The organism is Bacillus suaedaesalsae (genome assembly GCF_016890225.1).
Classification (GTDB): Bacteria; Bacillota; Bacilli; order Bacillales; family SA4; genus Bacillus_BS; species Bacillus_BS suaedaesalsae.
In genome coordinates, this window is sequence record NZ_JAFELM010000017.1 from 1 (window position 1) to 52,072 (window position 52,072).

49 protein-coding genes and 1 pseudogene are annotated in these 52,072 nt (G+C 35.4%); 33 read left to right on the plus strand and 17 right to left on the minus strand.

Translation table 11 applies throughout. From position 1 onward, the window contains the following. Nucleotides 1-122: 122 nt before the first annotated feature. The 6 genes from JR050_RS04530 to JR050_RS04555 all read left to right on the plus strand — a co-directional run bounded on the left by JR050_RS04530 (nucleotide 123) and on the right by JR050_RS04555 (nucleotide 4,617). Nucleotides 123-1,409, plus strand: coding sequence for an IS110 family RNA-guided transposase (locus tag JR050_RS04530; RefSeq protein ID WP_204201725.1), 1,287 nt, complete (start codon nucleotides 123-125; stop codon nucleotides 1,407-1,409). Between the two features lie 525 nt (nucleotides 1,410-1,934). Further along, complete coding sequence (locus tag JR050_RS04535; RefSeq protein WP_204202336.1) at nucleotides 1,935-2,252, plus strand: hypothetical protein; 318 nt, start codon at nucleotides 1,935-1,937, stop codon at nucleotides 2,250-2,252. 161 nt (nucleotides 2,253-2,413) lie between these two features. Then, on the plus strand, nucleotides 2,414-2,767 hold the full coding sequence (locus JR050_RS04540) for a DUF4181 domain-containing protein (protein WP_204202337.1): 354 nt from the start codon (nucleotides 2,414-2,416) through the stop codon (nucleotides 2,765-2,767). Nucleotides 2,768-2,821: 54 nt separating this feature from the next. Next, nucleotides 2,822-3,037, plus strand: a complete 216-nt coding sequence (locus tag JR050_RS04545; protein ID WP_204202338.1) for a bacteriocin immunity protein — start codon at nucleotides 2,822-2,824, stop codon at nucleotides 3,035-3,037. 105 nt (nucleotides 3,038-3,142) lie between these two features. Then, nucleotides 3,143-3,664, plus strand: a complete 522-nt coding sequence (locus tag JR050_RS04550) for a hypothetical protein (protein WP_204202339.1) — start codon at nucleotides 3,143-3,145, stop codon at nucleotides 3,662-3,664. 353 nt (nucleotides 3,665-4,017) lie between these two features. Next, nucleotides 4,018-4,617 (plus strand): hypothetical protein, encoded by a 600-nt coding sequence (locus JR050_RS04555; protein WP_204202340.1) that lies wholly within the window; start codon nucleotides 4,018-4,020, stop codon nucleotides 4,615-4,617. 600 nt (nucleotides 4,618-5,217) lie between these two features. Here JR050_RS04555 and JR050_RS04560 read toward each other — a convergent pair. Then, nucleotides 5,218-5,589, minus strand: coding sequence for a VOC family protein (locus JR050_RS04560; RefSeq protein ID WP_204202341.1), 372 nt, complete (start codon nucleotides 5,587-5,589; stop codon nucleotides 5,218-5,220). Nucleotides 5,590-5,789: 200 nt separating this feature from the next. On the opposite strand from JR050_RS04560, the gene JR050_RS04565 reads away from it, so the two are divergent. The 4 genes from JR050_RS04565 to JR050_RS04580 all read left to right on the plus strand — a co-directional run bounded on the left by JR050_RS04565 (nucleotide 5,790) and on the right by JR050_RS04580 (nucleotide 7,950). Beyond that, nucleotides 5,790-6,446, plus strand: a complete 657-nt coding sequence (locus JR050_RS04565) for a YdeI/OmpD-associated family protein (RefSeq protein WP_204202342.1) — start codon at nucleotides 5,790-5,792, stop codon at nucleotides 6,444-6,446. A gap of 106 nt (nucleotides 6,447-6,552) precedes the next feature. Beyond that, a complete protein-coding gene (locus JR050_RS04570; RefSeq protein ID WP_204202343.1) occupies nucleotides 6,553-6,948 on the plus strand; it encodes a VOC family protein in 396 nt (131 codons plus the stop codon). 17 nt (nucleotides 6,949-6,965) lie between these two features. Then, nucleotides 6,966-7,343: a VOC family protein gene (locus tag JR050_RS04575; protein ID WP_204202344.1), complete on the plus strand. Its 378-nt coding sequence runs from the start codon at nucleotides 6,966-6,968 to the stop codon at nucleotides 7,341-7,343. Nucleotides 7,344-7,530: 187 nt separating this feature from the next. Continuing rightward, a complete protein-coding gene (locus tag JR050_RS04580) occupies nucleotides 7,531-7,950 on the plus strand; it encodes a coiled-coil domain-containing protein (RefSeq protein ID WP_204202345.1) in 420 nt (139 codons plus the stop codon). 105 nt (nucleotides 7,951-8,055) lie between these two features. Here JR050_RS04580 and JR050_RS04585 read toward each other — a convergent pair whose 3' ends face one another. Next, a complete protein-coding gene (locus JR050_RS04585) occupies nucleotides 8,056-8,769 on the minus strand; it encodes a 5-formyltetrahydrofolate cyclo-ligase (protein WP_204202346.1) in 714 nt (237 codons plus the stop codon). A gap of 728 nt (nucleotides 8,770-9,497) precedes the next feature. Between JR050_RS04585 and JR050_RS04590 the strand changes: the two genes are divergently transcribed. From JR050_RS04590 to JR050_RS04605, 4 genes are all read left to right on the plus strand, one after another. Next, nucleotides 9,498-9,950 (plus strand): GNAT family N-acetyltransferase, encoded by a 453-nt coding sequence (locus JR050_RS04590; RefSeq protein ID WP_204202347.1) that lies wholly within the window; start codon nucleotides 9,498-9,500, stop codon nucleotides 9,948-9,950. A 64-nt stretch (nucleotides 9,951-10,014) separates the two neighbouring features. Beyond that, nucleotides 10,015-10,398 (plus strand): VOC family protein, encoded by a 384-nt coding sequence (locus JR050_RS04595; RefSeq protein WP_204202348.1) that lies wholly within the window; start codon nucleotides 10,015-10,017, stop codon nucleotides 10,396-10,398. A 375-nt stretch (nucleotides 10,399-10,773) separates the two neighbouring features. After that, entirely contained in the window at nucleotides 10,774-10,818 is a 45-nt protein-coding gene (locus JR050_RS20755; protein ID WP_204202380.1) for an erythromycin resistance leader peptide, read from the plus strand. A 279-nt stretch (nucleotides 10,819-11,097) separates the two neighbouring features. Next, entirely contained in the window at nucleotides 11,098-12,336 is a 1,239-nt protein-coding gene (locus tag JR050_RS04605; RefSeq protein ID WP_204202349.1) for an MFS transporter, read from the plus strand. Nucleotides 12,337-12,950: 614 nt separating this feature from the next. On the opposite strand, the gene JR050_RS04610 is transcribed toward JR050_RS04605, so the two are convergent. Beyond that, nucleotides 12,951-13,277, minus strand: coding sequence for a hypothetical protein (locus JR050_RS04610; RefSeq protein ID WP_204202350.1), 327 nt, complete (start codon nucleotides 13,275-13,277; stop codon nucleotides 12,951-12,953). A 261-nt stretch (nucleotides 13,278-13,538) separates the two neighbouring features. Between JR050_RS04610 and JR050_RS04615 the strand changes: the two genes are divergently transcribed. The 4 genes from JR050_RS04615 to JR050_RS04630 all read left to right on the plus strand — a co-directional run bounded on the left by JR050_RS04615 (nucleotide 13,539) and on the right by JR050_RS04630 (nucleotide 19,676). Then, a complete protein-coding gene (locus tag JR050_RS04615; RefSeq protein ID WP_204202351.1) occupies nucleotides 13,539-14,456 on the plus strand; it encodes a GNAT family N-acetyltransferase in 918 nt (305 codons plus the stop codon). A gap of 606 nt (nucleotides 14,457-15,062) precedes the next feature. Then, entirely contained in the window at nucleotides 15,063-15,518 is a 456-nt protein-coding gene (locus JR050_RS20760; RefSeq protein WP_239454101.1) for a methyl-accepting chemotaxis protein, read from the plus strand. A gap of 275 nt (nucleotides 15,519-15,793) precedes the next feature. After that, nucleotides 15,794-19,006 carry a M36 family metallopeptidase gene (locus JR050_RS04625; RefSeq protein WP_204202381.1) on the plus strand — a complete coding sequence of 1,071 codons (3,213 nt, stop codon included), beginning with the start codon at nucleotides 15,794-15,796 and terminating at the stop codon, nucleotides 19,004-19,006. Nucleotides 19,007-19,250: 244 nt separating this feature from the next. Next, nucleotides 19,251-19,676, plus strand: a complete 426-nt coding sequence (locus JR050_RS04630; protein WP_204202353.1) for a VOC family protein — start codon at nucleotides 19,251-19,253, stop codon at nucleotides 19,674-19,676. A gap of 106 nt (nucleotides 19,677-19,782) precedes the next feature. On the opposite strand, the gene JR050_RS04635 is transcribed toward JR050_RS04630, so the two are convergent. Beyond that, nucleotides 19,783-20,925: an NADH-dependent flavin oxidoreductase gene (locus JR050_RS04635; RefSeq protein WP_204202354.1), complete on the minus strand. Its 1,143-nt coding sequence runs from the start codon at nucleotides 20,923-20,925 to the stop codon at nucleotides 19,783-19,785. Nucleotides 20,926-21,110: 185 nt separating this feature from the next. Between JR050_RS04635 and JR050_RS04640 the strand changes: the two genes are divergently transcribed. Both JR050_RS04640 and JR050_RS04645 read left to right on the plus strand, forming a co-directional pair. Further along, nucleotides 21,111-21,485, plus strand: a complete 375-nt coding sequence (locus JR050_RS04640; RefSeq protein WP_204202355.1) for a RidA family protein — start codon at nucleotides 21,111-21,113, stop codon at nucleotides 21,483-21,485. An 18-nt stretch (nucleotides 21,486-21,503) separates the two neighbouring features. Then, nucleotides 21,504-22,604 (plus strand): threonine synthase, encoded by a 1,101-nt coding sequence (locus tag JR050_RS04645; RefSeq protein WP_204202356.1) that lies wholly within the window; start codon nucleotides 21,504-21,506, stop codon nucleotides 22,602-22,604. Nucleotides 22,605-22,790: 186 nt separating this feature from the next. Here the strand turns inward: JR050_RS04645 and JR050_RS04650 are convergent, their stop codons facing one another. After that, nucleotides 22,791-23,363: a DUF1836 domain-containing protein gene (locus tag JR050_RS04650; protein ID WP_204202357.1), complete on the minus strand. Its 573-nt coding sequence runs from the start codon at nucleotides 23,361-23,363 to the stop codon at nucleotides 22,791-22,793. 166 nt (nucleotides 23,364-23,529) lie between these two features. Here JR050_RS04650 and JR050_RS04655 point away from each other — a divergent pair, with 166 nt between their 5' ends. Further along, nucleotides 23,530-24,210 carry an SGNH/GDSL hydrolase family protein gene (locus JR050_RS04655; protein ID WP_204202358.1) on the plus strand — a complete coding sequence of 227 codons (681 nt, stop codon included), beginning with the start codon at nucleotides 23,530-23,532 and terminating at the stop codon, nucleotides 24,208-24,210. A 266-nt stretch (nucleotides 24,211-24,476) separates the two neighbouring features. Here the strand turns inward: JR050_RS04655 and JR050_RS04660 are convergent, their stop codons facing one another. The 3 genes and pseudogenes from JR050_RS04660 to JR050_RS04665 form a co-directional block, all read right to left on the minus strand. Further along, the gene (locus JR050_RS04660) at nucleotides 24,477-24,650 is read right to left on the minus strand and encodes a hypothetical protein (protein ID WP_204202359.1); all 174 of its coding nucleotides are present in this window, start codon (nucleotides 24,648-24,650) and stop codon (nucleotides 24,477-24,479) included. A gap of 136 nt (nucleotides 24,651-24,786) precedes the next feature. Then, nucleotides 24,787-24,903 (minus strand): annotated as a pseudogene (locus JR050_RS20250) (manganese catalase family protein); the annotation flags it as partial. Between the two features lie 205 nt (nucleotides 24,904-25,108). Beyond that, a complete protein-coding gene (locus tag JR050_RS04665) occupies nucleotides 25,109-25,417 on the minus strand; it encodes a hypothetical protein (RefSeq protein WP_204202360.1) in 309 nt (102 codons plus the stop codon). A 341-nt stretch (nucleotides 25,418-25,758) separates the two neighbouring features. Here JR050_RS04665 and JR050_RS04670 point away from each other — a divergent pair, with 341 nt between their 5' ends. Genes JR050_RS04670 through JR050_RS04680 form a run of 3 tightly spaced genes read left to right on the plus strand, consistent with a single transcriptional unit; the run spans nucleotide 25,759 to nucleotide 28,456 of the window. Then, on the plus strand, nucleotides 25,759-26,715 hold the full coding sequence (locus JR050_RS04670; protein WP_204202361.1) for a DnaD domain protein: 957 nt from the start codon (nucleotides 25,759-25,761) through the stop codon (nucleotides 26,713-26,715). A 2-nt stretch (nucleotides 26,716-26,717) separates the two neighbouring features. Then, nucleotides 26,718-27,980 (plus strand): replicative DNA helicase, encoded by a 1,263-nt coding sequence (locus tag JR050_RS04675; RefSeq protein WP_239454100.1) that lies wholly within the window; start codon nucleotides 26,718-26,720, stop codon nucleotides 27,978-27,980. Nucleotides 27,981-28,027: 47 nt separating this feature from the next. Next, nucleotides 28,028-28,456, plus strand: coding sequence for a hypothetical protein (locus JR050_RS04680; protein ID WP_204202363.1), 429 nt, complete (start codon nucleotides 28,028-28,030; stop codon nucleotides 28,454-28,456). 42 nt (nucleotides 28,457-28,498) lie between these two features. On the opposite strand, the gene tatC is transcribed toward JR050_RS04680, so the two are convergent. From tatC to JR050_RS04695, 3 genes are all read right to left on the minus strand, one after another. Continuing rightward, a complete protein-coding gene (gene tatC / locus JR050_RS04685; RefSeq protein WP_204202364.1) occupies nucleotides 28,499-29,233 on the minus strand; it encodes a twin-arginine translocase subunit TatC in 735 nt (244 codons plus the stop codon). A 76-nt stretch (nucleotides 29,234-29,309) separates the two neighbouring features. Further along, entirely contained in the window at nucleotides 29,310-29,540 is a 231-nt protein-coding gene (locus JR050_RS04690; RefSeq protein ID WP_204202365.1) for a twin-arginine translocase TatA/TatE family subunit, read from the minus strand. A 105-nt stretch (nucleotides 29,541-29,645) separates the two neighbouring features. After that, on the minus strand, nucleotides 29,646-31,085 hold the full coding sequence (locus JR050_RS04695; protein WP_204202366.1) for an alkaline phosphatase PhoX: 1,440 nt from the start codon (nucleotides 31,083-31,085) through the stop codon (nucleotides 29,646-29,648). A gap of 457 nt (nucleotides 31,086-31,542) precedes the next feature. Here JR050_RS04695 and JR050_RS04700 point away from each other — a divergent pair, with 457 nt between their 5' ends. Further along, nucleotides 31,543-31,848 carry a hypothetical protein gene (locus tag JR050_RS04700; protein ID WP_204202367.1) on the plus strand — a complete coding sequence of 102 codons (306 nt, stop codon included), beginning with the start codon at nucleotides 31,543-31,545 and terminating at the stop codon, nucleotides 31,846-31,848. Between the two features lie 187 nt (nucleotides 31,849-32,035). Next, nucleotides 32,036-32,962, plus strand: coding sequence for a restriction endonuclease (locus tag JR050_RS04705; protein ID WP_204202368.1), 927 nt, complete (start codon nucleotides 32,036-32,038; stop codon nucleotides 32,960-32,962). 129 nt (nucleotides 32,963-33,091) lie between these two features. On the opposite strand, the gene JR050_RS04710 is transcribed toward JR050_RS04705, so the two are convergent. After that, nucleotides 33,092-33,649: a hypothetical protein gene (locus JR050_RS04710; protein WP_204202369.1), complete on the minus strand. Its 558-nt coding sequence runs from the start codon at nucleotides 33,647-33,649 to the stop codon at nucleotides 33,092-33,094. A gap of 260 nt (nucleotides 33,650-33,909) precedes the next feature. Between JR050_RS04710 and JR050_RS04715 the strand changes: the two genes are divergently transcribed. The 3 genes from JR050_RS04715 to JR050_RS20765 all read left to right on the plus strand — a co-directional run bounded on the left by JR050_RS04715 (nucleotide 33,910) and on the right by JR050_RS20765 (nucleotide 35,937). Further along, nucleotides 33,910-34,821 carry a DNA/RNA non-specific endonuclease gene (locus tag JR050_RS04715; protein WP_204202370.1) on the plus strand — a complete coding sequence of 304 codons (912 nt, stop codon included), beginning with the start codon at nucleotides 33,910-33,912 and terminating at the stop codon, nucleotides 34,819-34,821. A 290-nt stretch (nucleotides 34,822-35,111) separates the two neighbouring features. Next, nucleotides 35,112-35,741 carry a restriction endonuclease gene (locus JR050_RS04720; protein ID WP_204202371.1) on the plus strand — a complete coding sequence of 210 codons (630 nt, stop codon included), beginning with the start codon at nucleotides 35,112-35,114 and terminating at the stop codon, nucleotides 35,739-35,741. Beyond that, nucleotides 35,722-35,937, plus strand: a complete 216-nt coding sequence (locus tag JR050_RS20765) for a DUF6339 family protein (RefSeq protein WP_430392854.1) — start codon at nucleotides 35,722-35,724, stop codon at nucleotides 35,935-35,937. Before JR050_RS04720 ends, JR050_RS20765 begins: the two co-directional genes overlap by 20 nt. Nucleotides 35,938-36,152: 215 nt before the next feature. Here the strand turns inward: JR050_RS20765 and JR050_RS04725 are convergent, their stop codons facing one another. From JR050_RS04725 to JR050_RS04745, 5 genes are all read right to left on the minus strand, one after another. Next, nucleotides 36,153-37,223: an HNH endonuclease gene (locus JR050_RS04725; protein ID WP_204202372.1), complete on the minus strand. Its 1,071-nt coding sequence runs from the start codon at nucleotides 37,221-37,223 to the stop codon at nucleotides 36,153-36,155. A 1,512-nt stretch (nucleotides 37,224-38,735) separates the two neighbouring features. After that, the gene (locus JR050_RS04730) at nucleotides 38,736-39,926 is read right to left on the minus strand and encodes an LlaJI family restriction endonuclease (RefSeq protein ID WP_204202373.1); all 1,191 of its coding nucleotides are present in this window, start codon (nucleotides 39,924-39,926) and stop codon (nucleotides 38,736-38,738) included. A gap of 7 nt (nucleotides 39,927-39,933) precedes the next feature. Then, nucleotides 39,934-41,940 carry an AAA family ATPase gene (locus JR050_RS04735; RefSeq protein ID WP_204202374.1) on the minus strand — a complete coding sequence of 669 codons (2,007 nt, stop codon included), beginning with the start codon at nucleotides 41,938-41,940 and terminating at the stop codon, nucleotides 39,934-39,936. Between the two features lie 16 nt (nucleotides 41,941-41,956). Then, nucleotides 41,957-43,060 (minus strand): DNA cytosine methyltransferase, encoded by a 1,104-nt coding sequence (locus tag JR050_RS04740; protein ID WP_204202375.1) that lies wholly within the window; start codon nucleotides 43,058-43,060, stop codon nucleotides 41,957-41,959. After that, the gene (locus tag JR050_RS04745; protein WP_204202376.1) at nucleotides 43,035-44,141 is read right to left on the minus strand and encodes a DNA cytosine methyltransferase; all 1,107 of its coding nucleotides are present in this window, start codon (nucleotides 44,139-44,141) and stop codon (nucleotides 43,035-43,037) included. The genes JR050_RS04740 and JR050_RS04745 overlap by 26 nt, the downstream gene beginning before the upstream one ends. A gap of 693 nt (nucleotides 44,142-44,834) precedes the next feature. Between JR050_RS04745 and JR050_RS04750 the strand changes: the two genes are divergently transcribed. The 4 genes from JR050_RS04750 to JR050_RS04765 all read left to right on the plus strand — a co-directional run bounded on the left by JR050_RS04750 (nucleotide 44,835) and on the right by JR050_RS04765 (nucleotide 51,643). After that, the gene (locus JR050_RS04750; protein WP_204202377.1) at nucleotides 44,835-47,732 is read left to right on the plus strand and encodes a Z1 domain-containing protein; all 2,898 of its coding nucleotides are present in this window, start codon (nucleotides 44,835-44,837) and stop codon (nucleotides 47,730-47,732) included. Beyond that, the gene (locus JR050_RS04755; protein WP_204202378.1) at nucleotides 47,732-49,744 is read left to right on the plus strand and encodes a hypothetical protein; all 2,013 of its coding nucleotides are present in this window, start codon (nucleotides 47,732-47,734) and stop codon (nucleotides 49,742-49,744) included. The genes JR050_RS04750 and JR050_RS04755 overlap by 1 nt, the downstream gene beginning before the upstream one ends. Then, nucleotides 49,737-50,270, plus strand: a complete 534-nt coding sequence (locus tag JR050_RS04760) for a hypothetical protein (protein ID WP_204202379.1) — start codon at nucleotides 49,737-49,739, stop codon at nucleotides 50,268-50,270. Before JR050_RS04755 ends, JR050_RS04760 begins: the two co-directional genes overlap by 8 nt. Nucleotides 50,271-50,356: 86 nt before the next feature. Next, nucleotides 50,357-51,643, plus strand: coding sequence for an IS110 family RNA-guided transposase (locus JR050_RS04765; RefSeq protein WP_204201725.1), 1,287 nt, complete (start codon nucleotides 50,357-50,359; stop codon nucleotides 51,641-51,643). Nucleotides 51,644-52,072: the final 429 nt, after the last annotated feature.

Below are 52,072 nucleotides of genomic sequence, written 5' to 3' on the forward strand. Positions count from 1 at the left end.
GGAAGCATTCCTGTAATGATTAAAAATGGCATTTGAACATAAAAATAACCTCTTGGTATGATATAAGTGTCCTAAGCTTGCCGGCAAAAAGGACAAATCATATATTCCAGGAGGCTTTCAAAATGAATTATAACCAAAATAATAAGATTGCTCAAATTACTTCTCAAACACTAATTATAGGTGTTGATATTGCGAAATTCAAGCACGTAGCTCGTGCGCAGGACTATAGAGGTTTGGAGTTTGGTAAACCTCTATACTTTGGAAATGCGAGAGATAGTTTTGATAGATTTGTTGAATGGATTAAAGAGATACAGGATCAACAAAACATGAATAAAGTAATCATTGGTGTTGAACCTACTGGACACTACTGGCTAAATTTAGCCCATTATCTAAAGGGTACTGACTTCAAGTTAGTAGTTGTCAATCCAGCTCATGTTAAGAAGACAAAGGAATTAGATGATAATTCCCCAACTAAGAATGATGTGAAAGATGCAAAGGTCATTGCCCAATTAGTGAAAGACGGAAGATACGCTGAACCTAATATTCCAGAAGGAATATATGCCGATCTTAGAATCGCTAGAAAAATACGCGATCAATTATCCGTCGACCTACAAGCGGTACAAGGGCAAATTCACAATTGGATTGACCGATATTTCCCTGAATTCCTAACAGTCTTTAAAGATTGGGAGGGGCTTTCTGCTCTACAAATATTAAAGCTAAATCTACTACCACATGAGTTAGCTGAACTCCCTGATCAAGAGTTATTAGCTCATATTAGGAAAGCTGCAAAACGTGCAGTGGGTATAAGTAGAATAAAAGAATTAAAGAAGGTGGCCGGCGTTTCAATCGGAATCCGTGAGGGTTCAGATTTGGCCAAATTAGAGTTAAGCACGTTGTTAGATAAGTATGAACTCATTACTAAAAAGTTTGAACAACTAGAGGTTAAAAGGGACGAGCTATTAGAACAAATACCAGGAGTGCACCAAATGCTAGCGATTACTGGGATAGGAAAAGATACGATAGCTGGGTTCTTTGCAGAGATTGGAGATTTACGTTATTACTCACATCCAAGGCAAATCATTAAACTTGCAGGATTAAGCTTGATGGAACACACATCAGGAAAACATAAGGGACAAACCAGAATAACCAAAAGAGGCAGGAGAAACCTAAGAGCCCTTTTGTTTAGAGTCATTATGCCCCTTGTAGCTAAGAATTCTGCTTTTAAAGCCTTACATGAATACTATACAAAGCGACCTGATAATCCATTAAAAAAGATGCAGTCACTGATCGCTTTATGTAATAAATTGATACGAGTGTTATTTGCAATAGGTAAGAAACAATTTGTGTTTAGTGAAGAAAGAATGTTGAAGGATATTCCTCATATGGCTGAATTGCCAAAAGTAGCTTAGAATTCTCGATATAACGTATAAATCATGCTTTTATAGTAGTTAATCTCAATAATTAATAGACATTTGAAGCACGGATTAGTCAGTAAAACAACTAAAATACGGACATAGATCCTGTCGGGAAGCATAACTGACATCTACCTCATGGAAAGGTTGGACGAAGGAATTTTGGAGCATAGACTCTGTGAGATATGGGAGGGTTGACCTCCATGAGAAATGTAGACATCCACCAGTGCGACCATACTTTAACTGGATTTCCACCTTTTGGATTAAGGTGGCTTGGGTACCTACAGTCTTTTTTGCTTCTCAACTCCAAAATTTAACTAAAATACAACTTTATCCCATGTTATTAAAGTCTATTAAATATGGATGACTATGAAATCGTGAGAAAAAACGAGAAATCGAGAGATTTACCTTTCTATATAGAGGGAGTTTAGTTAAACAAGTTCAGGTAATATAAAGTGGGACATACCTCTCAAAAGATTGAATATAATGTTGTTAAGGTAATTATTATCGGGGTGATTTCTTTTGAAAGAATTTAAAAAAGCGGTACTTAGAACAATTGAAATCTTTGTAATCTTAGCAACTGGCTTACTTTTCACTGTTTACATTTTGAAACCTATTTACGAGAGCTTTGGAATTAAATTTATGGGGAATGTTTGGGTAAACTGGTTTGGAATATCTTATATTCTATTTGTCGTGTACACGCTGATTTTTGCTCTGTTTTTATTTAAGGACAGTCTACTTTTCAAACATCGAATTACATCGTTCTTTTTTGGGCTTGTTTTTATCGGTGCCAATTATGTAGTTTTTATTCCTTTTGTAAAAGGTGAAAATCCATTTTAATCTTAATAAAATCAGGTAAAATTAAAGTAATCTAAAATCGCTTGTTTCACTAAAGGGTGCGTTGATCCTGGAAGGGATTAACGCTTTTTATGTAGAAGTAATTGTACTAACGGGGAAGGATAGTTCAATTATAGACATAGACTGAAATGGGGTTAGAACTCTTGAAATTATTAATTATTATATTAGTTTATTTATTACTCGATTCAATACTATGTAAATTATTAAAAGTTAAACGTAAAAGTATTTTTGGAAGATATGAGCATTTGGATGTTAAGTATGCTTCTACAGAAAAATATTTATTCTATGCTTGTTTGGGCTTTATGGTTATTAACCTTTTTTTTGATATTGTTAATAGTCCTTTTACTATTATGTGGTTATTTTTTTCGATTCTCTGGCTTTATAGAGGGTATCAAGAATGGAAATTTAATAAGGAAAACAAAGTATACGTTCTTAGCTGGTTTAGTTCAATTGTCTTTGGTGCAATAGCTTTTTTAACTTTAGTAGGAATAACATAAGTTTTCACTAAAGGGGAAGGATAGTGGAATAAGGCAAAAGGGAGGGTTCAATTGTTGAACAATTTGCTAAGTAAAAATCAACTAATACAACTTGTTGAGGAAATTGTAAATCCGCAAACAAGTGAAGAAGAGATTAACAAGAAGATAGAAATATTAGAGCGAAATGTGACTCATCCAGCTCCTACCGATATAATCTTTTGGAATGAAGAAGAACTCTCGCCGATAGAAATAGTAGAACGACTGTTGAATTATAAACCTATATCATTATAAAGAATCTCTACAACATTAAGCGTGTAGGGCAAAGTTATATTTAGGAGAAGTTCTCAACTAAAGGGGAAGTATAGTTGAACAACAAAATGAAATGGAGAAATTCTCATGGGCTGTGAATGTAATAATTTTGATGTAATAGAATTGCAACGAAACGACATCTCAAAAAGAATTAAAGAAACAAAAACATTAAAGAAAAAACTAAAATTACTTGCTAAACATCCTAATGGTGAAGACCAATTATATGAATGTGATAAATGTGAACAACTTTGGCAAGGGAGTTATGCCTGGAACTTTGGGAATGGAGAATACTTATTTAAAGTTCCGAAAGTTGATACAGAGAAATGGCATGTAGAACAATTTGTAGCACCAGATGAGATTCTAATTTATTTGGCAATCATGGATAGGTTCTTAACAGAAAATAGATTTGAAGTATCAGAGGAATTTTGCAAAAAGGATCATTGTATTAACAAAGCGGTAAAAGGTCTTAACTTTTGTCTAAAACATCACATAAAATCATTGCAAAATATAGGAACTTTACCCCAAACTCCATCTGGTAAGCTATTTGAAACATATGAAAAAATCTTTAAAAAGTACCAAGCTATATTTGAACAGATTATTATGAGTTGACTAACGGGGAAGTTTAGTTGAAAAAGAAATATAAAAGAGGATCTTAATGATCCTCTTTTACTTGTTAAATTATCTTAAAATATCTTATTAAAAAAGCACTAAAGTACGCGTTTCTTTGGTCTGTCTTTCTGCCTTTTTTAATCTTAGAGCAAATATTATAGAGCAATTTTAGAAGAATATTATACACTAAATTTATATTTTTTGTATTGGGAAAATGAGGCTTAATAAATGCATTAATTGAATCAAAAACACTATGATTTTCCCAATACAAAGATACATAATTTCCCTTTATGATAGATAGTAGATTCGAATCATTTTTATAAAATATCTAATCAAGTTAGGAGAATAAGCACATGAAAAAAGTATTAGCTGCAATATTTGTAGGAGTATTAACCTTCAGCATGATTTTAACTCCACATGATGCATTTGCATCAACATCTGAAACAACAGAGTTTACCTATTATTATAATGGTGTAAAATTTGTCTCTGATAAGGAACTTACTGAAGAAATGATTCAAGATCTTTATAATCAAGCAGTATCACCATCTGCTTCTTCTATTACTAGTAAGTCTTTAAGTAATACTATTGATGAGCCAGGTTATGTAATTCCTAATGAGGGTGGCTCTAGAATGCTTACTGACAAAATCTATAGAACATATGATAATACAGATGTTGAAATTGCAGCAGGAATTATTGCAGCACTGCTATTGAAAAAAGCTCCTGCTAAATTTAGTCAGTCGAGATACGAAGCATTTATAACTGTTCCAATGACTGCATGGCTTTTATCGTTCAATGATACTTATGTGGGTTCATGGCAGACGGAATCATATAACAGCTATAATAGGTTGTACGAACAAAAGAATACTATAGTGCATTACAGATATGGAAATTACACATCACCAATGGAAGTTCAATATTACTCAGTTGGCTTTACATCAAAACCAACACCATAACAATTAATAAAATAGTCCCTCTTTTAAGAGGGATTTTTTAATATATACTATTTATTAAGAGGTGATAATTTGAAGATTCTTAAAATCTTGTACATTGTTTTAGCTCTAGTGTCATTAGTATTAAATTTTATTACCCAATCAATTTGGGCACATTTATTTTTAGTTGTTTTGTTCCCTATTACTTATTTTCTTGTTCAACTTATATACTCAATTAGAAAGAAAAATTATCTTTGGATTGGAATATCATTTACAGTATTAGCTATATCCTTTATGTATTTTATCCCATATTATATTGATAAGTTATAATCGTTAATTTGGTAAATGGTTTTTTCCTAGTGCTTCAGCTGCCGATGGCAGCTATTTTTTTCATAATAGGGATCAAAATAAATAAAGTGATAAAGAACAAGTTTGTGAATATCTTCACTTAAACTATAGGGGGCTTTAGTTAAATAAGAGCTCTTAATTAGTAGCTAAAAACTCTATGTAAAATAAAAAAGGCGTATAAAAACTGTAGTCAGTTTTAACGCCTTTTTTATTGTCAGTCATATGATGTATAACCCAAAACGAACATTTTTATAAATACGTGAGGGCGAAAAAATTTTATCTGTGTTGGTCAATAAGAATAGAATTTCCGTCAGGATCTTCAATTGTGATGTAGGCGGGACCTTCGCTTGATTCATCTGCTTTAGTCAGTATGTTGACACCTTGTTCTTTTAGTAGCTTTTGTAATTCTCGAACGTCTGTGAAGGTTTCAAGGTTTTCGGCATTTTGATTCCACCCTGGATTGAACGTTAAGATGTTCTTTTCAAACATTCCTTGAAATAGACCGATGACACAGCTATCATTTTTCATGATTAGCCAGTTATTCGAAATATCCCCGCCAAAGTCATCAAACCCAAGTTTTGAATAAAAATCTCTTGAAGCACGTATGTCTTTTACATTTAAGCTCACAGAAAAGGCACCTAGTTTCATATTTTCCATCCCCTTACTATTGATGTTTCCATTATAAGGGAATGGTTGTTGCTTGTACAACAGATAGAAGGACTTATCCTTTTTGTGTAGAAATGATAGTGTAAGAAAAATTAAACTCAAGACTAGAAATTCTACTTTTGAAGGAGGAATTACGTAAGTATTCGCGCTGTATATATAAAAAGTTGTTGTAGGAGATAAAGATGACAATTATCAATAAACTAAATTTGAAAAAATATAATAATTTAGCAGTTCTTAATCAACCAAGTGATTATGAGTTGTTTACTGGATATCAGACGATTTTGACTGAAGAGCATGATGCGATTTTCATTTTTGTAAAAATACTGGATGATATGGTTCACCATACCGAAAAAATCATACAAGAGCAGCTATTACTAGAATATGGCTACTTATTTTTTGCATACCCGAAGAAGGGTAACAAAAGGTATGAAACGTTCATTCATCGAGATGAAATTTTTCCAGCCATGAACGTAAATGAAGATGGATATGTTGGAGATAGTAATTTAAAGTTCTCACGAATGGTAAGTATGGATGATGTCTTTTCTGTTGTTGGATTGAAATATGAAAAGAAGAAGGTACAGAAGTCATCTGCAGCAAGTCAATGTGTGGCAGATTATGTAGATCAGGTGAAGGATGTAGAGCACCTGTTAGCTGAGCATCCCGGTGAGCTAAAGTTTTATCAAGAGTTAACACCTGGTTATCAAAGAGATTGGGCTCGATATATCTTTTCAGCGAAGCAACAAAAAACACGTGAAAAGCGCCAGGCACAGATGGTAGATATTCTTTCACAAGGATGTAAATCCATTGATTTATATCGTGGACAAAAGAAAAAAATCTAAACGTATAAGAACTTAATTTTCTCACCACAATAGTGAAGTAATAGTATCATTTTACTAGATTACATACTTGTTTTTTAAAAAATAGAATCATTAGGAGGAAAAACGAATGGGTAGATTAGTACATTTTGAAATTCATGTAGATGACATGGAACGAGCGAAAACTTTTTACGGTGAGATATTTGGTTGGACGTTTCAAGACTGGAGTGACTTTGCAGGTATGCCGTATTTCGGTGCAGTGACAGGAGCTGATGATGTGCCGGGGATTAATGGTGCATTAATGAAACGTCAAGGTCCAAAACCTGAACCGAATCAAGCATTAAACGGATTCTCTTGTACTCTGGGTGTAGAAGATTATGATTCTACAGAAGCCAAAATTTTAGAAATGGGTGGTACAGTCGCATTACCGAAATATGCACTTCCTGGTATGGCGTGGCAGGGGTATTATATTGATACAGAAGGAAACATATTTGGCATTCATCAACCAGATGAAAATGCCAAGTAAGAAGTACGAGAACATAGATGATCAATAAAATTGGGAAAATTACGGTATATGTAGAAGACCAAGAGCAAGCGAAAGCGTTTTGGGTAAAAAATATAGGATTTGTAGTTAGATTAGAGCAACCAATGGGTCCTAACACGACTTGGTTAGAAGTTGGCCCAAGTGATGATGAATTTACCACATTGGTTTTATACTCTAAGTCAGCCATGCAGCAGCAACAACCTTCTAAAGTCGCTCATCCATCTATTCTGTTTAGCACAACGGATATTGATGAGTCATACGAGAAGATGAAACAAAATGGTGTAAAAGTGGGCGAACTTTTAAAAATGCCATACGGATCGATGTTCACCTTTTATGATCAAGATGAAAATGAATATTTGTTAAGAGAAGATAAATAAGAGAGATATATGACACAACGATTCTATCTAGTATTAATAGTATACAAATAGCCATTTGGATAGGTAAACCTGGAGTTTAAACAGTTATGTTTAGATTCCAGGTTTTTGCTATTTTCAGTCTCGAAGTAATACTAGATTGCACCCGTTTGAGATATTATAATAGTAAATAGAATGGAGGTGAAAATATATGAAAGAAATACTGCAGCAAATTCTTACTGAATTAAAAACAGTCAAAGATAGTCAACTAGAGATGAGAAATGACATTAGTGAATTCAAAGTTGAACAAGCAGAGATGAGAAATGACATTAGTGAATTCAAAGTTGAACAAGCAGAGATGCGAAATGACATTCATGGAATAAAAGTTGAACAAGCCGAGATGAGAAAAGACATTCATGGATTAAAAGAAGAACAAGCCGAGATGAGAAAAGACATTCATGGATTAAAAGAAGAACAAGCAGAGATGAGAGAAGAAATAAAATTTTATTATGGTTCCATGATGAATAAACTCGAGGAAACAAAATCAGAATTAAAAAGTGAAATCAAGCAAATCTCTTCGGTTCAAAAGCAGCACCAAGAAGTATTGGAGATTATCAACAATAGGCAATAAACGAAACCTCATGAAAAATCCACCGCAAAATCTACTAATATCCATTATCCAATAAATGAAAGACCCCTTTACAGAATATAAAGGGGTTATTGTTATTTTACTGTTTTACTTTCTCGTAAGCTCTCGAATTTCCTTTAAAACGGGCATTTCCACTAATTCTTCCTCGGTCACTATGTCCCACTCGATACCACTAGGCTTTGGATAAGGAGAATTTGTTTTGATTAACTCCTTTTCAGTTGCAATCCAGTCAACCGTTAAGTCGAATCGATCTCGCGGGACGTCATGGTTTGTTAATTGAGCACTATGTATCGTACCGATTATCGGAACGTCTGGGTTTCCGAGTTCTCTCATAATTGCATACTCTCTGTCTGAATAGCCTTCACCTTTTCCAACTCGTCTGCCATCTGGGTGGAGGGCAACCGATCCTGTAAAAAACAAATCAATTCTCGGAATTTCAGAAAGTGGAATCTCCTTGCCGTAGGATTTGATATGGGAGAGACTAGCAGCCTTTCGTTCTTCTCCGTTTGGCACCCATTCAGGCATAACGATGATAAAGCCAGCTTTTAGCCTTGGAGTAGGAACGAGCAATGTTTTTCCATCTTTCAACACTTGTGCACGAATCGGTAATTGGGGAGAATCTGGGTTGACTTTAACCACTTTTGCCTGTCTGTACTCAGGCATTGTCGTCACAAAGTGAGCAGCCTTTTCCGCACCTTTAAAATTAGGAATTCGATTTTGCAGTGGAAAGGGGAATCTACCTAACTTATGTTCCGTTAAGTGTTGCCACTTTTCCTCGCGAATGTCTTGTTTCGTTATCATTTCATACACCTACATATCTATTATGAATGTCCTTCGTTTCCTCTTCTATCATAATATAACCTGTAAAAACGTAACAAATCATATGTATGATAAACTAAATGAGTTTCATTCGTAACTCTCATAAGTAGCAAATCTAATTAAGAATCTCCTCGAATATAAGATAATAAAAGAGAAGAAGGAAGGACTGAACTAAGGTGAGTCCTTTAAAGTAAATTATTTGATGTTAGGTTAGATAAAAAACAACTTATGTCATAGTTGTTTTTTTATTGGTAAAATCTTCTTGTATTCAGTGAATCACAAGTGTAAAATTACACTAAATAAGAAATTTGTAAGAAATAGTTATAACATCGTGATATTAGTAGAATAAGAGAGTGAATATAAAATGAAAGACTTCATTAAATAGTTTGTGGCATCTATGTCATTCGCACTCATTGGCTTTTTCATTGTATTTAATATAGGAAGTTGGGCTTGGATCAATGGAGGGCTTAATAAAAATGTTATGTTTACTGGGAATTTGATTAACTTTGTATTGATTATATTTTCGTTTTATTGTTTATTTAAATCTAATGTCGAACGTAAAACAAGGTTTATAACTATATCTATTTTTGCTTCGCTAATCCCTTTATTTGTTTTTCTAGTAAATGGCTTTCTTTTCGTTTTTTGGATTGAAAATTAATAATTCCCCGTAAGATGCTAGCAAAAAAGTTTCTTATATTAGGAGTGATCAGATGTTAACGTATCGTAAAGCAGACCCGAACGATATTGGGAAATTGGTTGAACTGAGGAAAATACAATTAATGGATGAGGGGATAGAACCAACAATTGATATTGATAAGGAACTATCCGATTTCTTTGAAGATAAGCTACGTGAAGGCAGGTTGATTCAATGGCTTGTAGAAGATGATGAAGTAATTGTTGCCTCTGGCGCGGTCATTTTTTATGATTTCCCGCCTAGCTTTACCAATAAATCTGGGAAAAAGGCATACATTGCCAATATGTACACGAATGATCAGTACCGAGGTCAAGGAATTGCAACAAATCTACTTTCAAAACTAGTAGAAGAGGTTAAAAGTTCCGGAGTATCTAGAATATGGCTTGCTGCATCGGAAATGGGAAGACCGGTGTATAAGAAGTTTGGTTTTACTGAGACGGATGAATATTTAGAGTTGAATATTAATTAATCTCGGTTATGGATAGAATTATTATGAATCGTGTGTCACAAGTAATAAAGGAGGCAAAAGACATATGAAGATCATCGTTACTAGTATATTTGTACAAGATCAAGAAAAGGCACTGAAATTTTATACGGAAAAGCTGGGGTTTGTAAAAAAAGAGGACGTTCCCGTAGGAGAGTTTAGGTGGATTACGCTTGTTTCGCCAGAGGCAAAGGACGGTACCGAACTGTTACTCGAACCGAATCAACATCCTGCAGCGAAGGAGTATCAAAAGAGGATCTACTCTGAGGGAATCCCTGCAATGATGTTTGGTGTTGAAGACATTCACCATGAGTATAAGCGATTAATGGAAACCGGTGTGACGTTTACGATGGAACCGACAAAAGCAGGGGAAGTCACGATAGCGGTGTTCGATGATACATGTGGTAATCTTATTCAAATCGTGCAGAAGTAGTCTTACATAAATGATTATTTTTGAACAGAAGGATCAGGGAGAAATCTGATTCTTTTGGTTTTTTGGTTCAAAACCTATTCTCACAACTAGACTTTTCTTCTACCCTCAACTACTAGAGTTTGCAGCAGCACTACCTGCAATAGCAGCCATCATGACAGCTTGTTACTTGATACAGATTAGCATAAATTTCAATATATTCATTTTCATTATTTTGTAATGTTGTGTTCAAATTGGTCACTCCTTATAAAAGCTTGTAACTGTTTTTCACTTTGTTAGATGAAAAGTTTCATACTATTGCAAGTAATAGATTATTTTGACTTTCAAACTGTTCGAATTTATACTAAAAGTACTTTACAGAAGGAGGATTATTAAAAAATGACACATTCTATGAGACTTCGATTTCGATCTTTGAACCAGTAAGTACAATACGTTCAAGTGACTCTGTGTGAAAGCAGGGTAAACGGGATCAATCTGTCCTTTTTTAATAATCACAAAACCATGCATTTAAGGGGAAGTGGAACGTTTCCACTGGCTCATTGTTAACGATTATTAATGATGTTTACTCAGAAATCACAGGCAAAGGTCTGTGATTATTTATTTTTATATCAGTATCACGAAAACAGTGTCAATAAAGAAGAACGTTGTAATTTTACTGGGGAACTCACGTAAAAAAATAAAAATAAGAAGGTCGGGAAGAAGATGAACTCAGTAAATGAAATGAATTGGAAAAAGAATATTTCGCTCTTTTTAGGAAGTCAGACGATATCACTTTTTGGATCGGCATTGGTTCAATATGCCATGATGTGGCATATTACACTGAAGACAGAGTCAGGTATGATGATGACACTGTTTATTATTTGTGGATTTATTCCTACGTTTATTTTATCTCCCTTTGCAGGAGTATGGGCAGATCGCTATAACAGAAAAATCCTCATTATCGTAGCCGACGCGTTTATTGCCTTTTCAACACTAGTCATGGCGATTGTATTCTTATTGGGATATGAATCTGTTTGGTTACTGCTGCTTATGGCATCGATACGTGCAATTGGGACAGGAATTCAAACACCCGCAGTAGGCGCAATTTTGCCTCAACTAGTTCCAAAGGATAAACTAACGAAAGTAAATGGAATAAACGGAAGTCTGCAAGCATTAATTATGTTCGTCGCACCAATGGTAAGTGCGGCTTTGTTAACGATTGCCACTCTTGAAACCATCTTTTTTATTGATGTGGTTACGGCACTTATTGCAATTATCACATTACTAGGATTTCTAAAGATATCGGTACATGAGAAAGCATCGGACCAACAGCCGACAAGTTATCTGGAAGATTTCAAACAAGGGATCGGTTATATAAAACAAAACTCATTTTTAAAACAGTTATTTCTGTTTTTCGGTGTATTCTTTGTCTTGATGGCACCGGCAGCTTTTTTGACGCCCCTGCAAGTAACTCGTAGCTTCGGTGGGGATGTTTGGCGATTGACGGCAATCGAATTAGCATTCTCTCTTGGTATGATGGCTGGAGGAGCGTTCATTGCGACATGGGGTGGCTTCAAAAACAAAATTCATACGATGACCTTTGCCAGTCTGTTAATGGGAATCTGTACATTAGCACTAGGTATCGTACCGATCTTCTGGATTTACTTACTGTTTATGGCTATTTTCGGTATTGCGATGCCGGTATTCAATACACCAACCACTGTTCTCCTACAGGAACAAGTAGATGAAAATTACTTAGGAAGAATTTTTGGAGTATTTGGTATGATATCCACTTCGATGATGCCAATTGGTATGCTTATTTTCGGACCAATGGCTGATGTAGTAAAGGTGGAGTGGTTGCTAATCGGTACAGGTTTACTAATATTACTTCTTTCACTCTTCTTAGGAAGAAACAAAGTATTGTTAGAAACAGGTAAACCAGTTGTTCAGGAACAAGAGTAAAATGTATAAAAGGATATCCAACACCCAGCTATAAGGACATATATAAGCAGTGTAATTTCACAAAAGGAATCGCACTGCTTTTTTTTATGGAAAAGATAAAGTGATTTCACCTTCCTTTTCTTTATAGATTATACTCTCAACAGTCCATTTTTCTGATTCATTGTTTCCTTTATTTCTTCCTATCACAAATTCATAATCGTAATATTCCTCTGACTCGTAGGCAATATAGATCTTTCCCTTATCTGCTTTGAATTCGTAAGGAACTGCGAATGGACGATGTAACCATTCAAATTGATAACGATTGAGGTTAAAATAGCAAGGGCATTATTTCTATCATCTATGAAAATGTCAAGAAATTCGTTAACTACTTTTATCGAATCATTAAAATCTTTAGATGTAGTAGGAAACTGTAAAGCAAAAGCTTCTTTCTTTAAAGCTCATATTTTCTTCACGAAAATCATCAAACGTTTTCAACACATTATTTTCTCTTTGAATTTCTTTAATGGAATCATACAACTTTCTATTATCTACAACTGTGTTTACTAGTAATCTAATAGTAGAAGTAGTCCATAGGTTTTAAAGTATTTTATGAAATGTAAACCTTCACTAAGAAACTAGGTAAGAAATGCAATAATTACTCCAGTAATAAAAAATAACACACATCCAAAAACAAACGGATTAACTTTTAAAGAAAATGGTGAATGTTTCATTTGATAATTGCTTTTACTTCCTTCAATACTGGTTGCGATCTCTGCCTCAACCCTAGTTGAAGTAAACCCGCCCGAGCTGGAGAAGTAAATAAAGATTGTCGAAGTGGCAATGCCGACATATAAAATGGCATCAAGTAGATGAATCCCGATTGAATTAGATACTAAGTATGACACTCCGAAGTTTAACACCATTACAATTAAAGTGAAAATCAAATATTTTAGTTTGTTCATAAGTCATTCTCCTTTGCATTATATTAGTTCCTTTAAGTAATACGAAATAAAGTATGATTGGTTTCAGAATATTCAATTAAGATATGCGATTTCAGATGTGTAATTCGAATCCATATTCATATTGACCGCTCTATGATTGTTTTTGTTAATAAAATGGATTTACAAATTTATCCAAAGATATTACATTAGTATTATCTTTGGTGATCATACGTGTTAGAAAACAGATGTTTAGTAGGCTTTAAAAGAGGAGACTAAGAGAATATGAGTACATATATAGTAAAAGCATTAACACAAGAGGAGAGACCTACGCTAGGTAAGTTTTATGAAACTGTTGCACTGGATAAAAAGGTTGTATTTTGGTGGATTGGATCAGAAGAAAATTGGGAAAATGTGATCTGTGCGTTTGAAAATGGGGAAATGATTGCAAAGGGACAAGTGCAAGTAGTAAATACAATCCCAGATGGACACCCACCCTCCAGCAAACATAAAATCTATTTGAACTTAAAGACATTACCAGATAGAGAAACTGATGTTGAACTATTAAACAGTGTCTATGATAAGCTTTATGAAAGAGCGTTAGTATTAAAACAAGAATTATCGCCAAACTATGAAACAGACTTCTGCGTAGGGAACTTTGGTACAGAAGTGAACAATAACTGTTATTTTCTAGAAGAAAAAGGATTTAAGCCACAGAATACGTTATATACAATGGAGAGGGATTTAACTCAACCTATAGTGAACATTGAATTTCCTGAATCAGAACTTCGTTGGAATTATTGGAGTATGGAAACCGCTCAGGAAGAAAAGCAATACTTAGATGCGGAATGTATAATTTGGCCAGATATAGCTCTTGGTTACAATAGATTACGAGAATACAAGAACCATAACTACTGGACAGCGATCACTGTTTGGGGAAATGATGATATCATCGCAAGCGTCATGGCGTGGGAAAAGGAAGGCATTGGCGTCATTGAAGATGTATTCGTCATGAAACAGTGGAGAAAGCACGGCATTGCGAGATTTCTATTGACAACGGCGCTTACATACCTGAATGAAAAAGGTCTATCTGAAGCGGAGTTAATGGTCGATACAGCGAATGAAAAAGCACTAAATTTGTACAAATCAGTTGGGTTTGAGGTAGTAGAAGTAGAGAAGAGGTTTTATACAGAACTGGTTTAAGTATGAATGGTAGTTTACTGGAGGCAGTGGTGTTTTAGCACCAACAGTGGTACCAATGGACTATGAACGAGGGGTAGAAATGTGACGAACTTTCAGAAAGTATTGGTGAATCTTGTAGAATCAGCACATTAAAAATAGGCAACGTGAGTAATTTTACTTATACTTGTTTCATATCCCGGACAGGGAGGTAGCCTTTACTACGAAACTAGTAGATGGTGCTATTTTGTTAGAAGGAGAAACAATATGGAACATAATCAGACTTTACATGCTTATTTACAAGTAGTTCCTATCATTCAGGGAATGCTACCAGATATCGCTATAGGTATAACAAATACTGAAGAGTGGGTCGCTTATTATCCAGGTAAGAAAATAGACCTAGGGGTTAAAGCAGGAACGAAAATCAACCCTAAAGAGCCATTAGCAGAGTGCGTTCAATTAGGGAAGAAAATTCGCGCAGAAGTGGAACCAGAGTTTTTCGGATTTGCTTTCACAGGTTTAGCTTGGCCAATTAGAGAGGGTAATCAGATCGTAGGGGCTATTGCCATCCAACTTCAAGAGCAAAACCAAAATAAATTATTAGACATCTCCGAAGAAATTGTAGCAGCTATGACTCAAGCAAATCAAGAGATAACAACGATTTCTCAAGGCGCAGAGAACCTTGCAGAAATAAGCAGCGTGTTAAAATTACAATCTAATCATGCGATTGAAAGTACGAAGAATACGGATGAAGTCCTTTCTTTCATTAAAAAGGTAGCTGACCAAACAAATCTACTTGGCTTAAATGCAGCAATTGAAGCCGCACGTGCAGGAGAGCATGGGAGAGGCTTTAGTGTGGTAGCTGACGAAATCCGAAAACTATCAAACGATACGGTTGCTTCAACAGAAAAGATCCGAACAACGTTAAGCGATATTCAGAAATCAATGAATGAGATATCGACATCTATTGAAAAAATAGTTTTAGTAGGAGAGGATCAAGCTTCGTCTACTGAGGAAATCTCAACATTAATAAAAGAGATAGAAAAGATGAGTAAAGAATTAAACAAATATGCTTCTGAATTATAAAGAACGGGACATGATGCAATCTTAGGATTGTATCTTTTTTGTTCCGTTAACGATGTAGGTTTTGGGATAATTTACTTGAACTTTACTCGGTTCTTTTTAACTTCATTAATATGCCTATCCTCTCTACGTGGAAAGTATTATATCGATTAGTTATTCCGTTGTATTTTAATAGACTATTCTATGTATTTATCAGTGTGGAGAGAGGTAAAGTGTCACACGCAGTAGTATATCTTTCCTGTATAGTATTTTTATTTTACAGGGAGGTTTGGTTGGATATGAAAAAAGGCAGGCTGTTTGCAGCTGTGTGCACCACCTTGGTTGCGGGTCAAATTCTGATGACTACAGGAATCCGAGCAGAGCAAGTTTCTGGACCTATTGCAAAGGATGAGATTCATAATCATGCTACAGAGCTTTTTGATGTACGAAACGTCGTAAATACGGTTCTTCCTACAGACGTACAACTTGATGCGGCAAATTCGTTTATTCAAAATGTGGGAGCAGGGGTGAAAATTGAATGGAATTCACGGTTTGGTACTCCATCCATAATCGTGAAAGAGAAAGGATACTTGACAGATCCATCTAGTCAAAGTGCAAAAGATATTGCTCGTTCTTGGCTGAAAGAACATGCCGCCCTCTATGGACTTAGCGCCGCAGAAGTAGATTCATTAGCAATTATTAGAGACTATGCAATGCCAGGAACAGGCTTACATCCCGTTACGTTCCAACAAACCTTTGATGGAATTGAATCTGTATACGGTGGAAGAATCATTGTAGCCGTAAACAAAAATGGTCAAATTTTATCTGTTACAGGAAATGCTACTCGCTCAAAGGGCTTAGTGGCAGACTTTAAGTTAACAGCAGCAGAAGCTTTAAGTAAAGTCGTTAGTTTCGAGTCACCTAACCTTGATTTTATTCCGAAGTTACTCGGTACGGAAAAGGGATGGGATGTGTTTGATGGTGGAAAGGTGTTGCCTACGAAACAACGAGTGAAGAAAGCAACGTTTGTTACGGAGAATGGCGTTAGACCTGCTTATCGCGTATTGTTCATTGAAGAACTCAATGAAGGATATGAAGTGGTCATTGATGCGGCAACAGGTGAAAAGTTATACCAACGTTCATTGGTTGATACGTTACTAGAATCAGAAGGATTAATTTTCGAAAATTATCCAGGTGCAAAAGCGGGTGGAACACAAGTTGTGAAATCCTTTAAAGGAGATCCTAAAGCATCACCAAACGGATGGCTTATCCCAGGAACTAGTCTAGGACTTACGACATTTGGAAACAATGCGAACAGTTATGCAAACTGGAGTAACTTCTTAGTCCCGGCAGACCAAGCGACCCGTCCTCTTGCGCTAAATGGTGATTTCAGCTTCTTATTCAAGGATGCATGGAAAAAAACAAAAGGCCAAACAGTACCTCCATCCTATGCAGAGGATTTAAACAGTGCGGCAACGAACTTGTTTTATCATCACAATTTATTTCATGACTATTTTTACAACTTAGGGTGGACCGAAGCAGCAGGTAACCTGCAGTTATCAAACTTCGGAAAAGGTGGAATGGACGGAGATGCGATTTTAGGTCTTGTTCAAGCAGGCGCATTATCTGGTGGTGCACCAACTTACACAGGTCGTGATAACGCCTACATGTTAACGTTGCCAGATGGAATTCCAGCTTGGAGCGGCATGTTTTTATGGGAGCCGATTGCAGGAGCCTTTGAAGGTGAATATGCAGATGGAGATTTTGACGCAGGAATTATTTATCATGAATACTCACATGCGTTATCAAACCGTTTAGTTGCGGGAGGAGAAGCACTCGGAAGCCATCAAGCAGGCTCTATGGGAGAAGGCTGGGGTGACTTCTATGGTATGCACTTTTTAAACAAGAAAGGCTTGCAGGATAAACCTGTTGTTGGTGCATATGTTACTGGCAATAACGAAAGTGGAATACGAAGCTATTCACTAGATGAAGCACCATACAATTATGGTGATGTTGGGTATGACGTTGGTGGTCCTGAGGTTCACTCAGACGGTGATATTTGGGCAGCGATTCTTTGGCAGGTAAGAGAAGAACTTATTACGAGATATGGAAAAGCAGAAGGGGAAACCGTCATCGAACAGTTAGTCATGGATGCGATGCCAATTTCTGTTCCGGATCCATCGATGGTTGATATGCGTTCAGCTATTATTGCAGCTGACTTTGAACGATATGACGGAAAGCATTATGATGCACTATGGACTGCATTTTCACAGCGTGGTATTGGTGCAAATGCTTATAGTAATGGCGGAGATGATACAGATCCGAAACCAGGCTTCAATCATCCGGATGGTCAAAGGAACGGTCAAATTATAGGGAAAGTAATTAACTCAGCAACGAATAAACCAATTTCAGATGCAAGAATTATCATTGGTGAGTTTGAAGCAAGAACGACTCCTCTTGCTGTATCTGGTGAAAAGGGAGACTTTGGAGCTTATGTTGTAGAAGGTTCTTACGACATAACGATTCAGGCGAAAGGCTTTGGTTCTAGAACAATCAGAGATGTCGCAATTAAAGCAAATGAACTGAATAAGTTATCATTCAAGTTAGGACCAAATGTTGCATCATCCTTCAACGGAGCAACCATTAAGAGTGTATCAGGAAACTCAGATTCAAACCCTGTAAAATTTGCAATTGATGATACGGAAGCAAGTGTATTCGCATCCGATACACAAGCAAACGGGTTCAATGGAGCTGAATTCGTGGTAGATCTAGCAGGTGACAAACCAGTTGAAGTCTCACACGTGCAAGTGAGTGCCATGAAAGATATTTCAGCTTCACGGTTTGCAACGTTGAAAAACTTTACGGTCCAAACATCAATAGACGGTGAAAACTGGACATCTATTTGGAAAGGGAAATTTGAAGGAAATAAACCAAGACCAACAGTCGATACACTACATTATCAAGGCTTTGATTTACCAGAACCAGTTCAAGCCAATTACCTAAAGTTAACCGCTCACGATACACAAAACAATTCTCAAGGCTTTGTTCAAGTTGCAGAACTGCAAGCATTCACTGAACAAAAAGTTAAAATTGAACCAATAGACATACAGCCAGAAGAACCATTTGTCGCAGAAGGTACAGTTCAAGTTGGAAATGCAGGTACAGGAATTGGTAGCCTTGCCGGTGTACCAGCGACGCTAGCTGTGACAGAAAATGAATTCGTCACAACACAAAATCCTGAACCATCCTCTCAAGGTGTAGATGGTTATGTCCTAACGTTACCAGAGCAATATGGGGACGGCATTCATAACTTCACTTTAGAAGGAGAAAGCAGTAGCTCTTATGATTTTGATGTGTATTTCTACAACAAAAACTTTGAAATAATCAGTGGAGTAGCAACATCTGGTGCAAATGAATCAGGAGTAATCCCTGGTGGTACTCGTTACGTGTATGTGGGATTATATTCTGGTGTGAATGTACCGTTTACATTTAAAGCAACAAGTCCTTATTAAAACATGTAAAGTGGAGAGAGCTTGCTAGCAGGCTCTTTTTCCTTTTACATAGGCTGTTTTCGTAAAGCTTGTTGCTTTTGCATATAAAATAAATTGCTATAGTGTCTGCAGCGAAATGGAGCGGAAATCTCAACTAAAAACAACAAAGTATGCGAAAACAACCTTTTCATAAAAACAGTGGTTGCGAACAAATGTTCTAAATTGTATAATTTGATTGTAAGATAACTTAAAGGAGATGGTTTAGATGTCAGTAAAGTTAATTCCGTACTTAGTGATGAATGGAAATGCAAAGGAAGCAATCGATTTTTATCAAGAGGCTTTAAAAGCAGAGGTGTTGTATTCACAATCTTTTGGTGAAATGCCAGAAAATCCAGAGTTTCCTTTACCTGAAGAGGCAAAAAACCGAATCTCTCATGCGACTATTAAAGTTGGGGAAACAGAACTAATGCTATCAGACACGTTTCCAGGTCAGCCACATCAAAGTGGAAATCAAGTGACGATTTGTATCTCAACAAAGGATGCAAATCAATCAAAAGCGATGTTTGATGCATTAAGTAATGGAGGAACCGTTACAATGCCTCTACAGGAAACCTTTTTTAGCCCTGCATATGGAGGCGTTATAGATAAGTTTGGTGTAACCTTCCAAGTATATACAGAAGGTGAGCATTAATACATAAACAATGAAGACCCCTATACTTACCGAGTGGTAAAAAGGGGTCTTCTTAGTGCTAAGCTATTATAAGAGATGCCGTATAACGAACAAGTCTTAGTTACTCTTAAACCCCCGGGAACCATCCTGGAGTGTTTACAATCGCAGCCCATAGAGGATCTGGAACCACTAATTCTTCTTGTTTCGTCTTATCAATTTTAGTGACAATATCAGCTTCTTTCCCTTCAGCTACTTTTTGTACCCAATCAGGATCAATAATCAGCTCTCTACCTAATGCAAGTAGAGGTACACCTGATTCAAATGCTTTACGTGCATCTTCTGCGGTATAAATGGAACCAACTCCAATTAGCGGGACACGGTTATTAATTGTTTCAAGTAAATAGTCAATTCTTTTCTTATTGGTATCTTCCACAGCTCTTTTAGCAGTCGAGTGGAAGTCTTGAAGTGATACATGTAAATAATCTAAGCCTTTATCAGCTAATTCGTCCACAAGTTTTAGTGTATCTCCCATTGTTATACCAGGAGTTTCTGGTTCTTCTGGTGAGAAACGATATCCTACGATAAACGGTGAGGTTGCATGCTCCTTCACGACTCTTTTCACTTCATCCACAATCGCAAGCGGGAAGGTCATTCGTTTTTCTAAACTGCCACCAAATTGATCTTCGCGTTTATTTGAATGAGGGGAGAAGAATTGCTGAATTAAATACCCATTTGCTCCGTGTATTTCAACACCGTCATATCCTGCTTCAATGGCACGACGAGTTGTTTCACCGAACGATCGGATCATTTCTTGTACTTCTGATTCTGTTAACGCTCTTGGCTTTAAATCCGGTTCTTCTGTTGATACACCGCCTCTTTCAGCAGGTACATCACTGGCACTAACAATTTCACCATTTGGAACGAGCGCTGGTGGACACATTCTACCACCGTGAAAAATTTGAAGGACCGCTTTCGCTCCTTGTCCTTTAATTGCATCTGCTACTTGTTTAAGACTTGGAATCATCTCGTCCTTGTCTCCACCAAATTCGCCGTGAAATCCTTTTCCGTTCGGCGTAACATATGTACAAGCTGTCACCACCATGCTTACGCCTTTCGAACGGCGTGCATAGTAATTAACCTCAGCTTCTGTAACCGTTCCATCTGGATTGGATGAAAAGTTCGTCATCGGAGCCATAACCAATCTGTTTTTCAATTCCACTCCGTTAGGAAGAGTGTAAGAAGTTAACATGTATTCTTCGTTTCCATTCATAGTAAATATCCTCCTTCTGTTATGTACCATGTTATCGTTGTCAAATTGACACACGTTTATGAAAGAATCGTGCAATTATAGTTATAACAAACTTCAACCATATGAATAAAATATTATGCCTATAGACTGCTTTTTTCTCATTAACTTGTATATGTATATAAAAAAGACAAGTTAGGAGCATGAGAATGATAAGTATAGTCGAAGCAGGAAACCTGAAGTCAAATGGACATTATGCACTTGCGACAGTACATAACGATACAGTGTATGTGTCTGGTCAATTTGCGATTGATCCTGTAACCCGTGAAAAGAAGTTTGGAACGATTGAGCAAGAAACATTACAGTCACTAAAAAACGTGGAACTCATTCTAGAAGCAGCAGGAAGTAAAAAAGAACACATTCTCCGTATGACACTGTATATACCTGATGTTTCGCTTTGGGACAAAGTAGATGCTGTGTACCGTGAATTTTTTGGTGAGCATAAACCTGCCAGAACAGTTGTGCCGACGAATGAGTTACATTTTGGCTTCAAAATTGAAATTGATGCGATAGCTTATATTTAGGCAGGGGGCGAATGTAGGATGGAGCAATTCGTATGTAACAGTTGTGAAACAGTGTATGAAATTACAATGACCAGGTGGAAGTGTGATTGTGGAGGAGTCTTAGATTTACGTAAGGAAACACCAAACATTGACGTTGAAGCTTGGAGACAATATCCAAACTCCTTGTGGCGTTATGTGGATACGATGCCATTTGCTAACGATGCTATGTCTTGGAGAGAAATTACAATGGGAGAAGGTCAAACTCCTTTACTCGTGTTAGATCCACTAGAGCCACATACATACGTAAAAGTTGAATACACGATGCCTACGTTATCCTTCAAAGATCGGGGAGCAGTTGTATTGATGGCGAAGGCAAAAGAGTTAGGTGTAACAAAGGTGATCGCCGATAGTAGTGGCAACGCAGGAACAGCAATCGCAGCCTATGCAGCACGTTGTAACATTGCGTGCGATATTTATTTAAGTGATCAAACGTCTCCGAAAAAGATAGCGCAAGTAAAAGCACATGGCGCAACCATTAAAGAAATTCAAGGTACACGGGAGACAATAGCAGCAGCAGCACAACAAGCGGTGGAAGAAGAAAACGTGTTTTACGCAAGTCATGTGTATAATCCGTACTTTTATGAAGGAACAAAAACATACGCTTATGAAATTTATGAACAACTAAAAGGAGTGCCAGATTCACTCATCATCCCAGTTGGAAATGGAACGCTGTTACTTGGCGCCTACTATGGCTTCAAAGAATTGCTAGAAAACAGATTAATAGATAAAATGCCAAAACTCATTGCCATCCAAGCTGCCAACTGTGCACCACTCTGTCTTGCATATGAAACTGGGAAACCTAAAGCAGCACCATTCACAAACAAAGGAACGCTTGCAGAAGGCATTGCGATTGCTGCTCCAGCCCGTTCTAGTCAAATCTTAGAAGCTGTACGTGATACAAATGGTACCTTTATAGACATTGAAGAAGAAGAGATTTTGAGTGCCAGGGAACAGCTTGCTGACAAAGGCTTTTATGTTGAAATTACATCAGCAGTTAATTATGCTGGTTACTTGAAATATAACAGGGAGCCTGGAGAAATAGTTGTCATTCCTCTTTGTGGGGCTGGGATTAAGTCGTAATAATTAATAAATTAGCACATGTATATCACATTGCTAGCACTTGGCTATAACTCAATAATATCAAGGTATATCGCCGTCGAAGAGTTTTCTTCTCTCTGCTTTTGTCTTCTTTGTCATGATACTCAATTTAAATTTATGGAATTTCAGTAAAAAACGGTGCCATTACTAGTATGGCACCGTTTTTTACTATTCTTTCTCTTCTGAAGCAATGTCTCGAACTAATGTTTCAGCAGCATGTCGATAGAGATTGCTCATTTGCGCAAGAGACGAAATAAGCAATACTTTGTCTACATAGCTTGTATCAGTTTGGTCTTTAGTTGATACCAACTCTGTTGCCTCATGAAAATGTGTTTGCAAAGTACGACTGAAATGTTCTGCATTTACATTCATGAGTTCAAGGTAGTAACGATAAAAATCTGGTAAGTCAAATTCCTCATTTACTATTTTTTGATTCAGCTCTTCAAGTAACTGCTTGATTTCATTGATTTTCAAACTTCCTTTCAGCTGATTAATTAAGCTGAGGAGAATAATATGTTCTTTCGTATATTTTTTATTTTTAATCGGAAGCAGCAGTCCGGACTTTGCGTAATTGTTAATCATCGTTTTCGTCAGGACTCTCTCACTTGGATCACCGCTAGAGAGTTTGTTATCAAACAGCTGCATAACCTGGTCCATATATAAATCAATTCCCGGTATATCCTCAAGCTCAATCTGTTTCGTTCCTTTCAAGCTTTCTAGTAACCTTTCAACATCCGCCATATGAAAACCTCAATTCCTGTATTTAGTAGTGGGTTTATTTTAACAAGAAAATAGTCGGTTTTCAACACTTGCTACATTTCGTAGTTTGTTATATATTTATACGTAGTTATTAATACTACGTTATATCGTTATATGAGGTAACGTGTAGTTTGAATGGATGGTGTATATGAAAATTTTATGTTTTGGAGATAGCTTGACGAGAGGCGTTTCCTTTGTAAATGGGCGTTTAAGGATTCTAAAAAGAAATTATCCTGCTGTGTTACTTGATTTAATGAAAAATAAAAATAAAGAGAATGAGGAGATACAAGTCATTAATAAAGGGGTATTTAATGACAATTCCAATTTACTTATAGATAGACTCGAACGTGATGTCTTTCATGAAAAGCCTGATTATGTGATTATTGAAATAGGCGGGAATGATTGTGATTTCTCATGGTCAGAGGTTTCAGAAAATCCTACTAAGTTTCATGAGCCAACAGTTCCACTAGATCGATATATTGTTAATCTTAAATTTATTATATTAAAAATAAGAAACGAGGGGATTACACCGATTCTATCTACGTTACCGCCTTTAGATCCAGTTCGCTATTATAATAGAATTACGAAAAGTTTCAGCACGCAGGTAAGTCACTGGATTTGTAAGCTAGGAGGAATCGAGTACTGGCATAGCCAATACAATAACGCCGTTCAGAAAGTGGCAGAAGAATTAGATGTTATGCTGATAGACGTAAGAAAAGCGATCAAAAATGCTGGAGATGTAAATGGTCTCATAAGTGAAGACGGCATTCATTTGACGGAAAAAGGATATGAAGAATTCGCAACGGAAGTGTTTCAAAGAATATATTAAACTTCCAACTATGATTGAAAATAAATAATTAATTCTGATCTAAGAAATAGACTTGATTATATTTACGAACTCGAGTGTTGAAACGATTCTGGTCGTTCAAATGCTTTGTTTTGTCTTGATGTTTGGTTTACTTTTGCTACAGCTTTGGTTGTGAATCAGAAGGAGAAGGTGGAGGTTTAATAATAGTATATAAAGAAAAAAATTAAAGAAAATGATGTTTAAAAAAACAAACTGACTTGGAATTATGGTCTAAGTCAGTTTGTTTTTTATTCATGAATCAATTGCTGAACCTGTTGAATCTTCTGTTGTGCTTTTTCGAGTTCCTTTTGAGCAAAGAGGCAAGCTTCGGCTTCTGTGCTGTTTGAATTCACTTGCTTTAAATGTTGATGAGCAGTATGTATGATATCTTGAGCTTCTTGTAATGTACCTTTTAAGTTCATGGTCAGTCTTCCTTTCTTATCATTACTTCTGTATAGGATGTACAAAAATTTTATAATTACACTTAGCGCAGGAAAATGCTGTTTTAATGAGTACATTAGAAAAGGCAAAACTGATAATCAGCATTACCTTAACGTGCTACATATTCTCCATTAATTTCTTTGCAATTCTTGCGTAATCATCGCGGTGAATTCCTGGTGCGAATTCATCGGGTAAGTTATCAAGATTTGGAATAGGAGCTGCCTTTGGTGCACCTGGTTTGATATGAAAGTGATTATCTAGATATAACGGATGATTGAAAGGACAATTACTAAAAGTTTTAAAAGTTAATTCATAAAAAAAGAGAGTTTAACTGCTTCGAATGAAGCAAGATAACTCTCGCTGAAATATAAAATACCAGTAACTCTGCTGCTACTGGTTTTTCACTATTCGTTTTAAGTCATTAATTTCACTTTCATGTTTAACGGAACGAGCAAGCTAATGTATCAATGACCCTTTGCTGGCCTTCTAATGTTTCCTTCAGTTCATCTGACTTCTCATCAATGTGTTTCTCTAGATGATCAAAGTATGGTCCAAGACCATTGATAAGATAATCTTTTATACTCGATACGTCTTTCTTTAGTTCTAACTGACCTTCTTTAAGAAGTTTCTGTCCATCTTCAAGGTTGTGGAGTCTTCCAACAAGGTTTTCCTGTCCATCTTCCAGTTTCCTCTGTCCATCTTTTAGTCCTTTTAATTCATCAAGAATTAATTTTAATGTATCTTCCATTAAAATCACTCCTATATTTTTCTTTTTTATATTATAGCACGGTTATGAATAGAGGGAATTTTTTAATCTAGTATTTTTTAAATCGATAATACAATCAAATACAAGTTTTGGTTAAAGAATATTTCTGTTTTCTGAAGCGAGTTCAATAGAAAAATATTCTTTTAAACAATTATTGTATGAAGCAGAGGGACGGTTCTTATGCTTCCAAATGAAACAAGAGAACCGTCCCTCTGCTTCACAAAATTTTTTTGAAAAAATTTAGTATAACTTAACCCTTTTTTATATTTTTTTCACTATGTATTATATGAAAAAATATTTTTTACTAGAAAGGGTTGAGGAACATGGCAAAGTTCAGAAAGGTGTGTACAGATTTTTGGATTCATCCCATGATGTCAGAGGAAATGACTCCGGAGGATAAGTATTTTTACTTGTATTTATTAACGAATCAAAATACAACACAAATTGGGATCTACAGAATTACGAAAAAACAAATGGCCTTTGATATGGGGTATAGCCTTGATAGTGTGGAAGCATTGATGAATCGATTCATTCATCATCACAAGCTCATTCGTTATAATCCAGAAACAAGAGAGCTAGCAATCAAGAACTGGGCTAACTTTAACCTAAATAGAGGCGGTAAGCCAATAGTCGATTGCATTGTATCTGAAATTCAGCATGTGCAGGATACTTCACTGATTCCTTATGTCGCAGAATCTATTAAGAATAAAGAAATTCTAGAAGTCTATCATTCCTATTATGCAGGTGAGGAGCAAGAACGTGTGGCTTATCTAGAAGAGTCTTATTTTGACTCATTTCACGATACGTCCTCATCACGTATGACGATACGTGGGCAAGAAGAAGAAAAAGAAAAAGAAGAAGAAAAAGAACAACAACAAGAAAAAGAAATAGCTCTTGCTCCGAATGTAGTGTTTAATCCAGAAACAGAAAATGCCAAAAAAGAAGATGTGAAAGAGATTATTGAATTTTGGGATACAAATGGATTTGGTTTTTCAAATATCAATGCGAAACAGCAGTTGTTGATGTGGTTATATGATTCTAGCTTTGTGAACCCGAAAGAGATGATTTTAAAGGCATTGGATATTGCTAGTTCAAATAATTGCAGAAAATTGAGTTATGTTGTAGCTATTTTACGTAATTGGGAAAATGAATGTATTTTGACACTAGAAGATTTCAAGGCTAACGAAGAACAAAAAAAGCAGAGCTCTAAACACGATGAAGAAGAGGCTTACGTACATGAAGAATTTGTTCTGGATATTACGGCAGGTGAAGACTGGTGAGCATGGCAGAAAAGACATATCTAGGATGCTTGATGAAGGCTGATTATTTGATTAAAGACACGATCATTCAACCTCAGCAGTTAGAAAGCACGATACATCAAGAAATCATGAGAAGTATGCTGGAATTGTCTCAAAAGGGGAAAAACACGGATTTAATCACCCTGAGCACCTTACCCATCCTCAGTTCAATTGGCGGGGTATCGTATTTGGCGGAATTGCAGTCGTATGCAGAGGTGGAGAAGTTTGACGAGCTAGAAGAAATCATTATGGATTCCTGGAAGGAAAGGGAAAAGCGCAACATCCTAAAAATTGCTGGGTTAAACGACTGGGAGATTGCTAGAGTCATCACAGAGCTGGATAAAATCAACCAAGTTACGTTAAACGATCATTCCTCCATTCAGGATTCCCTTTTAGCTGTTTATCATTCCCCTTGGGAAGATCAAGAGGAAGTGAAAACAGCGACCACTGGGATACAATCGTTGGATACATTAACAGGTGGATTTCAAGATGGGGAAGTGACGATTGTTGCAGCAAGACCGTCTATGGGGAAAACAGACGTGATGCTTCATTTTGCAAAAGCAGCAGGCTGGACAGGCTATATCCCCGTTATCTTCTCGTTAGAAATGCCAGAAAAGCTTATCACTTCGAGACTCATCGCCTCAACAGGAAGCTACAATCGAACAAAATTGCGAAATCCCAAGAAGATGCTGAACGATCAGCAAAAAAACAAGTGGGCAGAGGTCATTGGAAACATAAGTGAAACCAACATCCAGATCTTCGATGCAGCAGGACAACGAGTATCTGAAATGAGAGCGAAAACACGTAAAATCATGCATCAATTCCCAAACAAAAAACCGATCATCCTCATCGATTACCTAACACTCATTCAAGCGAACCAACAATACGCAGGCAACTCACACAACCAAGTCACAGAAATCTCTAGGAATCTAAAAACAATGGCTAAAGACCTGAATTGTCCTGTTGTTTGCTTAGCCCAATTAAACCGTTCCGTAGAATCACGATCCAACAAGCGCCCGATGATGTCAGACATCCGAGAATCCGGTAGTGTCGAACAAGATGCAGACGTTATTCTGTTTCTATACAGAGATCAATACTACGACAAAAAATCAAACGACCCCTCACTCGAAATCATCGTATCCAAAAACCGAAACGGTCCAGTAGGTAACATCAAGGTGAAATATAACGTACATACCGGTTTGATTGAGAGTTTTACGGAAAATGAACTAGCGGAAATAGGTAACTAGACTATGCTATTCAGTATTTTACGGTTACTAGTTAGAGGTGATCACACATGCTCGTGAAGGATTATTATTTGGATTGCTTGCAATACGAAGAAGCAACCCTGGCTCATTACATACACCATTTACTTGCTGAAAGTAAGCTTTCATTGACAGATGATGTTTCGAAAATTGATTTGAATCTAGCAGACCATGAGAAAGTGGCGGAGTTGATTCAGAAGAATGTGTTAGGAGTACATCGTGTGAATATCTATTCATTGAAAATTAACCCCCAACAATTCTTTTTTATCTTTGCACAAAGTCCGGAAGAAGCAATACAATTCTTTGCCGACAACTTTGGTCAGAAACCGTTGAATTGTGTGGAGTATCCGCTTGAGTTTGAGATTTTGAGGGGGAATGAAGTGGTTACGTTTCGGGAAATGAGGAGAGAGTTTAGTAGCTTTCCAGCGTTAGTGGGGGAATATACAAGAATAAAGAAGTAAGGCAGACACTGCAATTACCATAAATGTCTGCCCACTGTAACATTAAGATAAGCTCAGGGATGTTTCCTCAGCAGCTATCCTCTTTTTATAAACGAATTTAGATAAGGAAATACTAACTTCATATAAAAGTAGTAACGGTAAAATAACGAGAATATCAGAAACGAAGTCGGGTGGAGTAATCAAGATTGACACAACAATTAAAACAAAATAAGATATCTTGCGAGCTTTCATCAATTTAACAGGATTAATGATTCCGAGCTTCGTTAAAAACATCACCACAGCTGGCATTTCAAATAGAAAACCAAACGGAAGAGTTAAGTTAATCAAAAACTTGAAATAACGATCAACGGTAAAGAATGTTTGAAATTGGTCTCCTGCTAAGTTTTGAAGAAAGGAGAGTACGAGTGGAAAAAGAACAAAGTATCCAAAGGAAATGCCACACACAAATAAAAGAAACAAACCTGGAATAAACGCAAGTGATGCTTGTTGCTCATCTTTTGTCAAAGCGGGTCTGACAAATCTCCATGTTTGATAAGCGAAAACGGGAATTGTAATGGCGATTCCGGCAATGCCAGCTAGTACCATGTACACCCATAGAATGTCACCGGGGCCTAGTAGTGCTAATGGATTTTCTAAATCTTTGATTAAAAAGTGATAAATATCCTGAACGAAAAGAAAGGAAACAGCAAAGGAGAGTAGGAAAGCTACAACGGTTATGATGAGTCGTTTCCGTAACTCTTCTAAATGTCCCATAACATTCATTTCAACTTTCTGCATGTAACATAACTCCTCTCAGAAAAAGAAGAAAGATATAAGGTTATGATGATTACTCATATCTTTCTTATAAGTATTATTAGCTACTAATCTTGCTTTGGATAGAATCGTCAGCTTGAGTATTCACAGCTTCAGTAGTAGTTTTCTTGTTATCATTGTCACCATGGACTAGATCACTAGTAGCTTTCTTGAATTCTTTTAACGTGTTTCCAAATGCACGGCCAACTTCGGGTAGCTTAGATGGACCAAAAATGATTAAGGCAATCACAAGGATGAGAATTAAACCGGGAATTCCGATATTTTGTAACATTTACATAACCTCCATTGATTGAATAGGTTTCTTATAACCATGTAGTAAAAAAAGATGTAAATCATGCAAAATGCTTACATCTTTTTTATGTAGTTAGTAAAGCAATTAACTTAATTTAATTCCGTGACGCTCAAATGCAGCAGCTTCTAAAACAGACATTCCTTGTGCCTCAGCCACCTTCGCTACATGGTCGGAAATTTTCGGTGCAAGATTAGTAGGTGCCGAGTAAGACATTTCCCTTGCACGAGCTGCGTTTCTACGTTGGAAAGGTCCCCAAATTGCAAACGTTAACCCAGGGGATTGAATGTTCACAAACAGTGTCTTTCCATCTGGAGAGAAGGTAGGACCTGCGAATTCACTGCTGTTTAAACGGTTAGCGGCAAAAGGATAAACTTTACCTTCAGGTGTAATACCCATTATACGATCTTGTCCAGAACCATCTTCAACAAACCAAAGGTCTCCCCAAGGCGTACAGCAGATATTGTCCGGATATTCCATTTGCGCTGCATCATTTCCTTCATAGAAAAGCTCTAATGTATTCGTATGAGGAACATAACGATAAACACGGCCAAGCTTTTTATCACCTGCAGACGTATCATCAAACCAGAACACACCTTCTTGGAAGAAAGCTCCTTCTAATCTAGAAAACTTTATACAATTTTGAGCATTCGCTTCTTCACGGCACCAGTGGGGATCTACTTGTCTCCACACAATTTTAAAGGTTTGTCCTGTTTTAAATGTACTTGCAGCTGGATCTGTAACAGCTTCAATAGCTGCTGCATAAAGTGTACCGCCTTTTTGCAGAGAACCTGGCTTTTGGCTTGTATCATTTGGAATGAAACGGTAAAGATAGCTAGGGCTCGCATCTTCCGTTAAGTACACATAACCTGTTGAAGGGTCGATGGCACAAGCTTCATGAGCGAAGCGTCCCATTTCCTTGATTGGCGTTTTAGATAAATCATTTTCTGGCTGCTGTGGATCTACTTCGAATACATAACCATGTCCTTCAGAACGATTTTCTTCACACGTTAACCATGTGCCCCAAGGAGTTGCTCCACCTGCACAATTTCGGATTGTACCTGAAGAGGTAACGTATTCTTTTTGTACTTCACGATTAGCGCCTACAACAAGAGCGGTTGTACCACCTTGAGCATTTGCATTATAAGGGTTTTTCCCAAACGCAGGACCTGATGATAATTCATGATTACGAACAAGAATCGTCGTATTCTTCGGCCCATCAAAGGCTGCCATTCCATCAAAAGCTCCAGGAATCGGCGTACCGTCAGTCATCAGGTCGCCTTCTCTAGAAATAATTTTGTAATGAAACCCTGTAGGAAGATCTAACATACCCTTCGGATCTGGAACGAGTGGACCATATCCACCAAAACCACTTGTTGGATTATCAGAACCAGCCGCCGCAACTATACCAACATTACCAAGAGAAAAAGCACCAGCTGCACCAAGTGATAACGCAACCGTACTCATACCTCCTACCTTTAAAAAATCTCGTCGATCCATGTTTTTAAAGTTCTTTTCATTACTCATTGAAATACCTCCAAAGTTTTTAATGTTGTGGACAAGTATTACGGTGAATCTATGTATAAAACTAGCAGTGAAAGATTAATAGAATATTTTTCCATCGTAAATAATTTGTAAAATTGGAAAATTAGTTCCAAAGTAGCAGGGCTTTCTTATTATGGTTGGGTTGTTGAACACACAAGTAATGATTGCGAACATTCCTCTGTTTACTTTGAATTAGAATATTGAAAGAGGAATTCGCTCCGAAATTAAGGGTAAGTCCAAAGGGATTTAGGAAGTAGACTTTAACGAAAACAGTCCAGCCTATAAAGAGGTAGAAGTAAATTACACAGTGATGAGAAGACAAAAATGAAAGTTTTGTTCACCTACACACATTTGTTTTAAACATGATAACCCTTATTTTGCGTTTAAACACTATATAAATATATGAAAAGAAAATTCATAGAAAAGGTAGTGATTACATATGGAAAACAGAAGAAAGGTACGTACAGATTTCTGGTGGAATTCTTTTGTGACAGATGAGATGACACCGGAGGAAAGGTATTTCTTTTTATATCTATTAACAAATCCTCATTCGATTCAAACAGGAATTTATAACATAACGAAAGAACAAATTGCATTGGGTACAAGGTTTACGCCTGAAATCGTAGATAAACTGATGAAGCGTTTCATCGAGGAACTTCAGCTTATTAGGTATAACGAAGAAACAACAGAACTGACAATTACTGACTGGTCTGAGTATATTTTCAATGAAGATGATCACGAGTAATAGATTGTTGATTATAAGAGATATGCAGTGTGCAGCATTTCTTCCTAAATGATAGGGATAAAACATTTGTAGCTCAAAGCTCTTACTTATTTCGTTTTATAACTACATTGAAGGAAAGTAAGAGCAATGTAACAGGGCTTTTTACAAATAGTTGAGATGATAAAAAACTAGTTAAGGAGGTAAGAGTGTGGCAATACCTAGTTCACAATCACTAACATTACCATTATTGAAAAATCTCCAGGACGGAAAGGAACATAAATTACAGGACCTTTATCGCCAAATGGCAGAGGACCTACAGTTAACGAAAGAAGACATAGAAGAACTTTTACCAAGTGGTAGTGAAAGTAAGTTCAATAATCGGGTGCGGTGGGCAAAGACTTATTTAGAAAAAGGTGGGTTTCTTACAACAGTTTCACCAGGTAACTATGTCATTACAAAGCGCGGAATTGAAGTATTAGAATCAAATCCAAACAATATCAATGTATATCCTTTAGAATTTGATGAAGATAACGAATTCAGCTCCATATCTGACGAAGAGATGGCAAGTGAGAGCTGCACTTTTTCTTATGAGATTACAGAAAATGATACACCAGAAGAAATAGTAGAAAAGAGTGACCGTCGAATGCGTGAGGAACTATCAGCTGAGTTACTTAGCTTGATCAAGGAATGTTCACCCGAATTCCTTGAAAAGCTTGTGGTGGATCTATTACTTGCGATGGGATACGGTGATGCTGGACAAGCAATTGGAAGAAGAGGAGATGAGGGAATTGATGGAATCATTAAAGAAGATATATTAGGATTGGATACGATCTATATTCAGGCAAAAAGGTGGAACCACACGATAGGAAGACCCGAAGTCCAAGCCTTTGCAGGAAGCTTGGAGGGCCAGAGGGCAAAAAAGGGTGTGTTTATTACCACGTCTAAGTTTACAAATGAGGCTAAAGAATATGTTCAGGTTATTGATAAAAAAATTACGTTAATAGATGGAGAGTGTTTGACCCAACTCATGATTGATTATAATCTTGGTGTTTCGGAATATACGAGATTTATAGTTAAGCGGGTTGATAGGGAATATTTTGGGGTTAAGGATGTGGAGAGGAAAAAGGAAATTTAGCTGAATAAAGCTACTACAGTACTACTCGAAAAATGAGTTACTTGTACAAAAAGTAAAGCACTCACGAATGTTGTTATATCAGCATTTGTGAGTGCTTTTCATCTTAAATGCCCTAACGTCGTTCACCCTTTAATTTAATTTCAGCCCTCTAAAACTGTTCATCGGAAGTCCATTATAAAGATCCTTATATGGACAGAATGGAGTGATTGTACTGTACTCAATTGTACTTTCATCAAACACCAACGCGTGATCTTCCCAAAAAAGTAAAGACTCGATGAGTTCTCGTTTTGTACTGATGGTAGGATCTTCAGGTTCTTTATAAGCTCCATTGCCGGGAAACATCGTCACTAATAAGTATTGATTGTTGTTATTTCTGGTTTTGTTAAGGACTACCACAAAGGAATGGGTGATGCTGCCTTTTCTATTTTTAACAAACCTAGTATATAGGTTTCTCTCTTTCCGCTTTGCGTACACGATCTCTGAATTCTCTTCCGTGTTAATCAATGATGTAATTCCTATGGGTTCGGGTGCAGTAATAATGAGTTTCTCAGATTGTTTTGAAAGGTGATTAAAATAGCCTTCTTCCTCATAGATCTTTAGTATCTCTTGCCAATTAATAAAGAAATCATTCTGATGAACTTCCATATGGATTTTACTTCTAGTAGAAATAATTATCTTATTTGTCATGATATAGCCCTCTTATATTCAAAACGATTACTTTAGTTTCTTACGGATTTTTTAATTTATACAATTTTAACATGGAGGATAATAAACCATACAATAAATATCTTCTTTTGAGCGGATTATATTTATCTTTCGCATAATGGCTATATAGTCCAATATTTCACAGGAGTGACAATAACTTTAGATTATTGTTAACGTGTTTTCATGTTATGATATGTACTATTCTTTATTTGAATAAAATCCTATTATTGGAGATACCTAAAATGAAAAAAATAATTTTGCTTTTAACAACCATCTATATGGTTGGCTGTACGAACGTAGAAGATCCATCCGTTACAGATGTACAAAAAGAAACCACAGTTGAAACAAATGAAAAAAGTGAAAAAGAGGAAACTACTACGGTTGTTGATAAACCAGTAGTAGGGGAAACACCAACCCAACCAAATAAAGAACTGTTTTCAGGATATAAACTTATTGAAGTAGATGGTGGTGATTTGTCTGGTTATCGTGAACGTAACGTCGTCGTTAACATTGGTTATGGGGACCGTGAATATTGGGCATTTACTAATGAATACGGGCAACTAGTACGTGTCATTGCTGACAAAATCATTATACAAGATGACAGTAACGAACCTGTATTATCTTCTGGCAGATACTATTCTGATGAGGCGAAGGTTCCTGGTGTCGAAAGTGACGTTTTGGATGAAGGACACATTATTGCTGATTCTCTTGGAGGGGTATCGAATGCTTATAATATTACTCCCCAAAATAGTACGCTCAACCGACATGGTGATCAAGCTTATATGGAAGACGCCATCCGTAGGGCAGGTGGTGCTACTAATTTTAATGCAATTATCACATATCCGAATACGGAAACACAGATTCCTTCAAGTTATCATTATACCTATACTTTAATGGGTAACGAGATTGTTGATACATTCGACAATGTGAACCCTGATGAAGTAAATGAATCACTCGGTTTAACAGACAGTAAGCCTTCCGATTCAACTAATTCAAACACTAACGGTGATATTTCTAGTGTTGACACAAACGGCAATGGACAGGTGACGATTAAAGAAGCAAAAGCAGCAGGTTTCAGTATGCCAATTACGAGTGATCATTGGTTATACCCCTATATGCGCGATAATGATAATGACGGTATGGTGGGTGAGTAAGCCTCTAAAGTTTGAGGGAAAATAAATAAATCAAGGTGGTTCTCATGGTTGGGACTAAAATATAGTTAAATTATGGTATTCAATGGAAAAGTGAAGCGTAAGGGCAATCGTTGCCTTTATGCTTTTTTATCGTAAATTGATTATGTATTATATCACCAATTTTCGGTGGATAGTTTTGCATAACTAAAAAGAAATGATAGATAAAGACTCAATCACTTATGTTAGTAATATAAAAAAAATTACCGGTTGGGAATGAACATTTATTACAGGATCTTTATTAACAACTACCAATGGACCTTCAATTAACAGATGAGGATTTAGAAGAATTAGTCAAGGATGGTAGTGAAAGAAAGTTCAACAACCGAGTCAGATGGGGAAAGTCCTATTTAGAAAATGGTGGATTACTTATTACCCTTTCTCCAGGTAAATACGTCATTACTGAGCGTGGGCTAGAAGTATTAGAATCAAATCCAGGATATATAAACGTAAATCCTGGAGACTTTGATAAAACGAACGAATTTAGTTGCATAACCAATAAAGAGATAGAAAGTGAGAATTCTTCAACAGTATATGAGATTACAGAAAATGATACTCCAGAAGAAATAATAGAAAAGAGCTACCACCGTTTGCGTGGGGAACTCTCTACAGAATTACTTAGTTTGATTAAGAATTGTTCACCCGAATTCTTTGAAAAACTTTTCGTGGATCTATTACTTGCGATAGGGTACGGTGATGCTGGACAAGCCATTGGAAGAAGAGGAGATGAGGGGATTGATGGAATAATTAAAGAAGATAAATTAGGATTGGATACCATCTATATTCAAGCAAAAAGGTGGAACAACACGTTAGGGAGAGCTGAAGTCCAAGAAGATTTACTAGAAATGGTATCCCAAGATTATAGTGGGCTGCCGAATAACTAAGGATAATAATAGAACTGACCCCTATGAGCTAACAAGGATATTGTTTACAACACAGGACATAGCACAAAACCTATTAGAAAGCAGTTTTTCTCGAAATGTAAATATTACAGAAGCCATTCTTTCATTATTATCTAAGATGAATCCAAAAGAATACTCAAATGTAGGAAAATACAGAAACCTAATGAAAGTATTTTAATAGTTTAGGTGGTGTTACTATTTTGGATTGATTGGGAGAATGTGAATTGAAGAAATAATAACGGAAAAATTAGGGTTGATCACGGTTGTTAATTGAACTTAAAAGAAGTTGTATCGACAAATCTAATTGTAAAAATAATTTAAAACGTAATTTTAAAAACCAATAAAAGACTAACAATTGTTTTAGTCTTTTATTAGTGTATAATTCATCAAGTATTAAATTGTGATTGTCTCATTCTTAAAGATAAATCTTCGGTGATACTCTAAATATTGATTTCTAAATCCATGTGCATTAGCAATATGATAAAATTGTCCTTCGCCTAAATTCAGCTTCTCTCTTGTATCCACAGATAATAGGGGTGAAACTAGTAATTTTCCATTATTCTCAAACGAAATCATCCCTCTATCAAATAATACATCGTATGTAGGAGATAGTAATAAGCCGTTATATCCATCCAACCTTTCAGTATTATCCGATTCTGCCCAAGGTTTAATATGACTTGCTCTTAAAAGGAACCGTTCGCTAATATCAGTAAAAGGACATTGCATCATAGTTTGTAAAAGAGCATTTTTGTATACCCCTTGTCCATTTCTTGCATTCACTAATGCCTTTTTCTCTGTTTCCGAGATATTCAAACGGTTGATTTCTCTCATTGTTCTCATATAATTTTTAGGACTCAATAGAGATTTGAACTTGTCATGTAGATTTACTTCAAAGTAATAAATAATGTTACTATTTGAATCAACCATTTTGTAAACCGTAACAGAAGTAATGATAGGCAATGATACCTTTCTGAATATACTCCAAATCTCGTCACGTGAATTTACATAAAAGCGCTCCTGGTCTTGTTGACCATCATGATGAAATAGTGTAAAAGGAACATAATCATCTGGAAGTGATCTAATAAGTTGTAAGTTTCTACTATAATTGCAAGAAATGGTATAAAAATAGTTTTGGGTAGGAGCATGATATTCTAATCCTGCGCTAATTAAGTATTCATTTAAATTTTTTTTTGAGAAGAAACAAATGTTAGCAGGAAGTGCATCTCTATCTCTTCCGCGATAATAAATGGTGTTATAAAAATTTGTAAAAAATCCAGTTCGTTTTATATGTATTTCTGAACCAACGTAAAGCCTTGTTTCGCCTGATGAAGGACTAATCTTACCTGCATTAGAAGGAGTAACTAACTTATTCTCTGAATCAACAAAAGAATCTCGGATGTTAGCCGTGATCTTATCAATTTCTTGATAAGACACTCCATTTAATACCACAACGTTTAAACTCATAAAATCCCTCCGAATTTTCTTTATTTTAGGAAATCCATATTATTCTAGCATTAAATAATGTTTGGGCATATTAATTCAAACTGCTAATAGGCAAAGAATAGAGAAGTTGTATATTTCTCTTAATCTTTTTCTATTAAATTGTATTTTTTATGGTTTAGCGGTTTTTTAAATAAATACTGTTTATAAATACTATTTGAAAAAAAATATGAACCAAGCCTTGAAGAGTAATTGAAATCTAAAGGGGCTTAGAAAGAAAAGTTTCTCATATAAAAATTACTTTCTTTATCAAGCTAAAATGCTTTTCCTCTATCCTAAGTCTAATTTGTACGAATATCTATCACTAATTGGATTTTATTGGTATAGTGAAAAATAATTACTGAAAATTCCTAATAGTTTATAGATAAATATTTATATCCAATTATAAAGACTAAAGGAAGCAAATAAAACTAAGTGTGGTTATGTGAGTCTCAATTAAAATGAATAATATCTTACTAGAAAGGGAGTTTACTAATGGGTGATATTGAAAAACATTTAACTGAACATCTTAAAAAATTTGACTCTGCACCATTCCTATTTATTGGATCTGGTTTTTCGAGGAGATATATAGGTTAGATTTTATGATTGGTTAGTATACAAAAAGTTAACTGAAGCTAATGATAAAGCTAAAATTCCAGTCGAAATATAATAAGGAAGACTGTATCAATAGTAACATTCGTGATACAGTCTTTTCTTACGTTTAGTCAATACTTTTTTGAGATACTTAGGAGATTTTTACGATAAAGAGGTATTTAGATACACCAAGTTTTGGGGGTTTACAATTTTAGGTATGACAAATAAACCTAGATAACTTTGCTTTTTTTACTAGGTCATTTGAATATGTTATTATGAAAAAAACTATGATTTGGGGGCCAACCTGTAATCATAGTTCATATTGTATGTAATAAGATAGAAGATGATCTTCAAAAGCTTATTCACACAGGCGATCGACGCAACTTTATGAAATTTGTAGTATGGAAGAAAAGATTAGAAAATCTGCATAAATTAAATTTTAATAGGTGAATACTCTAAAGGAGAAAAATGTAGGAATATTGGAATTTTAAGAAATAGTATAGCCAACATAACAAAAAATACGTGCTCCGCATAATCTTATGTTAATTTTTATGCTTTAGGTTAAATTAAAGCAGGGGTTCCGTGATTGCTGTAAATCGAAGAGGTTAGAGAACATTCAAAATTATTAGTAAATTTGGACAGATTCGCAAATCAAATCATCCAAAGATAACATTTGTACGAATAATGAATGATGGCATATGGAATTTAATTATTGAAAGGCAAATATATAGCAAACTAATAGTTGTTTGAATTTTGAAATAGAGAAAAAGATAAACAAAGTTGAAATTATTTCTAGCGTCTATATTAATCAGACTATTAAAATTTTATAAAGGAAAAAGAAGAAACTCTCAATCACATTAGAGAGTTTCTTCTTTTTGAGTGGAAACAATTTGCTATATCAAACTACTCATACTGATCAATCAAAGCAATTAATTCATCTCGATATTGATCGTATGAAGTTCTTTTCAAATAAAGTTCCATAATCGAACGAATATCTACAAATATTCCGTGTACTTTATCATCTGGACTAATCTCACTTTTGGCAGCTCCAAAGTATTGAATGAGATCACGTTCATTTTGATAAGGTAGTAGGAATGCATCCACTGCTTCGTCTGCGTGACCATTTCGAACGATTGCTTGGGAATAGCCAATTTGTTTGTTAATGTCTGATGTACCTGGTAGTCCATAGCCATCGAACCAATAACCATAATATTTGGCATCCAATACATAGGCTTTATTTTCTAGTTTATAGATAATATCGGGCATGGTATTTGCGTTTGTTTTAATTTTTCCGCCAGTGGGTTTAAACCACGTTGATTTGGAATTATATAGCTCGTTGTCTTGGTTGCCGTAAATGACACGAAGCATTTCTTCCCAAACATGCTCAAAGTTTTTTGCTTTTAATTCCTTCGCTGTTTCTTTTCCTTCTAAATCGTTACCTAAGAAGAATTGCTTTAAGTTATTAAGGAGGTTCCTTTTACGATCTTGAAAAGTAGAGGAGAGCTCCTTGTTAATTATTGATAATGCCTCGTTTTTACTGAAAGTTAGTCTAATATTCCGTTCTAGTTGGATATTTCCGAAAAGCCATCCTGCATTGTTATAGGATTTTTCTATTGTATATCGATGGATTAGATTGATGGCACTATTTACGTCTGTTCTTTTTTGAGAAACCACAAAATCTGTGTACACTATGTTTTTACCAGACAGATAGGGCTTATGTTTTTTTATTGTACGTGCAAAGTCAATTTTGCCACTCTTTGCATCCTTGTAGAAACGCTCTGTTTCAACAAAATATCCATGCTCCATATAATCTCGAAGTAACCATAGGTATGTTTTAAATTGAAATTGATCTCCAAAGTTATCAAGAAGCTTTTGATTCTTTTCCTCAATATTATTTTGGAGGAGTTTCTTTTTGTACTTTTCTAGAACAGAGATAAGTGTAATGATTTCCTTTCGAAGAAGGGAAGGGGAGGTTTGATTAAACTCAAACCCCCTTGGAAAGATAATTCTCGGTTTCCCCTTGATGATCTCGATGCCAATATTGCTATCCTTAAGTTCATATTCACTGTATGTTTCTACTAATAATGTATTCATCGAATAACTATTGCACATCCTCCGTCATTTCTTCATCATCCTTGTTGGCATCTACAAATAGATATCCAAGAAAAACTTCTTTGAAAACATCATTTATACCCATTGTTTTAAATGCATGAATCGTTTCAAATAATGTCTTTAAATGATCCTTAAATAAGATGTTACGATCGTGTTTTAAAACATCGTCCCATAAATAGGCAATCATTTTATAGGCAAACTTTTCGTTATCCTTAATATCGTTTTCACTAATGAACCAAGGTCCAACAAGTTTGTCTTCTGAGATAAAGACATTTTCACTATTTACATCCATTAAAAACTTATTTAAGCCTTCTCCGAATTGTCTCCATGAAACTGAAGTGCCTGCAATGGTTTCATCCTTGTATTTACATTCTTCAAAGTTAATTGGTAAGAATTCAAATCCCCATCTTCTCTTAAAGGCTGTATCCATAATGAAAACATTTTGATCAGAAGTATTCATCGTAGCAATAATATTTAAGTTGTTAGGAATAATGATTTCTCGGTTTGAATCGTTGAATACATACTTAGCAATGTCAGCATTTGTGATGTGGTACGTACTTTCCCCATTTTCATTTCGATCTAGTAATTGGAATACATCTCCAAATACAGCTGGGGCATTAGCCCTGTTTATTTCCTCAATAATGAGACTATATTTTTTATGTTTATTAAGATGAGCATCTCGCAAGATTTTTGTAAACGGTCCAGGATAAAATTCATATGAAATCGTTTCATTCTTAACAATTGGTTTAATATAGCCAATAAAATCATTGTACGTATATTCTGGGTGGAAGGTAACGCGACTTGTCTCCATATCTACAGGGATTTCATATTTCTTTCGTACTGTATGACTTTTTCCTGTACCTGGAGCTCCATAAATAATCGTATTCTCTGCTACCATATCTGTTTCTTCTTTAATTTCGTATGTAATTCCATCAAATCTATCAGGGAAGATTGTACGGAAAATATGATTTAAATGTTGGTAATCTTTATTCAATAACAAAAGGTTTTCTAATCCTATAAATGGTTCAAAAATCCCCTTATGTTCTTTTTTAAGACCATAAGAATCAATGATATACTTCGAAAGGAAACCTTGCATTGGTGATTCATTATCAAATCCAGGGAATACATCAGATTCTATCTTTCTAAAGGATGATCCTTTGTCAAAAAGAAACTCCCTTAATAATTCCCCATGATATTCCTTTAGTATTTCTGGTATATTAATAGTTCCAAGTTCTACAGCAGGTAATGTATCCATTAATCCTCCATCAAGCGCACCATAATAGTTACCCCAATCTCGTTTTTCGAGACAAAGCGCTGCTTTATCATGATTAATTAGTAAAAATTCTATAAGTGGTTTGGCATTTTCGTTTAAACGAAAAGCACGCTGGTATCCGTTTTCAATATTATTGAATAAAGAGAGTGTCGTAAATAAATTCTGCCATATATCATAATCAGTTATTTCACGTAATCTTCTTTCTGTAGGGGACATTTGCTGTTTTTTAGTGATGATGTCATTGATTAACTGTTCATTAATCTCAGAATAATCTTTGATTTTAATGAGATACTCAAAGTAATCATAGGCATCAATCCATGATAGTCTTGGGTTTTTCTCATTTAATAAGGAAAGAACCAATAACGTCACCATTAAAGGTCTTATATGATAACTTTCAGCTTGTTTGTATTGTTTTTTAAATAGTTGTAGAATGAAAAGCTCATCATACGTGAGCTCTTCATCTAGGTATAGCTTGGCAACCTCTGTTACAAAGTCACCTGCCACCAATCCATGGCTTCTATATCCCGTTAAGACAGATTGCTTTAAAGCATTTTCTCTTGCTACAATGATTCCTTTTTCCACTAAGGAAAGTCTGATTTCTTCAAAATTGGATTGATCAGCTTTTAGTTCCTTATAAATCGTTAAAAAATCCTTAATTTTCTCTTGTTTGTCACGTGTGAAGTTAAAGTTACGGTCAATTGCCCATTGTGTTGGTTTTGCCATAGTTCATCATCACTCTCTAAAATAGTTTTTCGGCTTTATTTATAGATTTTAAAAGATGAATAAATACATCTACTACAATTGAATTACCGGCTTGTCTATATGCTTGTGTATCAGAAACCACAATCTTATAAGTATCGTCATAACCCATTAATCGGAAACATTCTCTTGGAGTTAATTTACGTACTTTATTATTGGTCGTAACATAGTTATCTACACCCGCTCGATGCATTTTATGCATTGTAGAGAGTAGGGGACGTGCAATTTTTAAATCAATCTCTGGCTTCGTATAATAACCTTTCGTACCTGTAGACATAACATGAGCTAAAACCTTTTCAGAAAGATAGTATTTGTCATGAACAACTTCAGGTTCTTTTGTTAACTGAATTGATCCTGCATCATCTAATGTAAAATTACCTTCTTTCGTTGAATCAATCAGAAAATCCTGCAACGTAAAAGGTAAGTCTACTGGATTTGGAAATTCGAATTCTGCATTATCATTTTTAAAGCCAATGACGAAGATTCGACGACGTTTCTGTGGTATTCCAAAATCAGCTGAGTCAAGGACTTTATCATAAATCTTATAGCCTAATGAGTGAAAGACTCCACTCACAACTTCCCAAGTATTTCCTTTATCATGCTTGGTTAGCCCTTGAACATTTTCATAGATAAAGACTTTAGGTTCAATTTGGTCTACAAGTCTAGCAAAATCATAGAACAGTGTACCTCTAGTATCTTCAAGTCCTTTTTGATATCCCATAATTGAGAAGCTTTGACAGGGACTTCCTCCAACAAATAGATCTACTTTACCTTTATATTGTGTTCCATCAATAAATTTTACATCATTGTGCCATTTATCCTCTGTAATAGGATAGTTTTCAAAATACGTTTGTTTAACAAAGTTTGTCTTTCGACTTGCAGCATATAGATCATCCACAAGTTTTTTCTTTTCTTTTGGATCTTTTGTATTCATTATTTTATTTCTAAGACCGTGTTCATCTATATCCTTTAATTCAATATCTCCGTTATCACAAGCAAAAATGATTTCATGAGGGATATTTAGTCTTTTTAATGCATATTCAACTGAACCAATACCACTAAATACTGAGGCTATACGTAACATCTTTTTCAAAAACTCCTGTCATTGTGATTTGATCGATAATGGCTTCCAATACAGGGACTGCAATTGAATTACCAGATTGCATATAAAGCTGTTGGTCAGGAACAACAATATTAAAATCATCAGAAAAGCCCATTAAACGTAAACATTCTCTAGGAGTTAACTTTCTAACAACGCCTTCTATACCTTCGAATTCACCAACAAATATTTTTGGATCTTGGTAATGTTGTGGTTTTGGTGACTCAAATCTAAAGTCTCCGCACCAGTTAAATTGTTGATTTGCTGCTTGGCATCTAGATACCTCTGCATTAACGCTTACACGCTTTTTATTTTTTGGATTTGTTGTGTAGCCGAATCCTTTTTCAGGTAAATAATATTTATCGTCAATTACCGGTTCAAGAAAATCTTCTACGGTCTTCGTAAGTATAGACTTTTGTGGGAATGAGAACATATCCATCTTCAAGTCTTTTCTAAATCCTACGACAAAAACTCTTCGACGATTTTGAGGAAGATTAAAATCTCTCGCGTTTAATACATCTACATGCCATTCATAGTTTAAACTATCAAATATGCTGGTAATGACTTCCCATGTCTTTCCGCCATCATGCTTTAAGATATGAGGAACATTTTCATAGATAAATACTTTTGGCTGGATTTCTTGTACCAATCTAGCATATTCATAGAAGAGAGTACCTCTAGCGTCATCTAAGCCACCCTTTTTTCCATTAATGGAAAAGCTTTGACAAGGGCTTCCACCAACAAAAAGATCTACTTGATCGGTAAAGTATGTACCATCAAGGAATCTAACATCCTGGAAAAATCGATCTTTCGTAATCTCATAATTGGCAAAATAGCTTTCTTCTACATGATTTACCTTACCAGTAGATTTGTATAGGTTATCAATATATTGTTTTGTTTTTTGAAAGTCTAAACCAATAATTTGTTCGCGAATTTCCTCTTCGGATGCCTTCACGTTAATGTTTCCATTATCACTTGCAAATACTAATTCATGTGGAATATTCTTCTTTACTAGGGCTTGTTCAATTGCTCCAATTCCACTAAATACAGTTGCTAATTTTATCATTTTGCTTTCACCTCATTTCGACATTATAACACAACTTTTTCAATTGTTCATCCGGTATATCATCCGGCTTTATTAGAACCTATGTTCTTATTTTATATTAATATTAATTAAATAGTAAAGTATTAATTATATTATGTTAGATAAATGAATAGAAATTAGTATCATATATTGTGGGGGTAGTAAAATGGAAGGAAGTTATAAATGCTCAGAATGTAATACTAATATGTCTTGGAACGGTGAAAATGAGTTAGAAGAAGAGTACACTTTCGCAGTATATATTTGTAGATACTGTGATATTGAGTTAATAAAAACATGGAATATGGAAGAATGAAATAAGTGAAATAAAATAATTTAAGTGAATTCTTGTTACAGTTTTTTATCATAAAAAAAGTTTATCTAGTTTAAAACTGTTATCAATATGGATAACAGTTTTTTGTTTTATTAGACAAATATAATAAACGACTTTATTTTATTAGTGTTTAATTATATAGCAGAGATGGAATGTAAAATAAAAAAAGTAATGTGCTTGAATAAATCAAATAAAGGGGGTTTTTTACTAGTATCACTTTAGAAAAAATAGGAGAATATTCTTAGAATATAGGTGATAAGTAGCTTAATTCTCTTTTATTACTATTTTAATATGATAAAATTAGAATAGTTAAATTTTTATTATTTGGAATGAGGTGGGGTTATATGCTTATAAACATGATGAACCAAATTGATTTTTTATCACCTAAGTTTGATGATCATCGAATGGCAATCGAAAAGTTGCGTACTAGAGGCCGTGACTGGGATTTTATAAAATATTACGGTAAACAGGATGAAGAAGGATTACAAAATAAACTTGAGCAATTACAAGAAGATGATATGATTCCCGAAGATTTGAATTCAACTCTTTGGTTAGCAATTGTAGATTTTTTACGTGAAACAGCAGAGCGTGAACAAATGATAGAGGAGAAAATCGCAAATAATCGTATTTTAAGTCGTCGTCAAGATAATGATTTGACGATCCCAAGTAGTACGAGCAGTAGCTGGCAATTATATAAGAATAGATTAATTAGACAAGGCTGGACAACTGAATCTGTAAAGGATATTGAAAATACAACAATTAGTATTTTGAGAAAGCTTCGTGTAGAGACTGAAAATCCCATAAAGGGTTTAACTATAGGTCATGTGCAATCAGGTAAAACTGCAAGTATGGCTGCATTAATGGCTATGGCTGCGGATTGGGAGTTTAATTTATTCATAGTTTTGTCTGGGACAATTGAAAATTTGCGAAAGCAAACAGAAGAACGACTAATGAATGATTTAAAAACATCGGGTAATCTATCTTGGGAACGTTTAAGTAAGCTGTCATTAAAGCCTGGTTCTTCTCATAAAGTTAGCAACCTTGTATTAAATAAAGGTTCTCGTGAACGTTATTTAAATGTTTGTTTGAAAAATAAAACACGATTAAATGATTTAATTCTATGGTTAAAAGAAGATGGGAAAAAACTGTCGCAAATGCGTATCTTAATAATTGATGATGAATCAGACCAAGGTGGAATAAACACAAATGATGTCAATGATTCCTTAGCAGAACGCACAGCATTGAATAAAGCTATTGTAGAATTAGTGCAAATACAAGCAAATGATGGTGCGAAACCATTAGGTTTGAATTATATAAGTTACACTGCTACACCTTATGCGAACTTCCTAAATGAAGCTACTGAAGAATCTCTTTATCCTCGTGATTTTGTTGCAGTATTAAATCCTGCTAAAGAATATTTTGGTGCAAAACAAATTTTCGGCTTAGAAAATGATGAATATTTCCGTGGAATACCAATAGTACGTGAAATAACTACAAGTGATCGAGATTTAGTAAATAGTATTCATATTGGTGAGGAATCCTATTTGCCCCAATCATTTGAAGATTCACTTCACTGGTTTTTATTAGCGACCTCGATAATGCGCTATAGAAAATATAAGAAACCTATTAGTATGCTTGTTCATACAAGCCAAAAACAATTACATCATCAAATTTTTGCTGATTTAATTAATGGATATTTTCGAAGTAAACCTAAATCAGAAATAATTGAGGCATGCAGAATTCTTTATGATAAAGAGAAGAAAAAGTTTACAAAAGAAGACTTCGATATGGAATTTGAGGTGTATCCAAATAAAGAGGATGTAAAAGAATATCCACCATTTGAAAAAATTGAAGAAGAGCTTAAACGGTTAATCCACCGACAACCTACTCACATTAATGTATTAGAAGAGTCAAGACGTTTGGACTACCATGAAGGTCTACATTTATGTATTGATAACTGTGCAAATAATGGTATCAATGATGAATTAGAGCATGTCCGTTTAGCTTATCCTGACCCTAGTTTACCAAATTACCCAGCTCCTGCTCCAGCATTTATAGTAATTGGAGGAAGTACATTATCTCGTGGATTAACAATTGAAGGATTAGTGAGCACATATTTCCTACGTACGACATCACAAGCGGATACACTACTACAAATGGGGCGTTTCTTTGGTTATCGTAAAGGATATGAAATGTTACCTCGCATTTGGTTAACAACTGATACAGAGTCAAAATTTAGGTTTATGGCCACCCTTGAAGAAGAATTACGTGAAGATATTGAAACATATATTCTAGAAGGAATGGATGCTAACGAATATGGACCAAAAATTAAAAATTCACCAAAATTATCATGGCTACGTGTTACTGCAAAAAATCGCATGCAAAATGCTGAAGCAATCGATTTAGATTTCTCTGGGACGTCTAGTCAAACGATTCTTTTTGAAGATGACGCAACTATTCAAAGGCAAAATATCGAAGTAACCGAAAACTTTTTAACTCAATTAGGAACGCCTAAAATAACTCGAAATAATCGTGGTCTATATTGGGAAGATGTTCCATTCTCAGAAATTATGGAAAACTTTTTTGGTAGATTCAAATTTAGTGAACACAGCGAATTCTCAAATATAGATGCTTTCTTTACATGGTACCAAAAGAAAGAATTGGAAGCTGGTTTTACGAATTGGAATGTAGTGTTATCTGGAAGTGGTGAACTGGATAATAATGAGCGTAATCAATGGATAGTTGGTGAACACGGTGTAGGGCTTATTACACGTAGTCGTCGTGGTTCAGAAACTGGTGATAAAATTAATATAGGTGTACTACGAGCTCCAACAGATTTATATGCAGATATGACTAAAGAGATGTACGATTTACTCCCAAAGGATTTAAAGGCTACGCAATCTAGCAAAGAAGATCGTACAAGAAACGAGGATCAACAGGAAGAAATTGAACAAAAACAACCAAAGAAAAGTATTGTCAATGAAATTCGTAAAGCTGCTGGTCTTGGTTTAACACCTCAACTACTGTTATATCGGATTGACAAGGACTCAAAATATAAAAAAGAGCATAAGCCAAATACAAAAGAAGCTAATAAACGTTATAGTCTAAATGCTTCCGAAGATTTAATTGGTGTTAGTTTATTTGTTCCAGGTTATCGTTCCGGTAGAAATTTAGCGACTAAATTGACGATTCGAATTGAAAATCCTATGGGTGAATCTGAAACGGAAGAAGGAAAGGGATAATGCATATCGAGATTGCAGAGTTTGGGAAGATGTCCCAATCTGGTAATTCATTATTAAAACTAATTCAAAATAACGATTTACCCATTTTAGACTTACTTGTACGAGAAGCTATTCAAAACAGTTTGGATGCGGGGATTAGTGTTGAAGGGCACAATTCTGTTTATGTTGACATTGGCATCAAGGATATTAATGTCTCAAATTTCGCTAAGCATTTGGATGGAATTACAGAAAGATTAATAGAAAAGTTTGGGGATACGCCACAGAAGGCATTATATATTGAAGACGCGAACACTACTGGATTGACGGGCTCTCTAGATTTTAGAAATTCACCAAACGGCAATATTTTTAAACTGATTTATGGGATAAGTATGGCCCAGGAAACCCCAGGTGCTGGTGGTTCCTGGGGATTAGGTAAAACTGTTTATTTTCGTGTAGGAATTGGTTTGGTAGTTTACTATTCTCATATTTTAAATGATAACGGTCAGTATGAGCATCGTTTAGCGGTAACTTTAGTAGAAAATGAGAAGTTGAAAGAAACGATTATCCCAAAATCTAATGGAAAAGTACCGAGTGGGATTGCTTGGTGGGGACAACGTGTAGAGCCAAGTAGTGATGAAACAATTCCAATAACAGATCAAGATATGATCCGTGAAATATTAAAATCATTATCTATTGAGCCATATGAGGTTGGTCGTCTAGGGACAAAAATCATTATTCCATTCATCAATGAAAATCAGTTGCTTATTAAGCACGAAATAAATCCAACTGAAACTAAACCGTGGGAATATAATGTAGCTGATTACATTCGTGTTGCAATGCAACGGTGGTACGCACCGCGCTTAGCAAATGAAAAATATAGATATGGTAAATATCTAGACGGTCATGTCAATGGCGAAAGGCTGGAGAAGGATGATTTCCTACCATTATTTATTGAACTACAACTAATGTATAACACAGCTGTGTTTGGTGGTAAATCAAATCGTTATTTTGTAAATGATATTCAAATTCGTAATTATTTTGAACACAATAAAGCAAATAACGCGGGGCGAGTAGCATATAAAAAATTCACCAAAAAGGAATTAGATATGTTGGCACCACTAAATGTGCCTAGTCCATTTACATGTGTTAATCAAAAAAATCCAAAAGGTGAGCAAAATGCACCGTTGATAGCATATGTAAGAAAGCCAGGTATGATTGTAAATTATGCAACTGATGGTGAATGGTGCAAAGGACTTGTCACAACTGAAGATCATGAATATCTTGTGGCTATATTTGTTCCAAATTCTGATACAAAATTACTTAATCCTGACGATGATGTTTTTGATTTAGAAGCATATTTGCGTAAAAGTGAAATGGCTGATCATACTTCTTGGACAGATATTATTATAAAGAGTAAGCCGCTAGACATAGTTGATAAAATTCGTTCGCAGGTCCGTAGGAAAATTAAAGCTTCTTTTGAACATAAAGAAGAAATAAAAGAAAAGCAAAGTATGAACAAATTAGCACGTAACGTCGGTAAAATGCTACTACCACCAACTGGATTTGGTCGCCGTGCTTCTAGCCGTAATAGAGCTGGAGGTACGAGGCCGAATACACCAACTATTAAAGGTAATCGGGTTAACAGTTTTTCGATTGTATCTCAAAAATACTTAGATTCTGGTGTTTTAGAAGTTCATTTTCAATTGAAATTAGCTAAAAATGTTAGATTATTTACAATAGAACTATTTATTGCCTCTGAAGGTGGGAAAATCTCTGCAACAGATTGGGAATCAGAAGATAGTGTAGGAACACCATTCCCTGCACAAGTTAAGCACATTTCCATACCGAATAAGGATGAAATATTTGGTAATTTACAGGCTGTACAAAGTGGAAGAAAAGTGTCTCATGCATTCCGTATAGAAAAAATAGACAAGGCTGTTGAATGTTTAGGTATTTTAGAATTAACTTGCTTAGATCCTCATGTACAAGTCGAAATTTTAATGAAGCAAGAGGGAAGTGAAGTTAATGGCTAATAAGTTAAGCATGAATCGACTTTATGATGAGAGTATGGAAGAGTTGTTAAATGTAAAACTAGATTTTCAGTTCTATTATAAAGATGTTTATGATTTAAAGCATAGCCTGACTCAAAAGGAGGATTATGACTTTAAGACTCTATTGAGTAATGACGATGATAGCTGGGATTATGTAGAAAATGGATTTGGTATCTCTGGAAATGTTTTGATAGGGAATCCCTCTAGTTTGTTTGGTGCTTCACAATTAGTTAATAATGATGCAGTATTAGGAATTGCATTGCAATGGTTGTCAAAGCAATCATCTCAGAGAGGTGTAATCCCTCTAGCATCAATTAATAGTACAACGCCAAACGATGTATTTATCCCTATTGACCATTATTTCCAAAAGGATAAACTTTTTGGTGAAGTTCATATCTCATTAGTTATTTATTTGAAGAAAGCCAGCAGTAACAGTTTGATAGGACAAGCAATATTACCTGGTACAATTTTAGGAAGCATTCCTGTAATGATTAAAAATGGCATTTGAACATAAAAATAACCTCTTGGTATGATATAAGTGTCCTAAGCTTGCCGGCAAAAAGGACAAATCATATATTCCAGGAGGCTTTCAAAATGAATTATAACCAAAATAATAAGATTGCTCAAATTACTTCTCAAACACTAATTATAGGTGTTGATATTGCGAAATTCAAGCACGTAGCTCGTGCGCAGGACTATAGAGGTTTGGAGTTTGGTAAACCTCTATACTTTGGAAATGCGAGAGATAGTTTTGATAGATTTGTTGAATGGATTAAAGAGATACAGGATCAACAAAACATGAATAAAGTAATCATTGGTGTTGAACCTACTGGACACTACTGGCTAAATTTAGCCCATTATCTAAAGGGTACTGACTTCAAGTTAGTAGTTGTCAATCCAGCTCATGTTAAGAAGACAAAGGAATTAGATGATAATTCCCCAACTAAGAATGATGTGAAAGATGCAAAGGTCATTGCCCAATTAGTGAAAGACGGAAGATACGCTGAACCTAATATTCCAGAAGGAATATATGCCGATCTTAGAATCGCTAGAAAAATACGCGATCAATTATCCGTCGACCTACAAGCGGTACAAGGGCAAATTCACAATTGGATTGACCGATATTTCCCTGAATTCCTAACAGTCTTTAAAGATTGGGAGGGGCTTTCTGCTCTACAAATATTAAAGCTAAATCTACTACCACATGAGTTAGCTGAACTCCCTGATCAAGAGTTATTAGCTCATATTAGGAAAGCTGCAAAACGTGCAGTGGGTATAAGTAGAATAAAAGAATTAAAGAAGGTGGCCGGCGTTTCAATCGGAATCCGTGAGGGTTCAGATTTGGCCAAATTAGAGTTAAGCACGTTGTTAGATAAGTATGAACTCATTACTAAAAAGTTTGAACAACTAGAGGTTAAAAGGGACGAGCTATTAGAACAAATACCAGGAGTGCACCAAATGCTAGCGATTACTGGGATAGGAAAAGATACGATAGCTGGGTTCTTTGCAGAGATTGGAGATTTACGTTATTACTCACATCCAAGGCAAATCATTAAACTTGCAGGATTAAGCTTGATGGAACACACATCAGGAAAACATAAGGGACAAACCAGAATAACCAAAAGAGGCAGGAGAAACCTAAGAGCCCTTTTGTTTAGAGTCATTATGCCCCTTGTAGCTAAGAATTCTGCTTTTAAAGCCTTACATGAATACTATACAAAGCGACCTGATAATCCATTAAAAAAGATGCAGTCACTGATCGCTTTATGTAATAAATTGATACGAGTGTTATTTGCAATAGGTAAGAAACAATTTGTGTTTAGTGAAGAAAGAATGTTGAAGGATATTCCTCATATGGCTGAATTGCCAAAAGTAGCTTAGAATTCTCGATATAACGTATAAATCATGCTTTTATAGTAGTTAATCTCAATAATTAATAGACATTTGAAGCACGGATTAGTCAGTAAAACAACTAAAATACGGACATAGATCCTGTCGGGAAGCATAACTGACATCTACCTCATGGAAAGGTTGGACGAAGGAATTTTGGAGCATAGACTCTGTGAGATATGGGAGGGTTGACCTCCATGAGAAATGTAGACATCCACCAGTGCGACCATACTTTAACTGGATTTCCACCTTTTGGATTAAGGTGGCTTGGGTACCTACAGTCTTTTTTGCTTCTCAACTCCAAAATTTAACTAAAATACAACTTTATCCCATGTTATTAAAGTCTATTAAATATGGATGACTATGAAATCGTGAGAAAAAACGAGAAATCGAGAGATTTACCTTTCTATATAGAGGGAG

What these genes read in the sequence shown, in the direction of transcription:
- JR050_RS04530 (WP_204201725.1), top strand. Translation starts at nt 123, where the DNA reads ATGAATTATAACCAAAATAATAAGATTGCTCAAATTACTTCTCAAACA.
- JR050_RS04550 (WP_204202339.1), top strand. Translation starts at nt 3,143, where the DNA reads ATGGGCTGTGAATGTAATAATTTTGATGTAATAGAATTGCAACGAAAC.
- JR050_RS04555 (WP_204202340.1), top strand. Translation starts at nt 4,018, where the DNA reads ATGAAAAAAGTATTAGCTGCAATATTTGTAGGAGTATTAACCTTCAGC.
- JR050_RS04560 (WP_204202341.1), bottom strand. Translation starts at nt 5,589, where the DNA reads ATGAAACTAGGTGCCTTTTCTGTGAGCTTAAATGTAAAAGACATACGT.
- JR050_RS04565 (WP_204202342.1), top strand. Translation starts at nt 5,790, where the DNA reads ATGACAATTATCAATAAACTAAATTTGAAAAAATATAATAATTTAGCA.
- JR050_RS04570 (WP_204202343.1), top strand. Translation starts at nt 6,553, where the DNA reads ATGGGTAGATTAGTACATTTTGAAATTCATGTAGATGACATGGAACGA.
- JR050_RS04575 (WP_204202344.1), top strand. Translation starts at nt 6,966, where the DNA reads ATGATCAATAAAATTGGGAAAATTACGGTATATGTAGAAGACCAAGAG.
- JR050_RS04580 (WP_204202345.1), top strand. Translation starts at nt 7,531, where the DNA reads ATGAAAGAAATACTGCAGCAAATTCTTACTGAATTAAAAACAGTCAAA.
- JR050_RS04585 (WP_204202346.1), bottom strand. Translation starts at nt 8,769, where the DNA reads ATGATAACGAAACAAGACATTCGCGAGGAAAAGTGGCAACACTTAACG.
- JR050_RS04590 (WP_204202347.1), top strand. Translation starts at nt 9,498, where the DNA reads ATGTTAACGTATCGTAAAGCAGACCCGAACGATATTGGGAAATTGGTT.
- JR050_RS04595 (WP_204202348.1), top strand. Translation starts at nt 10,015, where the DNA reads ATGAAGATCATCGTTACTAGTATATTTGTACAAGATCAAGAAAAGGCA.
- JR050_RS04605 (WP_204202349.1), top strand. Translation starts at nt 11,098, where the DNA reads ATGAACTCAGTAAATGAAATGAATTGGAAAAAGAATATTTCGCTCTTT.
- JR050_RS04610 (WP_204202350.1), bottom strand. Translation starts at nt 13,277, where the DNA reads ATGAACAAACTAAAATATTTGATTTTCACTTTAATTGTAATGGTGTTA.
- JR050_RS04615 (WP_204202351.1), top strand. Translation starts at nt 13,539, where the DNA reads ATGAGTACATATATAGTAAAAGCATTAACACAAGAGGAGAGACCTACG.
- JR050_RS20760 (WP_239454101.1), top strand. Translation starts at nt 15,063, where the DNA reads ATGACTCAAGCAAATCAAGAGATAACAACGATTTCTCAAGGCGCAGAG.
- JR050_RS04625 (WP_204202381.1), top strand. Translation starts at nt 15,794, where the DNA reads ATGAAAAAAGGCAGGCTGTTTGCAGCTGTGTGCACCACCTTGGTTGCG.
- JR050_RS04630 (WP_204202353.1), top strand. Translation starts at nt 19,251, where the DNA reads ATGTCAGTAAAGTTAATTCCGTACTTAGTGATGAATGGAAATGCAAAG.
- JR050_RS04635 (WP_204202354.1), bottom strand. Translation starts at nt 20,925, where the DNA reads ATGAATGGAAACGAAGAATACATGTTAACTTCTTACACTCTTCCTAAC.
- JR050_RS04640 (WP_204202355.1), top strand. Translation starts at nt 21,111, where the DNA reads ATGATAAGTATAGTCGAAGCAGGAAACCTGAAGTCAAATGGACATTAT.
- JR050_RS04645 (WP_204202356.1), top strand. Translation starts at nt 21,504, where the DNA reads ATGGAGCAATTCGTATGTAACAGTTGTGAAACAGTGTATGAAATTACA.
- JR050_RS04650 (WP_204202357.1), bottom strand. Translation starts at nt 23,363, where the DNA reads ATGGCGGATGTTGAAAGGTTACTAGAAAGCTTGAAAGGAACGAAACAG.
- JR050_RS04655 (WP_204202358.1), top strand. Translation starts at nt 23,530, where the DNA reads ATGAAAATTTTATGTTTTGGAGATAGCTTGACGAGAGGCGTTTCCTTT.
- JR050_RS04660 (WP_204202359.1), bottom strand. Translation starts at nt 24,650, where the DNA reads ATGAACTTAAAAGGTACATTACAAGAAGCTCAAGATATCATACATACT.
- JR050_RS04665 (WP_204202360.1), bottom strand. Translation starts at nt 25,417, where the DNA reads ATGGAAGATACATTAAAATTAATTCTTGATGAATTAAAAGGACTAAAA.
- JR050_RS04670 (WP_204202361.1), top strand. Translation starts at nt 25,759, where the DNA reads ATGGCAAAGTTCAGAAAGGTGTGTACAGATTTTTGGATTCATCCCATG.
- JR050_RS04675 (WP_239454100.1), top strand. Translation starts at nt 26,718, where the DNA reads ATGGCAGAAAAGACATATCTAGGATGCTTGATGAAGGCTGATTATTTG.
- JR050_RS04680 (WP_204202363.1), top strand. Translation starts at nt 28,028, where the DNA reads ATGCTCGTGAAGGATTATTATTTGGATTGCTTGCAATACGAAGAAGCA.
- tatC (WP_204202364.1), bottom strand. Translation starts at nt 29,233, where the DNA reads ATGCAGAAAGTTGAAATGAATGTTATGGGACATTTAGAAGAGTTACGG.
- JR050_RS04690 (WP_204202365.1), bottom strand. Translation starts at nt 29,540, where the DNA reads ATGTTACAAAATATCGGAATTCCCGGTTTAATTCTCATCCTTGTGATT.
- JR050_RS04695 (WP_204202366.1), bottom strand. Translation starts at nt 31,085, where the DNA reads ATGAGTAATGAAAAGAACTTTAAAAACATGGATCGACGAGATTTTTTA.
- JR050_RS04700 (WP_204202367.1), top strand. Translation starts at nt 31,543, where the DNA reads ATGGAAAACAGAAGAAAGGTACGTACAGATTTCTGGTGGAATTCTTTT.
- JR050_RS04710 (WP_204202369.1), bottom strand. Translation starts at nt 33,649, where the DNA reads ATGACAAATAAGATAATTATTTCTACTAGAAGTAAAATCCATATGGAA.
- JR050_RS04715 (WP_204202370.1), top strand. Translation starts at nt 33,910, where the DNA reads ATGAAAAAAATAATTTTGCTTTTAACAACCATCTATATGGTTGGCTGT.
- JR050_RS04720 (WP_204202371.1), top strand. Translation starts at nt 35,112, where the DNA reads ATGGACCTTCAATTAACAGATGAGGATTTAGAAGAATTAGTCAAGGAT.
- JR050_RS04725 (WP_204202372.1), bottom strand. Translation starts at nt 37,223, where the DNA reads ATGAGTTTAAACGTTGTGGTATTAAATGGAGTGTCTTATCAAGAAATT.
- JR050_RS04730 (WP_204202373.1), bottom strand. Translation starts at nt 39,926, where the DNA reads ATGAATACATTATTAGTAGAAACATACAGTGAATATGAACTTAAGGAT.
- JR050_RS04735 (WP_204202374.1), bottom strand. Translation starts at nt 41,940, where the DNA reads ATGGCAAAACCAACACAATGGGCAATTGACCGTAACTTTAACTTCACA.
- JR050_RS04740 (WP_204202375.1), bottom strand. Translation starts at nt 43,060, where the DNA reads ATGTTACGTATAGCCTCAGTATTTAGTGGTATTGGTTCAGTTGAATAT.
- JR050_RS04745 (WP_204202376.1), bottom strand. Translation starts at nt 44,141, where the DNA reads ATGATAAAATTAGCAACTGTATTTAGTGGAATTGGAGCAATTGAACAA.
- JR050_RS04750 (WP_204202377.1), top strand. Translation starts at nt 44,835, where the DNA reads ATGCTTATAAACATGATGAACCAAATTGATTTTTTATCACCTAAGTTT.
- JR050_RS04755 (WP_204202378.1), top strand. Translation starts at nt 47,732, where the DNA reads ATGCATATCGAGATTGCAGAGTTTGGGAAGATGTCCCAATCTGGTAAT.
- JR050_RS04760 (WP_204202379.1), top strand. Translation starts at nt 49,737, where the DNA reads ATGGCTAATAAGTTAAGCATGAATCGACTTTATGATGAGAGTATGGAA.
- JR050_RS04765 (WP_204201725.1), top strand. Translation starts at nt 50,357, where the DNA reads ATGAATTATAACCAAAATAATAAGATTGCTCAAATTACTTCTCAAACA.